The sequence below is a fragment of the Nocardia sp. 852002-20019_SCH5090214 genome (assembly GCF_001665865.1).
Lineage (GTDB): Bacteria > Actinomycetota > Actinomycetes > Mycobacteriales > Mycobacteriaceae > Nocardia > Nocardia nova.
Genome location: NZ_LZMK01000303.1, coordinates 1 through 57,671 on the forward strand (window position 1 = coordinate 1; position 57,671 = coordinate 57,671).

Annotated in this window: 51 protein-coding genes and 4 pseudogenes (1 of these 55 running past the window's edge); 28 read left to right on the plus strand and 27 right to left on the minus strand. The window is 65.7% G+C overall.

Annotation, left to right across the window (positions count from 1 at the left end; translation table 11 throughout):
- Nucleotides 1–223: 223 nt before the first annotated feature.
- The 5 genes and pseudogenes from A5780_RS41260 to A5780_RS24030 all read left to right on the plus strand — a co-directional run.
- A pseudogene (locus tag A5780_RS41260) lies at nucleotides 224–350 on the plus strand (nucleotidyltransferase domain-containing protein); the annotation flags it as partial.
- A gap of 141 nt (nucleotides 351–491) precedes the next feature.
- Nucleotides 492–1,352 (plus strand): hypothetical protein, encoded by an 861-nt coding sequence (locus tag A5780_RS24010; RefSeq protein WP_156769629.1) that lies wholly within the window; start codon nucleotides 492–494, stop codon nucleotides 1,350–1,352.
- A 1,257-nt stretch (nucleotides 1,353–2,609) separates the two neighbouring features.
- Entirely contained in the window at nucleotides 2,610–4,013 is a 1,404-nt protein-coding gene (gene rmuC, locus A5780_RS24020) for a DNA recombination protein RmuC (protein ID WP_197521845.1), read from the plus strand.
- 66 nt (nucleotides 4,014–4,079) lie between these two features.
- On the plus strand, nucleotides 4,080–4,454 hold the full coding sequence (locus tag A5780_RS24025; protein WP_156769630.1) for a hypothetical protein: 375 nt from the start codon (nucleotides 4,080–4,082) through the stop codon (nucleotides 4,452–4,454).
- Nucleotides 4,455–4,906: 452 nt separating this feature from the next.
- Complete coding sequence (locus A5780_RS24030) at nucleotides 4,907–5,149, plus strand: hypothetical protein (protein ID WP_064909680.1); 243 nt, start codon at nucleotides 4,907–4,909, stop codon at nucleotides 5,147–5,149.
- Nucleotides 5,150–5,337: 188 nt separating this feature from the next.
- Here A5780_RS24030 and A5780_RS24035 read toward each other — a convergent pair whose 3' ends face one another.
- From A5780_RS24035 to A5780_RS24060, 6 genes are read right to left on the minus strand one after another with little or no spacing between them, the layout of a single operon-like run.
- Nucleotides 5,338–5,814 carry a GNAT family N-acetyltransferase gene (locus A5780_RS24035; RefSeq protein ID WP_064909681.1) on the minus strand — a complete coding sequence of 159 codons (477 nt, stop codon included), beginning with the start codon at nucleotides 5,812–5,814 and terminating at the stop codon, nucleotides 5,338–5,340.
- On the minus strand, nucleotides 5,811–6,362 hold the full coding sequence (locus tag A5780_RS24040; protein WP_197521846.1) for an ATP-binding protein: 552 nt from the start codon (nucleotides 6,360–6,362) through the stop codon (nucleotides 5,811–5,813). The genes A5780_RS24035 and A5780_RS24040 overlap by 4 nt, the downstream gene beginning before the upstream one ends.
- A complete protein-coding gene (locus A5780_RS24045; protein WP_062969183.1) occupies nucleotides 6,329–7,186 on the minus strand; it encodes a hypothetical protein in 858 nt (285 codons plus the stop codon). The genes A5780_RS24040 and A5780_RS24045 overlap by 34 nt, the downstream gene beginning before the upstream one ends.
- A complete protein-coding gene (locus A5780_RS24050; RefSeq protein WP_064909682.1) occupies nucleotides 7,183–8,364 on the minus strand; it encodes a hypothetical protein in 1,182 nt (393 codons plus the stop codon). The genes A5780_RS24045 and A5780_RS24050 overlap by 4 nt, the downstream gene beginning before the upstream one ends.
- Entirely contained in the window at nucleotides 8,361–9,065 is a 705-nt protein-coding gene (locus A5780_RS24055) for a hypothetical protein (RefSeq protein WP_062969179.1), read from the minus strand. The genes A5780_RS24050 and A5780_RS24055 overlap by 4 nt, the downstream gene beginning before the upstream one ends.
- A complete protein-coding gene (locus A5780_RS24060; protein WP_197521847.1) occupies nucleotides 9,062–10,225 on the minus strand; it encodes a glycosyltransferase family 4 protein in 1,164 nt (387 codons plus the stop codon). Before A5780_RS24060 ends, A5780_RS24055 begins: the two co-directional genes overlap by 4 nt.
- Nucleotides 10,226–10,377: 152 nt before the next feature.
- On the opposite strand from A5780_RS24060, the gene A5780_RS41265 reads away from it, so the two are divergent.
- From A5780_RS41265 to A5780_RS41270, 3 genes are all read left to right on the plus strand, one after another.
- Complete coding sequence (locus A5780_RS41265; protein ID WP_197521848.1) at nucleotides 10,378–10,881, plus strand: helix-turn-helix transcriptional regulator; 504 nt, start codon at nucleotides 10,378–10,380, stop codon at nucleotides 10,879–10,881.
- Nucleotides 10,882–11,339: 458 nt separating this feature from the next.
- A complete protein-coding gene (locus A5780_RS24070; protein WP_062969221.1) occupies nucleotides 11,340–11,909 on the plus strand; it encodes a peptide deformylase in 570 nt (189 codons plus the stop codon).
- Between the two features lie 141 nt (nucleotides 11,910–12,050).
- On the plus strand, nucleotides 12,051–12,644 hold the full coding sequence (locus tag A5780_RS41270) for a hypothetical protein (protein WP_197521849.1): 594 nt from the start codon (nucleotides 12,051–12,053) through the stop codon (nucleotides 12,642–12,644).
- Nucleotides 12,645–12,846: 202 nt separating this feature from the next.
- Here the strand turns inward: A5780_RS41270 and A5780_RS24080 are convergent, their stop codons facing one another.
- Nucleotides 12,847–13,761: a hypothetical protein gene (locus A5780_RS24080; protein ID WP_064909683.1), complete on the minus strand. Its 915-nt coding sequence runs from the start codon at nucleotides 13,759–13,761 to the stop codon at nucleotides 12,847–12,849.
- Nucleotides 13,758–14,072, minus strand: coding sequence for a hypothetical protein (locus A5780_RS24085; protein WP_156769631.1), 315 nt, complete (start codon nucleotides 14,070–14,072; stop codon nucleotides 13,758–13,760). Before A5780_RS24085 ends, A5780_RS24080 begins: the two co-directional genes overlap by 4 nt.
- A gap of 450 nt (nucleotides 14,073–14,522) precedes the next feature.
- Between A5780_RS24085 and A5780_RS24090 the strand changes: the two genes are divergently transcribed.
- Complete coding sequence (locus A5780_RS24090) at nucleotides 14,523–14,942, plus strand: hypothetical protein (protein WP_064909685.1); 420 nt, start codon at nucleotides 14,523–14,525, stop codon at nucleotides 14,940–14,942.
- A gap of 93 nt (nucleotides 14,943–15,035) precedes the next feature.
- On the opposite strand, the gene A5780_RS24095 is transcribed toward A5780_RS24090, so the two are convergent.
- On the minus strand, nucleotides 15,036–15,884 hold the full coding sequence (locus A5780_RS24095) for a TIGR02391 family protein (RefSeq protein WP_064909686.1): 849 nt from the start codon (nucleotides 15,882–15,884) through the stop codon (nucleotides 15,036–15,038).
- Between the two features lie 1,118 nt (nucleotides 15,885–17,002).
- Between A5780_RS24095 and A5780_RS24100 the strand changes: the two genes are divergently transcribed.
- Complete coding sequence (locus A5780_RS24100; RefSeq protein WP_156769632.1) at nucleotides 17,003–20,626, plus strand: hypothetical protein; 3,624 nt, start codon at nucleotides 17,003–17,005, stop codon at nucleotides 20,624–20,626.
- A gap of 505 nt (nucleotides 20,627–21,131) precedes the next feature.
- Nucleotides 21,132–22,679, plus strand: a complete 1,548-nt coding sequence (locus tag A5780_RS24105; RefSeq protein WP_156769633.1) for a hypothetical protein — start codon at nucleotides 21,132–21,134, stop codon at nucleotides 22,677–22,679.
- A 427-nt stretch (nucleotides 22,680–23,106) separates the two neighbouring features.
- Here A5780_RS24105 and A5780_RS24110 read toward each other — a convergent pair whose 3' ends face one another.
- The 4 genes from A5780_RS24110 to A5780_RS24125 form a co-directional block, all read right to left on the minus strand.
- Complete coding sequence (locus tag A5780_RS24110; RefSeq protein WP_062965752.1) at nucleotides 23,107–23,889, minus strand: aminoglycoside phosphotransferase family protein; 783 nt, start codon at nucleotides 23,887–23,889, stop codon at nucleotides 23,107–23,109.
- A gap of 481 nt (nucleotides 23,890–24,370) precedes the next feature.
- Nucleotides 24,371–25,456, minus strand: coding sequence for a serine protease (locus A5780_RS24115; RefSeq protein WP_062965753.1), 1,086 nt, complete (start codon nucleotides 25,454–25,456; stop codon nucleotides 24,371–24,373).
- A 688-nt stretch (nucleotides 25,457–26,144) separates the two neighbouring features.
- Nucleotides 26,145–27,080 carry a hypothetical protein gene (locus A5780_RS24120; protein WP_156769634.1) on the minus strand — a complete coding sequence of 312 codons (936 nt, stop codon included), beginning with the start codon at nucleotides 27,078–27,080 and terminating at the stop codon, nucleotides 26,145–26,147.
- 62 nt (nucleotides 27,081–27,142) lie between these two features.
- Nucleotides 27,143–28,387 carry a tyrosine-type recombinase/integrase gene (locus tag A5780_RS24125; RefSeq protein ID WP_156769635.1) on the minus strand — a complete coding sequence of 415 codons (1,245 nt, stop codon included), beginning with the start codon at nucleotides 28,385–28,387 and terminating at the stop codon, nucleotides 27,143–27,145.
- A 1,657-nt stretch (nucleotides 28,388–30,044) separates the two neighbouring features.
- On the opposite strand from A5780_RS24125, the gene A5780_RS40210 reads away from it, so the two are divergent.
- Together A5780_RS40210 and A5780_RS24130 are read left to right on the plus strand one after the other, a co-directional pair.
- The gene (locus tag A5780_RS40210; protein WP_156769636.1) at nucleotides 30,045–30,413 is read left to right on the plus strand and encodes an AbrB/MazE/SpoVT family DNA-binding domain-containing protein; all 369 of its coding nucleotides are present in this window, start codon (nucleotides 30,045–30,047) and stop codon (nucleotides 30,411–30,413) included.
- Nucleotides 30,407–31,423 (plus strand): site-specific integrase, encoded by a 1,017-nt coding sequence (locus A5780_RS24130; protein ID WP_062965756.1) that lies wholly within the window; start codon nucleotides 30,407–30,409, stop codon nucleotides 31,421–31,423. The genes A5780_RS40210 and A5780_RS24130 overlap by 7 nt, the downstream gene beginning before the upstream one ends.
- A gap of 212 nt (nucleotides 31,424–31,635) precedes the next feature.
- On the opposite strand, the gene A5780_RS24135 is transcribed toward A5780_RS24130, so the two are convergent.
- Entirely contained in the window at nucleotides 31,636–31,998 is a 363-nt protein-coding gene (locus tag A5780_RS24135; protein ID WP_062965757.1) for a metalloregulator ArsR/SmtB family transcription factor, read from the minus strand.
- Nucleotides 31,999–32,096: 98 nt separating this feature from the next.
- Here A5780_RS24135 and A5780_RS24140 point away from each other — a divergent pair, with 98 nt between their 5' ends.
- Complete coding sequence (locus A5780_RS24140) at nucleotides 32,097–34,079, plus strand: heavy metal translocating P-type ATPase (protein ID WP_062966019.1); 1,983 nt, start codon at nucleotides 32,097–32,099, stop codon at nucleotides 34,077–34,079.
- A gap of 120 nt (nucleotides 34,080–34,199) precedes the next feature.
- Here A5780_RS24140 and A5780_RS24145 read toward each other — a convergent pair whose 3' ends face one another.
- The 3 genes and pseudogenes from A5780_RS24145 to A5780_RS24155 all read right to left on the minus strand — a co-directional run bounded on the left by A5780_RS24145 (nucleotide 34,200) and on the right by A5780_RS24155 (nucleotide 37,595).
- Nucleotides 34,200–35,075 (minus strand): alkaline phosphatase family protein, encoded by an 876-nt coding sequence (locus tag A5780_RS24145; protein ID WP_197521850.1) that lies wholly within the window; start codon nucleotides 35,073–35,075, stop codon nucleotides 34,200–34,202.
- Nucleotides 35,076–35,567: 492 nt separating this feature from the next.
- Nucleotides 35,568–37,124, minus strand: a pseudogene (locus A5780_RS43210) (multicopper oxidase family protein).
- A gap of 60 nt (nucleotides 37,125–37,184) precedes the next feature.
- The gene (locus A5780_RS24155; RefSeq protein WP_156769638.1) at nucleotides 37,185–37,595 is read right to left on the minus strand and encodes a DUF6153 family protein; all 411 of its coding nucleotides are present in this window, start codon (nucleotides 37,593–37,595) and stop codon (nucleotides 37,185–37,187) included.
- A 321-nt stretch (nucleotides 37,596–37,916) separates the two neighbouring features.
- Here A5780_RS24155 and A5780_RS41275 point away from each other — a divergent pair, with 321 nt between their 5' ends.
- From A5780_RS41275 to A5780_RS24165, 3 genes are all read left to right on the plus strand, one after another.
- Nucleotides 37,917–38,069, plus strand: a complete 153-nt coding sequence (locus A5780_RS41275; protein ID WP_167355032.1) for a hypothetical protein — start codon at nucleotides 37,917–37,919, stop codon at nucleotides 38,067–38,069.
- A 294-nt stretch (nucleotides 38,070–38,363) separates the two neighbouring features.
- Nucleotides 38,364–38,633: an SHOCT domain-containing protein gene (locus A5780_RS24160; protein WP_062965759.1), complete on the plus strand. Its 270-nt coding sequence runs from the start codon at nucleotides 38,364–38,366 to the stop codon at nucleotides 38,631–38,633.
- A 146-nt stretch (nucleotides 38,634–38,779) separates the two neighbouring features.
- Nucleotides 38,780–41,176 carry a cation-translocating P-type ATPase gene (locus A5780_RS24165; RefSeq protein ID WP_062965760.1) on the plus strand — a complete coding sequence of 799 codons (2,397 nt, stop codon included), beginning with the start codon at nucleotides 38,780–38,782 and terminating at the stop codon, nucleotides 41,174–41,176.
- A 104-nt stretch (nucleotides 41,177–41,280) separates the two neighbouring features.
- Here the strand turns inward: A5780_RS24165 and A5780_RS24170 are convergent, their stop codons facing one another.
- Nucleotides 41,281–41,478, minus strand: a complete 198-nt coding sequence (locus A5780_RS24170) for a hypothetical protein (protein ID WP_156769639.1) — start codon at nucleotides 41,476–41,478, stop codon at nucleotides 41,281–41,283.
- 84 nt (nucleotides 41,479–41,562) lie between these two features.
- Between A5780_RS24170 and A5780_RS24175 the strand changes: the two genes are divergently transcribed.
- The 5 genes and pseudogenes from A5780_RS24175 to A5780_RS43215 all read left to right on the plus strand — a co-directional run.
- Entirely contained in the window at nucleotides 41,563–41,898 is a 336-nt protein-coding gene (locus A5780_RS24175) for a transposase (protein ID WP_082976693.1), read from the plus strand.
- A gap of 14 nt (nucleotides 41,899–41,912) precedes the next feature.
- Nucleotides 41,913–42,593 carry an IS3 family transposase gene (locus tag A5780_RS24180; RefSeq protein WP_082976687.1) on the plus strand — a complete coding sequence of 227 codons (681 nt, stop codon included), beginning with the start codon at nucleotides 41,913–41,915 and terminating at the stop codon, nucleotides 42,591–42,593.
- Between the two features lie 91 nt (nucleotides 42,594–42,684).
- The gene (locus tag A5780_RS24185; RefSeq protein ID WP_062965763.1) at nucleotides 42,685–43,776 is read left to right on the plus strand and encodes a tyrosine-type recombinase/integrase; all 1,092 of its coding nucleotides are present in this window, start codon (nucleotides 42,685–42,687) and stop codon (nucleotides 43,774–43,776) included.
- Nucleotides 43,742–45,667, plus strand: coding sequence for a tyrosine-type recombinase/integrase (locus A5780_RS24190; RefSeq protein WP_062965764.1), 1,926 nt, complete (start codon nucleotides 43,742–43,744; stop codon nucleotides 45,665–45,667). Before A5780_RS24185 ends, A5780_RS24190 begins: the two co-directional genes overlap by 35 nt.
- A gap of 62 nt (nucleotides 45,668–45,729) precedes the next feature.
- Nucleotides 45,730–45,927, plus strand: a pseudogene (locus A5780_RS43215) (IS3 family transposase); the annotation flags it as partial.
- A gap of 130 nt (nucleotides 45,928–46,057) precedes the next feature.
- Here A5780_RS43215 and A5780_RS24195 read toward each other — a convergent pair.
- The gene (locus tag A5780_RS24195; RefSeq protein WP_064909689.1) at nucleotides 46,058–46,516 is read right to left on the minus strand and encodes a class I SAM-dependent methyltransferase; all 459 of its coding nucleotides are present in this window, start codon (nucleotides 46,514–46,516) and stop codon (nucleotides 46,058–46,060) included.
- Between the two features lie 28 nt (nucleotides 46,517–46,544).
- Between A5780_RS24195 and A5780_RS24200 the strand changes: the two genes are divergently transcribed.
- From A5780_RS24200 to A5780_RS24215, 4 genes and pseudogenes are all read left to right on the plus strand, one after another.
- Nucleotides 46,545–46,973, plus strand: a complete 429-nt coding sequence (locus tag A5780_RS24200; protein WP_062965766.1) for a MerR family transcriptional regulator — start codon at nucleotides 46,545–46,547, stop codon at nucleotides 46,971–46,973.
- A gap of 317 nt (nucleotides 46,974–47,290) precedes the next feature.
- Nucleotides 47,291–48,212 (plus strand): annotated as a pseudogene (locus A5780_RS43220) (ATP-binding cassette domain-containing protein).
- Nucleotides 48,202–49,518, plus strand: a complete 1,317-nt coding sequence (locus A5780_RS24210) for a hypothetical protein (protein WP_156769641.1) — start codon at nucleotides 48,202–48,204, stop codon at nucleotides 49,516–49,518. The pseudogene A5780_RS43220 and the gene A5780_RS24210 overlap by 11 nt, the downstream one beginning before the upstream one ends.
- Nucleotides 49,515–49,862 (plus strand): hypothetical protein, encoded by a 348-nt coding sequence (locus A5780_RS24215; protein WP_062965768.1) that lies wholly within the window; start codon nucleotides 49,515–49,517, stop codon nucleotides 49,860–49,862. Before A5780_RS24210 ends, A5780_RS24215 begins: the two co-directional genes overlap by 4 nt.
- A gap of 85 nt (nucleotides 49,863–49,947) precedes the next feature.
- Here the strand turns inward: A5780_RS24215 and A5780_RS24220 are convergent, their stop codons facing one another.
- From A5780_RS24220 to A5780_RS24240, 6 genes are all read right to left on the minus strand, one after another.
- Nucleotides 49,948–50,523 (minus strand): hypothetical protein, encoded by a 576-nt coding sequence (locus tag A5780_RS24220; protein WP_062965769.1) that lies wholly within the window; start codon nucleotides 50,521–50,523, stop codon nucleotides 49,948–49,950.
- A gap of 7 nt (nucleotides 50,524–50,530) precedes the next feature.
- Nucleotides 50,531–51,445, minus strand: a complete 915-nt coding sequence (gene htpX, locus A5780_RS24225; protein ID WP_062965770.1) for a zinc metalloprotease HtpX — start codon at nucleotides 51,443–51,445, stop codon at nucleotides 50,531–50,533.
- Nucleotides 51,446–51,450: 5 nt separating this feature from the next.
- The gene (locus A5780_RS24230; protein WP_062965771.1) at nucleotides 51,451–51,729 is read right to left on the minus strand and encodes a hypothetical protein; all 279 of its coding nucleotides are present in this window, start codon (nucleotides 51,727–51,729) and stop codon (nucleotides 51,451–51,453) included.
- The gene (locus tag A5780_RS24235) at nucleotides 51,726–52,448 is read right to left on the minus strand and encodes a PspA/IM30 family protein (RefSeq protein ID WP_062965772.1); all 723 of its coding nucleotides are present in this window, start codon (nucleotides 52,446–52,448) and stop codon (nucleotides 51,726–51,728) included. Before A5780_RS24235 ends, A5780_RS24230 begins: the two co-directional genes overlap by 4 nt.
- Before the next feature lie 665 nt (nucleotides 52,449–53,113).
- On the minus strand, nucleotides 53,114–53,464 hold the full coding sequence (locus A5780_RS40220; RefSeq protein ID WP_156769642.1) for a hypothetical protein: 351 nt from the start codon (nucleotides 53,462–53,464) through the stop codon (nucleotides 53,114–53,116).
- A gap of 12 nt (nucleotides 53,465–53,476) precedes the next feature.
- Nucleotides 53,477–54,046, minus strand: a complete 570-nt coding sequence (locus A5780_RS24240) for a TetR/AcrR family transcriptional regulator (RefSeq protein ID WP_062965774.1) — start codon at nucleotides 54,044–54,046, stop codon at nucleotides 53,477–53,479.
- A gap of 114 nt (nucleotides 54,047–54,160) precedes the next feature.
- Here A5780_RS24240 and A5780_RS24245 point away from each other — a divergent pair, with 114 nt between their 5' ends.
- Nucleotides 54,161–54,763, plus strand: a complete 603-nt coding sequence (locus A5780_RS24245) for a class I SAM-dependent methyltransferase (protein WP_062965775.1) — start codon at nucleotides 54,161–54,163, stop codon at nucleotides 54,761–54,763.
- A 6-nt stretch (nucleotides 54,764–54,769) separates the two neighbouring features.
- A complete protein-coding gene (locus A5780_RS24250; RefSeq protein ID WP_082976689.1) occupies nucleotides 54,770–55,138 on the plus strand; it encodes a DUF2218 domain-containing protein in 369 nt (122 codons plus the stop codon).
- A gap of 263 nt (nucleotides 55,139–55,401) precedes the next feature.
- Here the strand turns inward: A5780_RS24250 and A5780_RS24260 are convergent, their stop codons facing one another.
- Both A5780_RS24260 and A5780_RS24265 read right to left on the minus strand, forming a co-directional pair.
- Nucleotides 55,402–56,022: a class I SAM-dependent methyltransferase gene (locus A5780_RS24260; protein ID WP_062965778.1), complete on the minus strand. Its 621-nt coding sequence runs from the start codon at nucleotides 56,020–56,022 to the stop codon at nucleotides 55,402–55,404.
- 422 nt (nucleotides 56,023–56,444) lie between these two features.
- Nucleotides 56,445–57,671: the 3' portion of a cation-translocating P-type ATPase gene (locus A5780_RS24265; protein ID WP_062965779.1), read on the minus strand. It continues 1,029 nt past the right edge of the window; 1,227 of the gene's 2,256 nt are visible here — the last part of the coding sequence; its start codon lies off the right edge, out of view; the stop codon is at nucleotides 56,445–56,447.

Genomic DNA, 57,671 nt, shown 5'->3' on the forward strand with positions numbered 1-57,671 from the left:
CCGGTGGGTGGGGTTTTCGACCAGATCTGAACGAGTTCGCCGGAGGCGTGGTCGAAGTCGGTGCGGACCACCGCGGCATGCCCGGCAGGGGCGACATAGCCGATCCGGTCACCGGCGGCCAGGCCGGCGCGCGACTTCAACCGGATCCGGGTGCGCGGCACAACGGGCATCGGTTGAGCTTGTCATTCACGCCTCGCCAAGGCTTGGGTGGGATAGCCGCGAGGCACGCCACGGCCGGTTCCACTGTGCCCCTGATGTTCCACCTGACTGGAATCCCCAGCTATCTCCTGGTCGCAGAACTGGCCCACAACCACGTCCTACACGGCCAACTCCCACATCCGCACTACCCGCAGGAGGTTCACGCTGACCTGCTGAGGATGCCCCCGTTGTCGTAGGCCATAGCTGCCGTTGGAGGTCGCGGGTCGTGGTCGTCGACGCCGGCAATGCCATTCGATATCGCGTTGCGCCAAGGGCGAGCGTGGGAGAACGATGTGGCCATGGATGTGGGTTGGTGCCGCCACTGCGGTGATGAGACGGAGATGAGCCGCGAGCATATTCCCCCCGAAGCGACCGGCAACGACTCCGCGGTCACGCTGTATCAGCAGTTCGGGAATGAGGTCAAAGTGTTCCGCGAGTTCACGAATGGCCACGCGCTCGAAACCTTGTGCGTGGACTGCAATGGGGGCGCGAGCGAGCGCGGTCTCCCGCAGGCGTACACCGCGTGGCATCAGGACGTCCTCGGCCACGTACACCGGTGCGGTGCAGCCTACCGACAAGTCACCGGTGGCGATCCGAATGATTTGTGGAGCCTGACCCGCCCCGATGGCGCCGCGTTCACGCTTCCGTTAGAACACGGCCGTGGTGTCGATCGCGAGTCGCTGAACAACCTGCATCCGGGACGAATCGCCCGCCAAATCCTCGGCGGCATCCTTGCCGTGCAAGATACCCGCCGCCTGCTCGCTGACCATCCGCAACTGCAAGCCGCCTACTTCAACGACGAACCTACCTCCATCGCGCCGTTCACCCTGCACGTCGCCCTCGCCAATGTCGGCACGGCCTACATGGATACCAGCGCCTCGACAATCACGATCGACCTGGTCACCGGCGCCTCGACCGCCGACGAGTGCTGGATCCTGGCGCTCTCACCGTTCCTGATGATTCTGGTCAACGGTGACGAGTCGCCGGTCACCGCGACTCGCATCGATCACTGGTTCCAGCGATCCACCAAGGCGACCTTCGGCCGACGCCAGGACCGGACCGTGAACTATCCCATCGCCCGCCGCGACGAACTGCTCGTGAACACCCTTTACGACGGCCTGGACCGTCTGCCGCCGAACCCACCGGACCAGTAGGCACGAAACTCCCAGTGCTGCGATCTGAAACCGGCCACCCGTCGTCGGCTCCGTCACGGTCGGCAGCCGCCTGCGCCACCCGCGAATCCATCTGTCGCCGTGATTGTTTCATTCAGACGGACCTTGTGTCTCGCAATCCACTCAACGACGGATGCCGCAGTCTGCCCGCGTGAGTCCAATGTATCGACATGGGTACTTCTTTCTTTGTCGGTACCCGGCGCCTTGTGCGAGACTGCTGGCACGCGCGCGGTCTCCGAGGATCGGGCCGCCGGATGGGGGTCTTATGAACGAGCGGCTGGATCAGTACTTCGCCCAGTTCGAATACAACTGGTGCAGGAACTGTGGAGAGAAGCGCGAAGCTCTCGAGCTCGTCCCGTTCAGGTGCCCAGTCTGCAACGAGGTGCTCGTTGAGGAACCACTTCCGCCCGGCATGTGATAAGCAGCATCTGATCCTCTGATCCTGTCGGTGCCCGGCGCGATGGCTGGTAGGTCGAGTTTCTGGTGAGCTTGTATTCCTCGACCTCGACCGCCAGCGAGGTGACGCCGGGCGGCATCCGCCAGGCCTACCATCACCAGGAGGTTCCTCGAATCGAATGCAAGTTCGATCAAAACGTGCTGGGGTTCAACAAGATCGGCCGCATGTGTCGGTGCCGCCGACTACGTCGTGGACTCCCGACCCGGATACCGCGGTGCAGCCATCGATGCCGACCGGAATGCGGTACTCCTATGAGGATCACTACAACGCCTGGCGGCCCAGCTACACCTCGACCGGCTACCGGCCGCCGGCGGGCCCGCGCCCGCCGGGACAACATCCGCCGTTTCCCCGCGGGCTGCTCGATCCCTATGCTACGTCGGTGACCGAGGTGCCCGCCCCGTCTGCGGTTGGTCCAGCGCAGGCGGAGGTTCCGTCGATGACCCCCGGAACCGCTCGGCCGTGTTACCCGCTGCAACCGGACTGCTGAAGCCGGCGAAACCGCTACCAACGTTGCCGGGCAACGACTTTCGTGACACGATGCTGACATCATTCGCTGGGATGATCCTATGTCTTAGTCCCCCAAGCCATTTCCGCGCCAGCCAGCGACAATGCGGCCGGAATCGGTGAGGTGCGGTCTCGGCTGGCGAAACATGTCGGTGGGGTGTGGCATGCTCTGCGCCGATCGACACCTCCGAGTTCTGGTCGATCGTCTGCGTCACCTTAACCGGCTCTGTTTTGGTAGGGCCGGTGCCCGAAATCATTTCAGTCATGGAGGGTTTGGCGTGATCAGTTCGATTGCTTTCACTATCGTCGTTGTCATCGTCGCTGTGCTGGCAGCGGGTGCCGGGTACATGGTCTCGCGTGGCGGCCCCGACGGCGCCGAGGAACGTGCCCGCCACGAACATCAGCAGGCTGAACGGGCGCGTAGCGAACGCGACACCGCGGTGGCGCAGGTCCAGGCGTTGCAGCAGCAGCTACAGGAAGCCGCTACCGTGCGGGGTGGCCTGCAAGCTCAGCTGGATGGGGAGCGGCAAAAGTACGCCGATCAGCTTGACCTACTGCGCGGCGCTCAGGAGGAGATGCAGGACACCGTCCGGCAGATGGCCGGGGAGGTGTTGGCACAGTCCGGTTCTCAGCTGATTCAGCGGTTCACCGAGATGACCGATCATCGTGCGAAGGCTACGGCCGGGGAGATGGATCAGCGCAAGAGCGCGATCGAAGCCATGGTCACTCCGCTGCGTCAGGAGCTGGACAAGCTCTATACCAAGGTGCAGACATTCCACGAAAGCGGTATCGGCGCGTTTTCGGCGGTCGCCGAGCAGGTGAAGATGGCCAATAACACCAGCGAACGGCTCCGAAAGGAGACCGAGCAACTGGTCACCGCGCTGCGCAAGCCGGGAGTTCGCGGGCAGTGGGGCGAGCTTCAACTGCGCACTCTCGTGGAGGCGGCCGGCATGGTCGAGCACGTCGACTTCGAGCAGCAAGTGCATGTCGTCACCGACGGCGACAGCAAGAATGTGCGGCCGGACATGGTGATCAACCTCGGGGGCGGCAAGACCATCGTGGTCGATGCGAAAGCACCGTTCGGGGCATTCCTGGACGCGCAGGATGCCGACGATGAGGCTGCCCGCCAGGAGCGTGTCGCCGCGCATGCGCGCAACGTCCGCAGGCACGTCGAACAGCTTGCGGGCAAACAGTATTGGGCACAGTTCGCGCGCACGCCGGAATTCGTGGTGATGTTCCTGCCCGCCGATGCCTTCCTGCACGCGGCTCTGGACCATGACCCCGGGCTGTGGGATCACGCGATCCGCAGCAAGATCATCATCGCTACCCCGACGAATCTGCTGATGTCACTGCGCACGGTCGCCTACATGTGGCAGAGGCATACACAGTCGGTAAACGCCGAGGAGATAGCGAAACTCGGACGTGAGCTGTATGGGCGAATCGCCACGATGGCCGATCACCTCAATGCTATGGGCGCCAGCCTGGGAAAAGCGGTCGACAACTTCAACAAAACTGTCGGCTCCTTCGAGGGCCGCGTAATTCCCGGCGCCCGGAAGATCGCCGAACTGCGTGGGGACGACCCGGCTTTGAAGGACCTGGCACCTGTCGAACGCAGTGTGCGAGCGCTGACGTTCCCGAGCACCGCCGGCCCCGCCCCCGACGGTGACACCGGCGTGGCATGATCTCACCACCGTCGGCGCGGACAATCCAGTCGGACCGGTGCCGTGGGCGGGCTATCGTTGTCGGGCATGGCAACCGCAACGATTTCGATGGATGATGCGCTGTTGGCGCGGATTCAGGATGCAGGCGGGGAGAATCTGTCGGAGTGGATCGCCGCGGCCTGCCGATCCAAGCTGCTGACCGACGCCGCCCGCGCGGCCCGTGAATGGGAGCGAACCCACCCGGACGAAGCCGCCGCCGCCCGCACACAGGACGCGGTGCGCGTGCTCGAAAGCGAGGCAGAACGCGAAATCGTCGAACATGCCGAGCAGGCGGCCCACACTCGACGTGGGGTGGGCACAGAACCGGGCATCGTCGACTATCTGGCCGCCTACGGCCACGTCCGGGCACTGCTTGAGCAGGCCGAGCAGCGATTGCGCGAACAGCTCAGCGGTGGGCGCTGACCGAGTCACGCTACGCGGTGCCGACACCCGAGCAGGTCGACGCCCTGATGAACAACCCGGATCTGCTCTGGGAAGACGTGCCCGCGCCGAGGCTCCGCCGGTGATGAGCGAGGCCAACGCGACCGAGTCGCTGCGCCAGGCGGGCAAACAGAACGACCGCTTCGTGTCGGCGCCGTATGCCACCGTCATCTGATGCAGGACCGGATGCCCGAGCTACGCATCGAGGATGGCCGTGTGATCACCGCGCCGGGAGTGGCGCTGATGTGGCTGCCTGTCGACGGTGAGGTTGTCGCGAAGATTCCTCCACGCAAAGGGAATCGGCGGTGGCTGCACAAGTCGGTGCGTATCCGCTCCCCAGACCTGGACGGCGACCGGCGGTACCTGCGCCGCAGCTGCCTGACCCGGCTGGTCATCGCAGCCGTCGAACGCTACGGCCCGTGGTCCCTCGGGACATGGCGAAGCTGTCGCGCTGCACCCGGTCCTGTCTGGACGCGACAGGGATGGACTGCGGTTGCGCGTGCGTGGGACTGTTCTGCGCCCGCTGCGGGGAGACGACCGCTTTCCCCGCCGGTGTCGCGACCCCCGACGGCCTGGGCGAGGTCCGCACCTGCGAGAACGACTGCGGTCAGCAGATCACCACACCTCTACTGGTGTGGACCGACGACAAAAACGCCGAGGTCACCTTCGAAAGCTGACTACGGAGAAAGGAATTCGGTATGTGGCGCCGGGACTGTACAGGCCCGGCCCCACGCCGCAGGTTGCCCTGGCGCGGCCATCGGCTCGGTCGTCCCTGGTAGCTGGGCTCTGTCGATGGCTGATGGTTCGATACCTGCCGAGGCCGCGGTCGAGGACGGCCCTGGTGTGTGGTTCCGGGGCCGTCCGTTCAGCTCAGCAGCTTCTCGTAGACCGCGCGGGTCTTGCCGGGCCCCTTGAAGTCGGTGATCACCGATACCTCGCCAATCGTGTGGTCACCGGCGACATTGGTGAACCCCAACATGGTCCACGCAGTGTGAGCTGCGTGGTTGTCGGGTTCGGAGGTCAGATACAACCGTCGACAGCCCCGGCCGATGCCGTGGTCGGCAACCGTGGCGATCAACGCACGGGTGATGCCGCGGCGCCGGTAGTCGGGGTGGGTGATGACGTCCTGGAGGTAGATGTCGGCGGGGTCGTCCTGGCTGCGGAACGCGATCACCGCGCCGGCGATCGCGCCGTCGACGACCGCGAGCGGGCAGGTGGTGGAGAACAGGGTGGCATACAGCCAGTAGTCGGAGCTGGTGCGCGGTGTGATGTAGGGGGCGCCGGTGCCCATCAGGTCGATGACCTCCCCGATGCGGGGCACCGACAGCGGCTCGATCCTCATTCCAGGATCGCGGTGGGGTCGCCACCGGTGTAGATGACGGCGTGCTCGTCCGGCTCGGGTGGGTCGAATCGGGCGAAGAAGTCGTCGAGTGCTTCCGGAGTGACTTCCAGGGCGTTGGCGTCCTCGCGCTTGTTGCGCTCGTCGAGGCGGCGCAGCAACTCGTCCTTGTCCACGGGCAGGTACACCAAAAGAGTTTTGGCGCCGAGGGATTCGGCGAACTCGCGCCAGGCGTCGCGGTCTGGGCGCAGCCACAACCCGTGATCGAGCACTACATCGTGACCCGCGGCGATCTCGGCGGCGAGCTGGTTGCGGATGTCGTCGACGACGGGGCGTTCTTTCTCGAAGTAGGTGTCATGGGGGTAGTCGACACCGTAGCGGCCGTGCCGGCGGAAGACTTCCTCGTCGACCGAGAGCCGGGTGAAGTCCTCGTCCGCGAGGGCCTTGGCGAGCACCGTCTTGCCGGAGCCGGTGATGCCGCACAACAAAATGACCCGTGACCGGTGCATTCGGATGATCACTCCTTGCTCGTCGGTGTCGGTGGCCGCCATTCGACCAGGATGTTACGGGCCTGCACCACCCAATTTTCAGACAGCTGGGCCAGGGTGGCAGGCCGGTAAGCCGGGCGCGGGTCGGTGGGGTCGAGGCGGCCGTGGTGGCGGCCGACGTGATCGATCAGCCGGGCGGCTTCCGACCGCACTGCGGGGGTGTGTTCGATCCATTCGCCGCTGCCGAAGCGGGTCACCCGCTGGCGCAGATCGGCAAGCACACCGCGCCTCCATTTGAAGTGGTGCACGCACACCAGCCGATCCGGATCCGGCCGATATCCGGGGGCACGGTGATTGCCCGAGGCCACCACGACATCGGAGCGCACCGCCACGATCTTGCGGGGATCACCACCGAGCAGCCGGTGGGTCAGGTGCCCGCCGAGCGGAAACACCTGATCCGGGTCGATGCCGACAGTGATCGGCGGAAGTGCGCCATCGCAGGTGATGCGGTCGAACAGCAGACCGCCGACCACCGGGCGCCCGCCGGTGTCGGCGGCGGCGATCGCATCATCGACGCCGCCGGGGAATTGGTGAAACTCGTCGGCGTCGGCGAGCAGATGCCAGCCGGGCCCGGCCAGAGTGCGCAGCCGTTCACGCAACTCGGTGTTGGTGTGCTCGTGCCACGGACCCGTGCTGGTCAGGGCCGGTCCGATGCCGAGATCGGCGGCGGTGCCCAGCAACGTGTCCCGATGGCGCGGGTGGACCTGTTCGGGGAAGTGGAATGCGATCAGGAACCGCTCGACGCCGATCCCTCGATAGTGGCTGGTCCAGGCGGTGAGCAGGCCAGGTTCGACGGGCCCGATCACCGCGATCACCGGCGGCGTCACCGCCCGTCCTCCGACAGCCGGCGATAGGTGTCGATAAGGAAGGCCGCCTGTTCGCTCGGGGTGGCCATGCCCAGGGACTTGCCCGCCGAGGCCGGTGGGCGCGGCATCCGCTCGTCGCTGAGGCCATCCAGCGCCATGGCCAGGCTGACCGGGGATCCGGCGGGCAACACCCGCACCCACCGGTGGCCGATTAGCTGATGGGTCAGGTCCGGGTCGTGGCCGGAGACGATCAGCGGCACGCCGAGGCGGGCCGCGCCGAGGACCAGCCCGGATTCCTTGCCGACGCCGCGATGGCGGATCACCAGGCTGGCGTCGGCCGCGGCGTACACCAGCCGCAGGATCTGTTCGGGGACCGGGCCGGGCTCCACACACAACCGGACCCGGGGCAGGCCCCGCCACCGGTCGAGGATCTGCTGGTCGATCGGGTGCCCGGTGACCAGCAGATGCAGCGGCTTACGGATGCGGGCCAGCGCCGCGTCCAAGGTGGCGATGTCCTTGTGCGACCACCAGCCGCCGACCAGGCACACCACCGTCGCATCCGCCGGAATCCCGAAAACATCTCGGGCGCCGTCGATCTCCGCGTCGGTCAACCGCTGCCCGTCGTCGACGGCATAGGTCCGCACCGCGGTCGCCAGCATCGGGAACCGGGTGCGCAGCTGCCGCGCTACGGCCTCGGTGGGACACACGAGCCCAACCGCGCCCGCGCGGCGGCGAAATAACTTGCCGAGCAACCGTAACGGCAGGTCTTCGGTGGTGGTGACCTCGTGTACGAACCGCAGATGCGCCACACCGCCCAACGCTGCGGCAAGAAGGTGCAGGCCCTCGCTGGCGGTCAGGATCACCACCGCACACCCGGATCCGCCCTCGTGGCGGGCGGTGCGTAGGCAGGCGCCCTCGACCAGGCAACGCCGGAGCAGTTCGATCTGGTGCGGGAGGCGGCGCAGCCGATCCGGCCACCATCGCGGGCCCAGCACCGCGCCGCTGCCGATGGCCAGCACCCGCGCCACGGCCGCACTACCGTCCAGCAGCTGCGCAGCCGGGCCGCACCGCCGCGCCGGGGTCACGATGAGGCTGTCCGGGCCTGCGGCGGCCAGCGCGTACAGAGTGTGCTGGTAGTGGCCGCCGACCCGATCCGCGTAGGGTTCGATCAGCACCAATCGTGTTGCGGGGCCGCTCATCCGGCAATCACCCGCTCACCGTAGGAGCTGGTGAACCGGTGGTGCAGCCACACCGGATCGTTGAGGTGGGTGAACCGGTCCGGGTCACGGCCGGCGTCGTGCGCGAACGCGATACCGTCGCGGGCGCCGAGTGCGGCGTAGGAGGCGAACTCGCCGGTGCGGGCCGACCGCCAGGCGGCGATCTTCTGCCGCGCGGACACGTCGTCCATGCCGTATTCGCTGCCGCGGGCGAGCATCGCGCACTCGCGGAACCCGGCACGCCAGGCGTGATACGGGCTCTGATTGAACCGGGTCATCCCCGCGGTTGCTTCGACAAATTCGACGCGGCCGGGCAGGGCGGCCAGGACATCGACCGCGTCTCCGAGCTGCCGCAACGCCTCGGCGCGGATCAGCTTCAGCCCGCCGTAGCCGTAGGACAAGCCGTTGAGCGGATTGCGGGCCCGCCAGACCCGCATCGACACGCCCTCGGCGAGGGGTTCGACTGCGGCAGAGCCGAATTCGTGGTCGATGGCGAAGTCGCCATCTGCGAGGAAGAACTGAGCGGTGTCGGTGAGTTCGGCGGTGAGCCGGTAGGCGCGGCGCATCGGCCGCACCCCGTGCAGGCGTTTCACTGTGCCGCCAAACACCCGCGCCAGCCGGGAGTGCAGCACGTCGGCGAGCGGTTCGTCATAGGACAGCTGAATCACGTCGAAGCCGGTCATCGCGAGATCGCCTCCCAATACGCGGCGGCGACGACGGCCGGGGTCAGGCAGGTGGTGGCGGCGTGGGCGCGTTTGGCGTGCAGCCGGTAGAACTCCTCGTCACCGGCCAGCCGGCGCGCGATGTCGATCGCCGCGTCGAGGCTGTCGAACAGCAGTTCCTCGTCGATGTGCTCGGCGAACCAGCCCATCCGGGGCGCGATCACCGGCAGCCCCATCGCCTGGCAGTCGATCACGCTCATCGACCACGGACAGCCCGCCCGCAACGGCGCGATCCCAAAATGCGCGCCCGCCAACAGATTCCGATACCGGGCACGGTCACCGTCGTCGGACACGACGTGCACGCCGGGCAGGGCGGCGAGCTGGGCGCGGTGGAATTCCGGGCTCGAGTCCAGGGCGACCCGGGCCGCACTGCGGTCACCGAACAGGTCGGTCACCCGAAGCCGCACGCTGGTCTCCGCGGTGAGGCGGGAGGCCAGCTCGGCGAATCGTGCGGTGCCGTAGTGCCGGTACAGTCGATGGTTGTAGACCCCGACAAGCGATGCGCCCCAGCCGTTTTCAGCCTCGGCAGGGTCGCGGACGAGGCGTTCGTCCCGGGGCGGTGGCACCACGGCGAGCCGCCCGCCCAGGTCGAGGCCGTGGCGTTCGGCGACCGCGAGGGTCCATGCCGAGGCGGCGGCCGAGTGCACCAGCACCCGGTCACACGCGGCCAGTCCGGCGCAGAACGCCAGCAGCACTGCCGGGCCGAGCCCGGCATCGTCCAGCGATGGATCCAGGTGCGTCGCACCGAGGTCGGTCACCGAGAACGGCAGATAGTGGCAGTAGCCGGCCACCAGCGCGGTGCGGCCGGTCTCGAGCAGGGCCGCGCGCACCGCGGGCGCTTGCTCGATCTGGTTGACCACCACCACATCCGGGCGAGCGCCGCCCACGATCGCCGCCAGCTGCTCGGCATCGGCGCCGAACCGGGCCCGGTACTTCGTGCCCGGCAGCGCGGTGCGCTCGAACCACACACGCTCATCGGAGACCCGTGCCGGGGCGGCGAAGGTGATATCCGCGCCGAGATCAGCCAACGCGGGCAACAGCAGTTCGGCGACGGTGAAGCCCGAATCGGCGCTCAGCCGGTCGGGGTTGGAGATATTGAGCAGATACAGCAACCGCATCATGTCCTCCACCAGGTGCGAAAGGCCGCAGCGGCGGGATCGCTGCCGCCGGGCCGGGGAACCCAGGAAAACGCTGGTGGTACACGTGAGGGAATGGTGAACTGAACTCATTCACGATTCACTCAACTCACGCACGCGCGGGGGGACGAAAAATCTTGAAAACACCGCAGCTCAAGGCCGCCCAGCAGGCGGCCGAGGCGTTCGCCGCCGAAGTCGCCTACTGGCGCGAGAACGCCGGCCTGGGCAAGAAAGCGCTGGCGGTGAAGATGGGGTTCGACCCGTCCTACGTCAGCCACATCGAGGCCGGACGGCACAAACCAACCGAGGACTTCGCCCGCAAGGCCGACGCCGCCCTCAACTCCGGAGACGCGATCTGGCGGCGCTGGCGCGACTTCGAGGCCGCCCGCGCCCACGGCGCCGGCGAGCACGCCGCGCCGCTGTCGCCGCGGCTGGATCCGGCATTGGCCGCCGCAGCGCTGGTGTGCGAGCACGACGCCGCCCCCTGGACTACGACGGAGCCATGTACCGGCTGGGAATGCGGCGGCTGCTGCGCAACACCGGCACCGAACCGGTCACCCGCTACCTCATCCGCATCGCGGTCGACCGCTACCCCGGCGAGCCCGACCAATCCCGCGCCCACTACCGGCAACACCCCCTGACCTGGGATGAACTCGCACTCACGGCCACCTGCCGCGGCGAGCCGATGCGATGGGAGATCAAACACGACCTCGATGCATTCAAGGAAGCGTGGCTGCTGTTCGAAAACACCGGCGGCCGCTTCCCGCTGTATCCGGGCGAGAGTGTCTGGATCGAGTACGAGTACAGCATCGGCGAGGACAAATGGGGCCGCTGGTTCCAGCGCGCCGTCCGGCTACCCACCGCCCGCCTGGAGGTGCAGATGACATTCCCCGCCAGCCTGGACCCAGTGGTGTGGGGCATTGAAACCTCCCCGACCGCTGATGCCCGCCCAATCGCGACCCCACCGGCACGCACCAACAACAATGAGGCAGCGGTGTTCACCTGGAACACGACCAGCCCGCCACTGCACACCCGCTACCGCATGGAATGGCGGTTCCGTTCACACCCGGAAAACCACTGAGCAGAAGGGAATTCGACCGTGATCGAGACCAACCCATCCCAGACCATGACCGAACTGGGCATCGTGCAAGCCGACGCCGATATCCTCGCCCGGCCCGCCCGCGCATTCACGCTGCCCGACGAAGCCGGCACCGCGGGTGGTGTCGTCGACGACCTGTTCGCCGCCATGGACCGCGTCGCCCGCGTGCACCCCTTCGCCAAGGGCATGGGCATCGCCGCCCCACAGATCGGCATCGACCGTTGCGCGGCCGTGGTCCGGCCCGCCGAGCCCACCGACACAGCGATCGTGCTGCTCAATCCCCGTGTCATCGACCAGTCCGACGACACCGACGAGCAGTACGAGGGTTGCCTGAGTTTCTTCGACGTGCGCGGGCTGGTGCCCCGGCCGCTGCACATCACCGTCGAAACCACCACGCTGGCCGGCGCACTCGTCACCACCGCCTACCACCACGGCCTCGCACGGCTACTGCTCCACGAGATCGACCATCTCGAAGGCCGGCTGTACACCGCGCGCATGCGCCACGGGATCAAGCCGATACCCGTCGAGGAATACCGGCTCAGCGGACAGAACTGGACCTACGAGCAGTGACACATTCCGAGGGCGAACATCGCAAATCCAGGCTCTAGTCTCTAGAATTTGAAGTCTAGAGTCTTGTGTAAATTGTTGCGTTGCTTGCCTTTTCGTCTAGAAAAGCTCCCGCCCGCGCTACGGGAATGTCAGACTGCGCCGATGTCAGGATTCACACGCGATACCTACCACTACGGCGACAAGCTGGTGTACGAGGCGCTGCACTCGAAATGGGACCGCTACCACGGCACCCACTGCCGGTGCGGCCGGGACTGGATCACCGCGCACGCCGAGCCCGCCGGATTCACCATCGTGCGCTCCGGCAGCGGGTTCACCGCCCTGACCGGACCCGGCCTGACCGAAGGCGTGGACGAGAGTGCCCTCACCGCGAACGCGCTATGGGAGGCCGTCACCAGCAAGCCCGGTACCCAGGACTGGCACGAGCAGGTCCGCGCCGTCGACCGCAGCCCCGAAACCCAGGCTGCACAGAAGGCCGCCAGTGACGCCTACTACGCCAAGCTGCGGGAACGCTCCGCCGCGGCCAAAATCGAACCCGCGACCGCCAAGCAGATCAAATACCTCGAGGCACTGGCCGCCAAGACCGACCCCGAGCGCTTCGACACCGAATTCGCCAAGGCCGTCAAGGGAACCGACATCAACCCGCGCGGCGAAGCCGAAACCACCGGCCGCGCCGTGCGGCGGCTGACCCGCGCCTCGGCCCGCAAACTCATCACCGCACTCGCCGGCCGCGCCTGAACAACAGCAACTCGTGACGAATCGGCACCACCGCGATACTCACGTAGCGTCTACGGCGCCGAGGGTTGATACCCCGACGGCACGGACAGTCTCCCGGCCGCCGAGGCACCTTGGCGCGTAAACGGTGGCCTGCTCACCACGCGGACGCCAACGACAGTTCGTTTGCGGATCCGACTGCAGGCACCCATATTCCTGTAGCCGATCAGCGGGGCAGCCTGACATCGATCGGGTCCCGGTCTACGCGCAAACCGACCCAGTGGGTGTAGGTGGGAGCAAAATCCGGGAGGTAAAGGTCGTGGTAGTGCACCGTGGCCACCAGTCTGGGCTCGACCCAGTGCGCCGGCACGTCGGCCCACTGCGGCGGCTCGGCGAAGGAGCTGGCTTCTTGGGCGATTTCGTCCAGTTGTGCCTGCAGTTCTCGCCGCTGCGAGGGCGAGAACCCGGTGCTGACGGTCCCGGTGTGGACCAGCTCATCGGAAGCGTCGTAGGCGCCGAGGATCAGCGCGCCGAACAGCCGGTCCCGCGGTCGGCTAAGCGATGGGATCCACCCTCCGACAACAGCGTCCGTGGTTTGTCGTGTCCGTCGTCCTGCCTGGCGGCAGCGGTCACTGCAGAATTTTCGCGGTCGGCCACCAGACAGCTCCAGGCGGCAACGGCATACCGGGCACAGCCCCCAGGCCCAGTGGTCCTGCCGTTGCCGGAGAATATTCCACTGCTGATGCCACCCGCACCACTCGAGGGTTTGATCCATGCGCGGGCCGCGGGCCCGGATGCAGACGTTGCCAACGACTGGCGTGGCTACCTTCTCGACACTCCAGGACTGAGTCAGCAGGTCGGCGATCCACCGATTCTCTGGCTCCGCCAGGGCCGCCAGCGATTGATGGAACAGCGCGTTGACCTCCTCGCGGCCGAGGCTTCGCGGGACCGGAAGGTTCGGCAGATCCTCGATAGCGATCTCGAAGATCGTTCGGCCTTCGTAGACGAGCCGCATGATGTCGGCGTCGCATCCGGGCACCGTGGCAAGCAGAGTCGAAATGATCGAATGGCGGATCGCCTCGGAACTTTCCCGGTCGAATTGCTCCGGGGTGGGGTCACGATGGCTGCGGCGCCGTGTCACTGGGTCTCCTCCGCCGAATCACCCTCGGTCGGTCCGGCATCGGCCGGCGAGCCAAGGCTATCGGCGGGCGGTCCGTCGGGCAGCGTAGATCTGTCGTGACTGCCGCCGGGAAGTGCTTCCCTGTCACTGCCGTGATCGTCGGCACTGCGGCGGCGGTGGATACCGAAGGCAGCGGCAAACGACGCGAAGATCTCGGGGATGTCCTCCCGATCGGCGCGCATCAGCGCGATCAGCGTGACTACACCGACCATGGCCGTGAAGACCACCATCGGCCAAATCCCCTGAGCAAGAAGAGTTCTGATGACTTCCACGCGGGCTCCTTCGGGCACAAAAAAAGCCCCCAGCTGGCGCTGAGGGCTTCGGATCGATGCGGGTGACGGATACAAAAAACCCCGACCACTTCGGTGTCGGGGTGAGGACACAAATGTCCCCTCGTTTCCGAGGGTAGCAGTTGAATCTGCTGGCGCGCAACGCAATAGGGGTTTGCGCTGCTCATGGCAGGTTTCTGCGGGCTTTCAGCGCCGTCCGTCCCGAAAAGCACCAGTCTTGTTTCGAGGCTCCAAGGCGGCGTAAATGCCCTGGTGGGAACTCGGCCACTCGGGCGGAACTTCTCGCGCTTACGTGACAACTGCGCGCGTTACACACGAAAGTAGGAGTTTCAGGGCCCGCGCGTACGGCCGTAGATGTCTGACCCACGGTGGCCCCTGTGTCGTCGTCCGGATGTGCGGCGGCGACGAATCTGATGTGTGCATGCCCGTGACGTGCGTATCGGGCAGACCTACGTGGTGCTGGTACCTCACCGATTACCGGCCGCCCGCTACCCCGACCGTGAGCGGCCCGGGTTGTCGATGTGGGTGGCCAGGCTGCTGGCCGGCGCCCGGTTCCGGCTCACCGTCACCAGCATCGACTGCGACGCCGATCCGGCCACGGTCGAGGGGCTGCGACTGATCGAACGCGCCCACGCCGACATCGAACTCACCAACAGCCAGGCCGCCGCCCTCGGCCTGGCGACCGGGCAGGGCTACCGCGTCACCGGAATGCTGGTCGACCACACCGGTCGCCCGGCTCACATCCCCTCGCTGGAAACCCTCCGGGTCCCGGTGCGGTGGCTGTACCCGCCCGAGGATCCGCGGCTGCAACGCGCCACCCACCGCGACGCCGACCGGTGGCCCTACATCTAGATCGACAACCGGAACGCTGGGTTAACGCATTCCACCGATCGAATTCAGAGGCAGGTTCGAGGTTCTGCAGTGCCATCGCTGCCGCAGGCGCCCTCACGCCTGATCAGTTTCGAGCTGCGGCGCTTCGACCCGCTCGCAGGTGTCGACCCATCCGGCGAGCAGGCTGAGGGTGCCGAGCCGTTCGAGCGCGTCTTGCTCAGACATCTTCTCCGTCGAATGGGCTGCGCCGTTTCGGATCGTCATCTGGACACCAGGTGCGAACAACCTGAGTCCGTCATTCATCGACTTCACGTCGCGGTCCTCGGGTTGGCCAGGCCAACGGAGGCGGATTTCTCCCGGCTTAGCGGCGGAGTTGGAGAACGCATGTTGCCACACCGACGTTTCTGCGATGTCTCGCCGTTTGACGAGGGTCTTTACCTTGTCGACCAAGGCTTCCGCCGCCGCGGCCACAGCCTCGCGATAGTGACCGTCATCCCACAGAGGTCTAGCTGCACCCCAGACGGTGGGGTGCATCTCGGCGGGACCGGCCGGTCGCGGCTGCTCGATCTTGGCCGCCTCGATCATCTCATCGAGTGAGCCGATGATCTGCCCGCAAGCGATCAGCACGTTCTCCGGTTCCAACACAGGTTTGGGGTGGGTGACCGAAGACCACGCAGCGATAGGGTCAATGAGGCGACTCTGGCCCTCAATGCTGTACCTGACCTCGGTAAGCAGCGCGGCCCGCCGAGCACGGCCCGCAGCCTCGGCGACCTGCTCCGCGATCTCGGTTACCTGCTCGGGAGTGACGCCTTCACGCCGCGTGACAGCCGGAATTATCCCTCGACCGAATCCGGCTTCGGTCGTTGGAACGTGCAGCGCGAGGAACTCTCGGAACTTGCTCCGAAACTCGCGCACCGCATCCTGCGTGGTGCGTAGGTAATCGGGATCTTGTGAGGCGTCCATAGTGCCTTCGATCCTGCCTCTTTCGTTGTATGAAGCCTATGACTTCCAGGCGACTTCGCCGTCCGTCGTCACGTAGGAAGTACCTACAGCGATCGGGCTGTAAGAACAAATCCGCCCCAAATTCGGTGGTCAGGCAAGCACCGAACAGGTCACTGATCACCGCTGGCGGTGGCTCTTCGGCGGTTCGATCATCGCGGTGTTGCGGGCCGCGCGGGTGCGAAGGCCGTGCCGTGCTGACGCACCATATGGTTCGGGGGCCTGAGGCTGCGGGGCTGACTGGGCGGCTGGCCCGGAAATAGGTAGCGCGCGCCCCTGCGGGCTGGCTGGGTCCGCAACGATCGCGCTGGTTGCTGGATGAGTGCCTCGATCAGGACGCCCCGCTTCGGGGGCAGGCTTCTCAACGGTCAGGTAGACATTGGTGTCGTCGCGCCCGAAGCCCACGGTGCGGGCAGTCCAGCTTTGGTTCGCGGGCGAACCGCCACTCCCTCTTGTAGGCTTCACAAACCGGGACCTGTTCCGGCACAACATCTTCGACCTCAATTGCATCGATCGGTGACACACCGGGAAGTGGTGCGATGACCAGAGAAACACCGGTGGATCGAGCTCGTCTGCCCGAGCCGCAGGAACGGCTCAGGACATCGTTCAGGTCGGCGATCAAGGATTTGAGGTCGGCCAACCGCCACCATGATTTCGAGCGCTTGTGTGTCGCGCACGCTCGACAACGCTTCGATCCCAGCCTCAGCGAATCGGTTGGGCCGGTCAGTGCGGGCGGAGACCGCGGCCGCGACGGTTTCAGCCGCTGGACCGCTCTCGATGAGGACGCGGCCTCGTTCGCGGCCACGTTCCAGCCACCCGGCACGACCACGACAGTCGTGGCTTGCACCACCACGCTGCCCGACCGGCTGCCGGACAAACTGAAATCCGATGTGACACAGATTCTTTCCGACAGCCTACCGTGTGGCCGGATTTTGTATTACACCGTCGAGTCCCTATCGGAGACGCAGTGGAGCCGTGCCAGTGACCGTGTCGACGTCGCTGGCGTCGACATCTACTATCGACGACCGGAGTTGTTCGCTGCAGCGGCCCGCCGAACACCGGATTCGATCTCCACACGTGCTGTGGAATTGGTGATCATCGACGGTTCGATGCTCGCCGATGACCTCAGCCGCCCGGAATTCGCGGCGCTGGCGATCGACGTTCTGCGCCTGCCACCGGCATTGCTGCCCATGCAGCACACCCTGACCGACATCCACGCCGTCGTCCGTGCCCGCGCGCTCTCGGCGATGGGCAGGCTCGACGACGAACAGAGCGCGGTGCGGTTTCACTCCGCGCTGGAAACCGAGCTGGCCGAACTCACCTGTCCCGACGCAACGAACACGCAGATCCAGGAGCTGCGGACCCTGCTCGCCGATGTCGAAGAGGGATGGCGCTACCCCTTCATCATCGACGTCACCGGGGACAACTCCGCACAGCGGCGCTCCGATGCCGCGATCCGCACCCTGTGGGACAACGCGATCCACCGCCTCGACACCTGTGAGGCCGTGTGCGGAACACAGCGCCCTACCCGCGCGGTGCCGCTGGCCCGCGAGATCGGATGGGCCGGTGAACTGTTGGGTGCGATCGACGAGTTGTCCACCGGGTGTGACGAGGTCGGCAGAGCTCTCGACGAGTCCGCGCAGTCAGCGGTCGGAGTGCCTCGCCGCCGCCGCATCTTCGATGTTCGACGGCGGTTGGACAGCGTGCAGGGCGCGATCGCGTCTCTGCGGCGGCGGTTGCGCGCCGAGGCGTGCGGCGTCGTGCTCATCGAGGGCGGGTGGGGAACCGGCAAGACTTACCATGCGGCGCAATTCGCACTCGACCGCATCGAGCAGGGCGCGCCCACCGTCTTCGTCAACGGCGCCATGTGGCGAGGCTCGACTCGCTCGTGGCTGACCGAGCTCGCCCGCTCGGTCGACACCGGAATCAGCGGCCGCGAATTCCTGGACGGGCTACGTCTGCACGCCGAAGCCAGCGGCCATCGAGCCGTGATCATCGTCGATGCCGTCAACGAAGCCGCCCCCGCGCACTGGCCTGGCCAGCTCGCGGAACTGGCGGCGCGAGTCGCGCCCTGCCCGGAAATCACCCTCATCGCGACACGACGCAATGACGAGGGCACCCCGACATCGCGACCCAACGCCCGGCAATCGCCGTGGGCGATCTACCCCCACCGCGGTGTCGACCCCGCACAGGCATGGCAGATCCTGCGGCGCTCCTTCGACTTGCCCCCGGTCGCCGCACCATGGACGATTCCCGACTACCGGCGTCCGCTCGTCTTGCGGATGTTCGCCCGCGTCCACAGCGGCAGCAGCGCCGACGCCGTGGCTCCGATGGCTCTCGGGGACCTATTTGCCAGCTGGATCGCCTTGCTGTCGCATGACTTTGCCGCTCAACACCCCTCGCATTCGCCGGGGATGTATGACCGCGGGGAACTACAGGTAGTTCTTCGTCACCTCGACAGCCGTCCCGGCCAGGCAGTCACTCGTGAGCAGATCCGCCGCAACGCCGACGGGTTGTCCAGCGCCGAGGTCGACCGCGCCGTCGATTTCCTGTGCTACGAGGGCGTGCTCGTCGACACCGAAGGCCGCCTCGAATACGGGCTGCAACGAATCGCCGAATTCCGGCACGCTCAAGCGTTACTCGATGCCCGGCTCCGGCGTGCTCCCTCCGCGCCGAGGCGGCGTGCCCGCAGAAAATGGACGGACCCGGATCCGATCACGCTGGCGATGGCCGAACTGTCACCGGCACATTCCGGTCACGAAGTTCTGCGTGGCCCTGCCTGGGCGTGGCGGGCGGGTATGCCCGAAGCGTTCATCCTGTCGCTGCAAGGACGCTCGATCAGCACCGTCTCGCCCACAACCGTAACGCTCGCGCGCAAGATGCTGGCCGTGCCAGCCCGAAGACTGGCGATCTGGATGTTCGCCATCCACAACTCGGTGACCGCCGGCCATCCACTCGGTGCCCGGTTCATCGATGAGGAACTGACACGCACGCCACCAACTCAACGCGCACAGCAATGGATCGAGGTACTCCACGCGATCGCCACCTTCGACGCGGAAGAAGAGGAAGACAGCGACCTCGCGGCAATCCTTGTGTGGATCAACCGCCGCGCCGACACCAACACGCTGGACCCGATTCACGCCGGCGAACTCGCCCGCATGCTCATGTGGTGGCTGGCGCTGCCACCCGGGGAAACCGCCGCCTCGGCCACACGCACCCTGGCCGCCGTGCTCGCCGCACAACCCCATCTCGCCGCTAGCCTGCTTGTTCACGCCCGCGCTTGCGGCGACGTCGACATCTACGCCGGGGTGTGGAACGCGGTGTACGGCGCGATCACCCGCGCCACAGCCACATCCGCCGCCGAAACCCTCGCCCTGGCAGCCCACGATCAGTTCCGCACCCGCCACGCGACGGCGGGAAGCCTGACGATGCATCTGCGACTGCACGTCGCGCTCTACCGCGCCCTCCACGCCGCCGGCCAGGTCCTCGACACGAAAGTATGCCCACCCACGCTGCATGAGCTGACATGCGCATACGCGAGCGTCTCCCGCGTTCGCTGGAGCCATCGCCGTGTGGGCGCCCACAGCGATCACATCGCGGTCGGGCCGTTGCGTGAGCTGCATGAACGATTCGCCGACGACAGCACAACCGGTTTCGACGAACAGGTCGGCCGAGCTGCGCAGCTCCTCGCCGAAGTCGCTGCACAGCACGCGATCCCCTACCGTGACCGCCTGCGGTTACGGCATCAATCGGTGAGCGTGCGGAAAAAGCTCAACGACCAGGCCATACAGATGTGGCTGGCCGAACTCTCGGCACGACACCGCTACCACGACCAGCTGCACCGCATCAACGGTCGCTGGGAGCCGCCACCGGCGGGCAGCGGGCGTTGGCTGGGTCCTGACGACGGCTACGACGAGTTGCCCGACCCCACCATCGATCTGGAAGTGCCGCTGTATGCCGCCGGGTCGATCGACCGCCGCGACGCCGGCAAACTCCCCATTCCCGCCGCGGTGTACGACCCGACCGGCTGCCACGACACCATCGACGGCGCCGACTTTTCTTTTATCGAGCCCGACGGCAGCCGATGGTGGGTTCTGGCAGGTGAATTCGTCATCGAGAACCGCGCATGCAGTCCACCGGTCAACCTGGGGCAGCTAATCAACTCAGCACCCGATACCCCCACCGCCAGCCAAGTTCGGCCCGCACTCACACGGACACGAAACACTACTCAGGTACGACTGCGTTCCTGGCTTGTCCACTCCGCAACGGGGAAGTCGAGCTCACTGCCGCTTCCGGCTAGCGCAGGGGACTTCGCCGCCGCCGAATGGGATACCCTCGCCCAGGCCATGACATGTCCACCTCCGACCGGTGCGGACGCGCGGGTGATCGCCTCGACCTGCTACTACTTCAACCCAGGACCGCAGCCGGATCGGTTCATGCTGATCGTGCCGACCGCGCAGTTCCGCGCTCTGCTCGATCTCACGTGGACCGGCAGACAGGTCACCTGCACCGACCCTCACGGCGACGTTCTTCAACAGCAGAGCATTGCCGACACCTACATGCTGCCGTTCGTGGCGATCAGCGACGGCCTCCGCACCCGAATCTCCCAGCAGGGCTACCGGATCGCGTGGGAGACCACACCGTTCCACGAACGCAACGGCTTCGACGAAACCAGCACGCACCGCTACTGGCTCGATCACTCCTGACCAACAACCAGCCACCATCCCAACCAGCTATCCCATCCACTGCGCAGCCAGCACAGTCCCGCCACGTCGTTCGTAAACCGCAGATTTCCGGGACGAACCGGCACGCCGCCGGCGAGCCGGTCGAATGCCCGTTGCAGGGCAACGCAACCCGCTGGCCCGCAAGGTCCATCCGCGCCACGACCAGCGACTACTCCCAGCGTTGGAACCAGAACCGTGGTGCTCCCCTGAAGTAGTGGACATCCGAGATAGCGGGACGGTCGGTCCCTGGACAGGATGTTCACCATGCCTCGTCCGCGTCGATCGTATTCACCCGAGTACCGGGTGGAAGCGGCATGTCAAGTTATCGATTCCGGCCGGTAGGTGCATGAGATCGCCCGCGAGCTGGATGTGCACGGGAACCTGCTGCATAACTAGCTTCTATGGTGCCGCCGGCCTCGGCCTGGAGCGTGGCGGTCTCGGTGACCGCGTCGCCGGGTTGTCAGTACAGCCGCATAGACTGCTCGAGGTGCAACAATCCAAGCGCTCGGCACTTCTTGAACTCCCAAACCAGTTGCACGGGGGCGACCTGGCCGGTCTGCTCGCCAGCCTCGGTCTCGCCGCCACCCGCGTCAGCGGCAACACCTGGAGCATCCACGCTGACACCCCCGGCGGGCGCCATCACGACCTGCTCACCGCCCGGACGGTGGCCGGTCCCCCACGCCGCGAACCGCAGTTCGACATCCTTCCAAATGTTGTCGACGAGTTGCCCGCACACCAATTGACCCCCGAAGCTTTGACAACCTTAGAGAAGATTCGTGCCAACGCGGCGTCGGACGATGACCTGAAGACCCAGTTGTTGTACTCCCAGATCGAATTGACGCAAGCCAGTCGTCAGCGTTGCGGCCAGTTCACCGAACAACACTTCGGGCTCCTGGGGAGATACACGCTCAACGACACGGATGAGCTTTTGCTGCCGAACCGCAGCGCACACGTCGTCACCATCACTCAGACGCTGTTGCGACGAGTGAAGCTGCCGTCAATCGCTCTCAGGATGGCCCAGGACCCGACTGTGATCAATGAGCTGCGGGATGGGTCAGCGCAGGTGCCAAGCAGCGGTCTTTTGTTCGGATCCGCTGCACAGCAGGCAAACTCGCTGGTCTTGTCCGGATCATTCTTGGACCCGCTCATGGGGTGCTTGCTGCCGTACGTGTGGGGATACGCCTGCCCACGACCGATGTCAACAGTCCTCTTCGGGTTCGGTCGCGCCTTGCCTGCAGCGAACGGCCTTGAGGCGAGAGAGATGCTGGAGCTGCTGCAGCGCAGCGGGCGAAACTCCGCCGTCTCGCTTCCGACGTTCACGAGAACTGCAGCTGGGGAAGCCATCGACTGGTGGGTCATGCGACTCAACCAATTGTTCCGATACCTGACCGATCCAGCCACCTACATCGACTCTCAAGATCGTTACGTTCCACACGAGCAACTGCACTGGATGCTGACCCTCAGCCAGGTTCTGCAACTGACAGCGTCGCTGCAGACCACCATTCGCGACACGACCGCCCAGAGAGTCATCGCATTCACCCTGCTCGGATCCTTCGCTGACCGCCTCCTTGGCGAAAAAGTGGAACTCAAGACCCTGTTTTCCGCGAAATACGCTCAGGAACAATTCAATTTCGTCAAGTCCTGTATGAACAACCATGCCGCCGAGATCCTGCTTCCCGCAGCACAACGGGCACTCGACGCGCTCCAGCAGCTACAAAAGGGCTTCTTCATCTCCGAGCAGCGCGGAATCAAAGCTGTTCGCATCCACATGCCGAACGGCGCGGTCAAGGAATTCAACCGTGAAGATGCCGCCGCGCGGTTGATGGTCATCCACCGCAACGCTACACACGGGTACGGTCGTGGAGCCAAGCCAAAGAGCGTGACGAGCGCCGAAGTCGGCGAACGCCTCCTTGCCCAGCACGACGGACGAATCCCCGATGACCTCGCATTGTTGCCCTATCTCTACCTGCTCGCAGCCTTCTGTCGTCCAGATGACATCCGAGACCGGATCATCGAACAGATAGCGGTGATGTGAATGCTCGTCACGACTACTTCATCCGGCGGAAATAGATAGAACCCGAAGCAGGCGGAATCAAGCCGAAGTCACAAGGCTCGAAATACCCAGGCGTGCAATGAAAATGCTCCTCACCGGAGCGCGGCCTCGGCGCCACACCGAGCTGATCCTGCCCCGCGGCGCCGGCGGATCACTCCCGCGAGGAGCGACAGGTGAACGCGTCAGCGCGGCGAGCTTGAGGAGGTTCTGGTGTCAAATGCCTGTGTCGCTGAGTGTTCCATCGAGTCGTCGAACGGGGCGCCGGAGACGTCTGTTAGCCAAATTTGGGTTGAGGTTGCCTTTACGCGCGCCACCCGTCTCGAACGGAGTCACGAACGCTCCTGCGCGCGTGGACTTTTCGATACTCGTTACCTTCATTGCACGGTCCCCGTGACAGCGAATGGCCGGGTCAGCTGTACTGACTCCAGGATGATGTCGTGTCGCCGGTGAGGATCGCGTGGAGACGCTGGCGTAGCCGTGTTGCGTTGGCTGGCGAGTCACCGGCCCTGCGGAGTGGGCCGGTGATTTGCACGAGGTCTCTCATCCGGCGCAGGGTCTCGTAGCCGGTGGCGAATTCGGAAAGGTCGTAGCCGTAGGTGGTGATGAACTCCGTTACCCAGTGCTGGTCACGTCCGTAACGGATCGCGGCGTGCCAGGTCGGTATGAGGTCGACCTCGAATGGGCCGATGCTCACCCAGTCCCAGTCGCCGAGAATGGCGCGCGGTCGTGCGGAGTCGTCGTTCGTTCTGTCCCACAGTAGGTTTCCTGCCCAGGCGTCACCGTGGATGAGTCCGTGGCCCAGTGGCCAGCTGGTATCGGCGAGTTCGCCGGCCACGGTCTCGATCATGTTCAGCAGAGTCGCGCGTTCGAGGTCGGTGATGTGTCCGGTGTCGGTGCGGGGATCGTGCAGAGCGGTGCGCAGGGATTGCAGAGGAACCCAGTTCGGGAGGTCGATTTGTGCGGGGGGCGGGGTCGAATGCAGCTCCCGCAGTAGTGATCCGAGGTCGCGTGAGGTCGGAGGCAAAGCGTCCGATTGTGGGTAGTAGCGCCAGAAGCTGACGTCGTGCCCGTGCACGGCGAGCGGACGCGCGCCTGCGAGTGGGACGGTGGCTCCGAAGCCGCGTGCGGCCAGCCATGCGGTCAGCGATGTGACGGATCGGACTCTGGGCAGGTCGGCTGCCGCTGTGGACACGCGTGCGACGGCTTGATGGTGAGGTAGGACGAACGGCGTTGCTCGAGTGGTGAATGAGGTGGGCCGCCTCGTCGCTGAAGCCGACTTCGTGACAGGCGGCGCGCAGGATGGTGCGTAGGCTGGTCGTGGTGTTGATCATGTCACCCGGCACCATAGTCCGCGCGTCGGTTCGGGTGGGCCGTGATTTTCGACTGTGATGGTTTGCTGGTCGAGACCAGAGTCACGGGTTCGGAGGCGGAACAAAGTTGTTCGCCGCGCCTGGTTTCGGAATCGGCGCCGGACAGACGGCCCTGCGGATCGGGCGCTGTCGACGCCGCCGCTAACGCTTGGGCTACTGCGGTAGCGGCGTCTCTTTGCCGGGGGACTTGACGAAGATGCTTTCGACGTCGATTCCCTCGAACTACCGGACGGAGTTCTGATCGAACAGTAGCCGACGCACCGCCCAGCCCTCGTCCACCCGGAATTTCCACTAGGTGTGTGTTTATGCCCAGGATTCGACTTTGGCCAGGTTGGGAAATCCGAGATCCGTCAGCGCGCGGACGACCTCGCTAGTGGGGAGCCCACGGTAGAACGGGGCGGACACGGGCGCTCCATTATTGGTCTGAACCTCAGAGGAGTCTTCGACCACAAGCCCGATCACCCGGCCATCGCCAGCGACGATGGGACCACCACTGTTGCCGGGACGGGCGATCGCGGAGTACAGAAAAACGGGTTCGCGGCTCGGCATCGATGGAGTCGATGGGTTCACCACTTCGCCGCGCTGAACGGTGATGGCCATTTCCGCGGTCATCGGCACCCGCGGAAAGCCGAATACGAACGTCTCGTCAGCCCAGTTCGGATCGCGAAACACCATTCCTGCGAGGGGCTGGAGGCCATCAGCGTCGTCTGCCAACTCCAGTTCGATCACTGCAACGTCGAGTTGGGCGTGGGCGCGGACGCGACACGAGCGGTACCCCGCTGGGGTCGGCACCTGCTGAACTACTTGCATCCCATACCTCACGCCTTCCGCAACATGTCGGTTGGTCAGAATGTGCGCGCGATCCACGATGAGGCCAGTTCCCCATCGCTCGTCTGTCTCGGCGGCGGCGTCAGCTTCGGTCGCATAGCCCGTGATCTGGACGGTCGCAGAGCAATAGAACGGGATGATCAGTTCGGCACCGAGAGCTTCGGCCAGCCAAAGCTTTCCACCGTCTTGCCGCTGCAACACCGGTCCACCGTTTGCAAGATAGGTCTGGCCGCCAACAGCCTTCTGGTAGTCGAATCCTTGCGCGAGCAGCAGACCCGCGTGCTCCAATGCACCGAGTACGCGCACCACATCTGCCAGATTGCCTGTCGTGTTGCCGACTTTCCCGAGAAAAGTCATGAAATGGGCGACCGTCCATGGGTGGATCACCCCTTTCTCGTAAGGCGCGCCCGCAAGCTCTGCCCATTGCTGGTTGCGCGCAAGCCCGAAAAATCGATGAGCCAACTCCGCGATCTGGATACGCCACGCGATGGTCACCGGCGCGTACCTTTCCTTGCGAGGTTCAGGTATGCCATCACGCGACTCGGTCGCCGTAGTCGTCATGCTCCGACGGTATCCCTGTCCGTTGGCATCGACCCAACCGCGGCGGCATGGCCGCCCCAGGGCCGATCCCCCAACAGGGAATTCTCCGCGACCGACCGACCACGCCTGAAGCGAACGCCGGTCGGTAACAACCAACTACAGGTGCGCACTAGTCACCGCGTCGGTGTTGGCGGAGATTCGATAGAAGCCCTAGGACGGAGATCAGAACTGTGACGGCCTCCGACCAGCCCGTGAGGAGCCCGGTGGCGGTTGCGAGACTGACTGCCAGGGAGAGGGCCAGTAGCGGGTGAATCTCGGGCGGTCTCGGTTCTGGTGGTTCCAGTCGGGGATGGTCGGAGGTGGGAGTTAGGCTCATGCTCGCCTAGCCCTTTCGTGTCGCAGAGTGGATGGGCGTTGAGTGGCCCCGCCTGTTGCCTCAGGCGGGGCCCACCGTTTTCCGGCCTGCCGATGGTTCTGGGCGGGTCCGGTACGCCGCACTCTATGCGAGACCCCCGACGTGTCGCTTCTGCGCATTCGAGCCGTGGTCCCCGTCGCTCTGACGGGGAAAGCACTGTTCAGCAGGATAATTCGCGCGTTAGCACATACCACCGACACCTCGCCGCCCTGTGCATGAACCGGGCTGCTGGGGATAACTCCCGCGAAGGTGGATGCGACTGCGCACAGGTTGTGCACAACCGCCGTCTGCCGTTTACTCTGCTGGACTTCCGTCGGCTGCGGTGAACGCGGGCCACTGGTGCGCATGAATGATCGAGTCGAGCTGGCGGCGTTGTTCGCGTGCGGCGCGGTCGGCCATGGCGTGGGCGGCGGCGATGGCCCTCGAGTGCTCGCGCTCGCGCGCCTCGTTCTGCTGGCGGTGTGTGTCGGCCTGCTCGGCGAGCTGCCGTCGCAACGCCGCGTTCTCCTCGGCGGCGGCCTGGGCCTGTCCGCGGATGACATCTGCCTCGGCTTCGGCGCGCGCTTGCGCGGTGCGCGCGGCGTCGTACTCATGGCGCATCCTCGTCAGCGTTTGCTCGGCCTCGGTGTAGACACTGTCGCGATCCTTCTCCGCCGCAGCGATTCTCGCCTCGGCGACGGTGCGGGCTTCTTCGGCCTCGCGGCGTGCCTGGGCGGCTTCCACTGCCGCATCGTCGGCTGCTTGCAACGCCAGCGTTTCCAGTTCGGCGGCTCGGTCACGCTGCGCCGTCATCGCCGCCAGTGCACGCTCGGCGGCCGATTGCGCTTGCTCGGCGGCGGCGATCTTGACCGCGGCCTCACGGCGGATGTCGGCGATTTCGCGATCGATCGCCTCGGCACCGGTGATGGTGGCCAGCGTGTCGGCGCTGTCGCTGACGATCGCGGACAATTCGTCACGCAGACGTGCGGCCTCGGCCAGCAGACCCGCGACCGTCACCGCACCATCGGTGACCGGCCGCAGACTCGGGGTGGCTGGTTCGCGGGTCTGCTGCTGGGCGTGTTTTCGTTTGGCGCGCAACGCGGTCTGTGCGTTGTGGCTCGGGTCGGCGCAGTAGGCGAAGGGGCGCCCCGGCCGCCGGGTCGTCGTTTCAGGCTCGGCTGTGCAGCCGGGATAGCCGCACTGTGCCGAAACCGTGCGCTTGCGGGAGTGGAGGTCAATGGGTTTTGTCATTGAATTCCATTTCGTTTCATTACATTTCGTAGCCGTCGCAGTATGAAAATGAATCGGGGCGGTCAGGCGACGGGGCGCAGGCCGCCGTTGCGTACGCGGGGCAGATGCAGGCGGATGACGTCGGCGGCGGATTCGCTGGCGCGGCGGTCGATGTGGCCGTAGCGTTTGTCGGTGGTGTTGACCGACTCGTGTCCGGCGTCGCGGGAGACCACGAACAGCGGCACGCCGTCTTGCAGCTTCCAGGAGATGCCGGTGTGGCGCAGTGTGTAGGGGGTCAGGCGCTTACCCAGCAGGCTGGTGACCGCGTCGTCGAACCGCTCAAGCAGGTCTTCCGGGTCGGCGCCCTTCCATCCGGTGGCGGGGTTGAACGGCCGGAAGTTCAGCTCGTCGAGTGCTTGCAGCCGCCTCAGGGCCGGCAGCCACGCCTTCTTGTAGAAGTAGGTGACACTGATGGGGTTTCCGGTGGCGGTGTGGAACAGCAGCTCGTCGCGCGGGCGGTTCAGGTCGAGCCGGTCGAGGGTTTCCAGGGGCACGTTGACGGTTCGGATTCCCCGGCTGGACTTGGGTTTGCCGAGTTTCAGCGCGCCGCCGGCCCATTTCCACGCCTTGGTGATGCGCACCGCACCAGTGCGGGGGTTGATGTCGCCGACGCGCAGAGCGGTGACCTCGCTGGGTCGGGCCATCGACATCAGGCCGAACTCCGCGTGCGCGCGCCAGCGCGGCGGCATCAGCTGTTCGAACAGCTCCCATTCCGCGTCGTCGAAGTAGTCGGGTTCGGGGGCGTCGTTGCGGGGCAGTCGGGTGTCGGCGCACGGGTTGTAGGCGATCAGCGGGGTCGGGCGCACCGCGGCGGCGGCGCTCATCGCCGCCGAGAGAAACCCGTGCTTGTTGGCGATGGTCTTGGGCTTGTTGCCGATCTCCTCTTCCAGGTGCACCACCCAGGACTTGTCGGTCTCGGCCGTGATCGCGCCGAGAGGCAGATAACCCATGAAATCGGCGATGTCGCGGTCGATGTAGCGGTGGTAGCGCTTGCGGGTCTCGGGCTCGATCCCGGTCAGCGTGTCGGCGTAGCGGCGCAGCCACTCGGTGAGAGTCAGGTCTTCGACATCGGTCCCGCGCTGGACGTCGAGGATCTTCAGCGCTTCCTCGGCGCCGACACGTTCGAGCAGCGCGGCCCAGCGCGTCGCCTCGGCGGGGTCGTCGAATGTCTCCGAACTCTGGCGCCTGCGGCCATCGATGTAGATGTTGAACGGCACTTGCCACGCGACGGTCCCGTCCGCACGAGGACGGGGTCGGGGGGTCGGCATTGTCACCTCCGGTCGGTTCCAGGCGACATCTCGTGAGATGTCCTGTTACCGACCGCTGGTAACCGGCTGCTGACGCCAGATACTGACGCCGTGCACGCTCAGGATACGTTTCCGCGCCCTGAGCGGCCAGTCTGTGTGGTGGAGCCTAGGGGAATCGAACCCCTAACCCCTCAAGACGAAACCCGCTGGTCAGCGGCGGTCGCTAGTGGTCGGATCCTACAAAAGGTCACATCTCGCAGCGATTCGCCGCATTTCGCGTGCGCTCAGGGCCTGACGGCGTCAGCACCTGTTGGCCTCGTCGGCTGGTTGAGGCAGCCGATCGTTCACCCGCCTCGCGCCCGAGTGCAATCTCACGTGCGAATAGAATTCGATTGAAGCACGTTCAGTCCCCACTCGAATTACAAGCGCCGACTCCAATCATGAAAAGCCCATGGATCCAGCGGCAGAAATTTCGATCCAGGCGATACGATGAATCCTTGCAGATACACCCCGGACGCAGGAAAAACAATAGGCTCCGCCTGATATTCAACCTAACCGCCATTAGCGGATCCAGAGGAAGCGCGAGGTGAATTTAACGCAAAATCCGCGGTTTCAGACTTGCGTTGCGATTTGACTCTTCCGACGCTTTGTTCAGCCGGTAGAGCGCCGACGACTGCGACGATTGTGGTATCGGCGACTCCTCGGTGACAACCCGGAAGGATCCGGCGGGGGCACTATGACGGGCATCGCCGTTATCGCCAACGCCTCCCGGATGTCGTCCTCGGTCAGGCGCCACTGGCGCCCAATCTTGTGGCCCGGCAGCTTCCGTGCCCGCAATTGGCGCAAGTACCATTCTGTGGACTGGCCCAATCGTTCAGCACCGACCGAAACAGGCACCGTCGTCAGGGGTGGAACTTCTTGCTGGATACCACTGCGAAACTCGTCACCTGGCGAAAGCCGTTCATCTACCAAGGTTCAATTGCCCTTTCCGATGTAGCCGCATGCTTCATGCGCAGTCCCGGTCGATGACAACGGGCTGAGCGAGCACAGGCAACATACTCTGCCGCTGACGAGGATCCGGCAGACTCGCCGAACGACGCTCGCCCCAAGCCCAGGATGGCACGTCTCGCTATATTTCCTTTTCGCGCCACGGCGCCTCGGTGGGCCGCGTCAACGGAGCCGGTCACCGCGCCACGAGCATAGAAAGCGAAGAATGCTATGAATCAGCACGCTTCGATATCATTCGCTTAATCGAACTGACATGCCTTCTCCGAAAACTGCAGGTCGACACCTACAGCCCTTGAGCCGAAGTCCAGCACACGCTGGCTCGAATGACACAATTCGGCATACATGTTGCCAACTCACCAGTCGCTTCGCTCTCATACAAGAAAGCCGAAAAGAGAATCGAGGCAGCATGTCGCACATGCCCGGGCCGTCCCCCGCCGCCCCGCCAAACAAACCGATGGGTCCGGCATCCGGACGAACACCCACGCGTGCCGGCGCCCAACGTCCCGGTCTATCAGCGCCACAGATACAATCGAACACGTCCGCCGAGTCCCCGCGAACAAGAGTTTCTGCAACGACTCCACATCCCGAGCAGACCGCAGCCGAAAACTTGCTCAATATGAGGCAGCCGCGGACTACGCATGGAGAAAACATCAGGGTTCCGCTGCCACAAGTGGAGATCCACGTCAGACCGTCATCGACATTGCCACTGATATCGATTTCAGTAATTAGCGATCGTGGCAGGGTTGCGGCGGCAAACACACTCGCACCGCTGAAGTGGCTGGCCCACCAGCCGATCAGCTTCACCGTTGACGGTCAACTACTCGTCGTGACTGTCTCTGACACTGCTTCCAAGCTCCGCATCGATTCTCATCACCACCTCTACATTCCGTCGGAATTGCGCAGCCGTCTACACATTAAAAGCGGCGATCGAATCCTGCTCGTCGCGTCCGAAGAGCATCGCAAACTGGTTGTCTACCCGCCCCATGCGCTCGTCACAGCACTATTTTCACAAGACCCGTCAGTTTGGCTCAGATGGTGAGCACCAACGATATCCAAGCCGCTCAACTCCTTCTCGCGCGACTCGGCCTACGTCCCGAAGATCTTCTCTCACAATCGCCCGTCACGAACGTCCCCACTTTCGGTGAATATATCCCACGCGTCGAATCGATTTTGTCAGCTGGAACCGTGCGCACCTACCGCCCGTATTTGAACCGGATCCGAGAGCAATGGCGCGACCGTCCACTGGATGAGCCGACCGCGCTGGAGCTGAAGGAGATGGTCGAGCAGGCCAGACACGCAGCCGCGGCCCGGAAGAACTCGCGCGGTGGACGCTCGGCTGCCGAGCACATGGTCGGCGCCATCCGTTGTCTCTACCGCCACGCTCGCGACGACGGATACGTCCCCGCGGCAGGCAATGCCGCTGCCCACATCGACAAGCCCCGGCGACGACCCAGTTCCCGCACAGCCTTGTCCGATGGCCAACTCACCCAGATCAATCGCGTCGTCGCGACAACCGGCAATGATCCGGACCTGGACTCACTGATCGTGCGGCTGCACATCGAGACAGCGTGCCGGCGCGGCGGAGCTCTGGCGTTGCGGCCTCGAGATCTCGACGAAACGAACTGCCTGATCTGGCTACGCGAAAAAGACCAATCAGACCGGTGGCAGCCAGTATCGCCCACCCTGATGAAAGCACTGGTCAGCCACGGGAATCGAAGCGCGGATCCAGCTGGGCAACTCCTGTGCTACCGAAACGGCCGGCCGGTCACCGGACGCCGCTACGACTATCTGTGGGACCGCGTCGGCAGAGAAATACCCTGGGTAAAAATCCAGCAGGTCACGGCACATTGGCTGCGCCACACCACACTCACATGGGTCGAACGCAACTTCGGCTACGCCACCGCCCGAGCATTCGCAGGTCACGCGGAGCCATCCGGGGCGGACGGGCCAACGCTCACCTACGTCCGAGCGTCTTTGCCCGAAGTCGCTGCAGCTTTGGCCGCCCTCGTCGGCGAGCCACATCCACTCGCCCCAGGCGAAAATCACTGAAGTAGAACAACTCTGAGAGTCGGCGACGAGCGACTCCGGCACGGTCTCTCGACACCGCTGCCCCGCCGCATGCGTCCAAACGAATACATGACAACGGTCCCGTGCGCGAGCATCCACTCGAATACATTTGCCAAAGCGCAAGCCAGCACCTGTGACGGTTCCGTCCACGCCGGTACCCGTGACCGATTTCTTTCAACCATCCCGGCGGCGGATCAGCCGGCGGCCTCGGGCCGGTCGGCGAGGCCGAGCCGCAGGTGTTCGCTGTGATAGACGGCCTCGTCGAGAAGTTGAGCCACGTGGTGGTCGTAGAGGCTGTAGACGATGCTGCGCCCGGTTCGTGTCCCGGTGACCAAGCCGAGGTTGCGCAACAGTCGCAGTTGATGCGAGACCGCCGACTGTTCCATATCGACCGCTTCGGCGAGCGCGGACACCGGACGCGGCCCCTGGCGTAGCTCGGTCAGTATCAACAGTCTGCTCGGGGTTGCCAGGGCCTGCAGGGTCGTGGCGACCTGCGCGGCTGCAGCGGCATCCAATCGCGCGGCCGGCCGATCACGACCGTCGACCCCATGTCCCATAACTCCGCATCGTATACCAGCACACCAATGAAGATCTCTTCATATGTACTGTTATGGTGGTGAACGCACATTCGCCCGAACCACTCTTGGAGGTGTCCGTGGCTTCGCCCACTGCCGCGCCCGCCCGACCGGCCGCTGCGCCGGCCGCCGCGCCCGCGCGCCGCACACGATTGTTTGCGCTGCCCGAGATGCGTTGGGCTGCTGCGGCTTTGGTGGTGTTCGTGCTGGGTTTGATCGCGCAGTGGCTGGGTGCGCCGACGTGGTTGTGGTGGGCGCTGTATTTGAGTTGTTACGTCACCGGCGGCTGGGAGCCGGGGCTTGCCGGACTGCAGGCGCTGCGTGAGAGGACCCTCGACGTCGACCTGTTGATGGTGGTCGCCGCGATCGGCGCGGCGGCCATCGGGCAGGTCCTCGACGGCGCGCTGCTGATCGTCATCTTTGCCACCTCCGGGGCGCTGGAAGCGCTGGCGACCGCGCGGACCGAGGATTCGGTGCGCGGGCTACTCGATCTGGCGCCCGAGACCGCGACCCGACTCGACGCTGACGGGGCGGAACGCACCGTCGCTGTCACCGAACTGGCGGTCGGTGACACGATCCTGGTCCGTCCCGGTGACAGAGTCGCCGCCGACGGCTCGGTGCTCAGCGGCGCCAGTGAGGTCGATCAGGCCACGATCACCGGCGAATCCATGCCGGTGGACAAAGCCACCGGCGACGAGGTATTCGCGGGCACGCTCAACGGCACCGGCGCGCTGCGGGTGCGGGTCGATCGCCGCGCCGAGGACTCGGTCGTGGCCCGGATCGCCGGGCTGGTCGAGGAGGCCAGCAGGACCAAGGCGAAGACACAGCTGTTCATCGAGAAGGTCGAGCAGCGCTACTCGGTGGGAATGGTCGCGATCACGCTCGCCGTGTTCATCGTGCCGTTACTGTTCGGTGCGGCGGTCCAGCCGTCGCTGCTGCGGGCGATGACGTTCATGATCGTCGCCTCGCCGTGCGCGGTGGTACTGGCCACGATGCCGCCGCTGCTGGCCGCGATCGCCAATGCCGGCCGCCACGGCGTCCTGGTCAAATCGGCGGTGGTGATGGAACAACTCGGCACCACCACCCGCGTGGCGTTCGACAAGACCGGAACCCTGACCCGCGGAACACCGGAACTGTCGGAGATCCGCCCGCTCCCCGGCAGTCCCTTCACCGAGGCCGAGATTTTGCGGCTGTCGGCCGCGGCCGAACATCCCAGCGAACACCCGTTGGCCGCCGCGATCGTGCGCGCAGCTCGCTCCGCCGATATGCACCTGCCGGTCGCCGACGATTTCTCAGCGCAACCCGGGCGCGGCGTCCGCGCGGCGATCGAGGGCCACGTCATCCAGGTCGGATCCCCGCACGCGCTCCTGGCCCCGACCAGCACTACCGCACCTGCCGCCGCCGCGTCGGCCGCGGTGGCCGCCCTCCAGCGTGACGGGCGCACCGCAGTGGTCGTGCTGTGCGCAGATCGTCCGGTGGCCGTACTGGGCATCATCGACCAGCAGCGACCCGAAGCCGCCGACGCTGTCGCGGCGATCACCGAATTGTCCAGTGCGGCCCCGGTATTGCTGACCGGCGACAATCGCGACGTAGCCGTGCAGCTGGCCCGCCGGCTGGGCATCACCGACGTTCGTGCCGGCCTGCTGCCCGATGAGAAAGTCACCGCGGTCCGCGAACTGGAAGGCCAGGGCGAGCGGGTCACCGTCGTCGGCGACGGGATCAACGACGCGCCTGCACTCGCCGCCGCCCACACCGGAATCGCCATGGGCGGAGCAGGATCCGACCTCACCCTGCAAACCGCCGACGCCGTCGTGGTCCGCGACGACCTCACCACGATCCCGGCCGTGATCGCCCTCTCGCGACGCGCTCGCCGGGTCGTGATCGCCAACCTCGCCATCGCCGCGACATTCATCGCGGTGCTCGTCGCCTGGGACTTGATCGGCCACCTCCCACTCCCCGTCGGTGTCGCCGGCCACGAAGGATCGACCGTCATCGTCGGCCTCAACGGGCTGCGCCTGCTCTCGCGCCGAGCATGGTCCCCGGCGGCCACGACATCGCGCTGAGCGGCGGCACGAACGCGATCACGCGACGCGGACCGAGCGTGTCCGGGGCTATGAGTCGATCGCCCGGGCCGCTAATGGGGTAGCAGGCGTAGTGCGTTGAGATGTGCCCGGCATCGGTGATCAATGGGAGCCGGTCGACGGCAGGGGCACCCCGCCAGGCGCGGGGAGCCAGACGTCGGTGATCGGCGCCGCGTGGGCCGATTCGGCCACCGGCGCCAAGCCGTAGGCGTCCTCAAGGGTCCGCAGAACCGAGTAGTGATCGATACGCTCACCGTATTTGCCGGGGGCGACGCCGGCGCCGAAGAAGATGGTCGGGATGTGGTTGGCGGCGGTGCCTTCGTCCTCGTCGAAGGTCACCACCAGCAAACTGCGATTGGCCTTGGCCCAGTCGGCGTAGCGGCCGAGGTTGTCGCGCAGCCACGCGTCGCCGGCCGACACCGGGCAGTCGTGCATGTCGTTGCACATATTGGGGTTGACGAACGAGATCGTGGGCAGCCGCGAGTAATCCGCGGGGAAGGCAGCGAGGGGCTGGTTCGCGCTCGCCGCGACGTTGTCGAAGTTCACCCAGCCGTTGTGCTTGCGGGCGTACAGGCCGTTACTGCCGGTGCAGGCGGTATAGCCCGGGGTCGGCATCGACTCGGCGTATCCGGCGAACGAGTGCCCGGCCGCGGCGAGCCGAGTGCCCAGATTGTCCACCCCGGTGACATCGTACGGGCAGCTGTCATCAACCACGCCCTGCGTGGCACCGGAGAACAACGCGATGTAGTTCGGCTGACTGGGGTGGGTCAGCGCATGCGAGTCGGTGAACAACGCGCCGGTGTCGGCGAGTTGGTTGAAGTAGGGCGCGCTCGCGGTGCCGATGATTGTGTCGTATCCGATGTTCTCGAACATCACCACGACGATGTGATCGAACCCCGGAACAGCCACCGCGGACGCCGGGCCCGGCACCACGACCGCGGCGATGGTCAGCGCTGCCGCGCCGACGAGGACGGACATCCCTCGGGCGACTCCGCGGATCCCAAGCATCGGCACTCCTGACGACCTGGCGGACGATAGATATTCGACTACTGCAGTATTCCATCACAGCATCGTCGTGGCCGGAGGCGCCGACCAGCGCGAAAGAGGGCGCGTTAGAGTCGATCGCGAAGCGCTGAACGCGCCGCAGCCCATGTAGCCGCCCCACCTCGCGACCTGTGGAGCCAGCGGGCCGGGCATGCTTTGCCGGAGCGAGACCCCTGTGAGGAAGAAGTCTTGCCGCTGCGTTCAGCGGCGTTGTTCGACCAGGTCGCGCTGCGTGGTAGCCGACTGCCGCGATAGGTCGCAGAACCCGACAGGTCCCGTTCAGGGAATACAGCAGGATCCGGCCGAATCCCGTGGTGTCGGCGGACTCGTCCGCCGCCGGACGGTCGTGCTGAGTCCGGGGTTGCTGCGACTCACTCCTCCGCGAAATGTGAGTGCCCGCGTGCGATAGCTTCGGCCGCCGCGCGGTCAGCGTAGGTAGGACAGGACGGTCATCATTCCGGCCTCCTGGTGATAGGCGTTGTGACAGTGCAGCATCCACTGGCCGGGGTTGCTGGTGTCGAGGTCGGCTTCGACCGTTTGCATCGAGCCGACGATGACGGTGTCCTTGCGGGGCCCGTTTCCAGCGGGCGTACGGAGCTGGAATGTGTGGCCGTGCAGATGCATCGGGTGAAACATCCCGGTCTGGTGAATCGCAGCCGGATCCGTTGACCGGCGGTCACGTCCAGAGGCGTGCGGTGGTCGTAGGTGCGGCCGTTGAGGGTCCAGATATGTCGGCTGTTGTCGGCGCCGAGCGCGATATCGAGGGTGTGGTCAGGGCTCTTCTGCGGTAGCCGGGCGCTGTCGGTGGCGATGAGCTTGTCCGCGGTCAGCGGGGCGGCGGTGAGCTCGGCCGGGCGCACATCGGATGCGGGTGCGGCGCCGCCACCGGTGCGGATGAGCGCGAACCCCTGCCCCGCTTTGCCTTCGGCTGCGGCGATGAGAGGAAAGACGCCGTCGCCGAGATCGATGACGGCGTCGTAGCGCTCGCCCATGCCGATGAGCAGACTGTCGGTGCTGGTCGCCACGACGGGGTAGCCGTCGGTGTGGGTGACCCGTAACCGGTGGCCTCTGACAGCGACGCGGAAGGCGGTATCGGCGCCGGCATTGATGATTCGCAACCGCATCCGCTGACCGGGCTTGCCGGGAAGGGTGACCGGGTCGGTGCCGGTGCGGCCGTTGATGAGGAAGTACGGGTAGTCCTTGACGTCGCCGGCGTCGCTGCCGAGCGGGATGCTCGGGTCGGTGGGCATCGACATGCCGCCCATGTTCATGCCACCCATGCCGCTCATACCGTTGGCCTGCAACTGCCGCAGCTGTTTGTCGGGGGTGCGGCCACCGATGCCGTCGAGCCAATCGTCCAGGACGATGACGGCCTCGGTGTCGTAGTCGCGGCCGTCGGCGGGGTCTTCGACGATCAGCGGCGCGTACAGCCCGCGGTCGAATTGCAATCCGACGTGCGGATGGAACCAGTACGTGCCGGGATCGGGGGTGGTGAACTCGTAGCGAAAACCGCTGTGGGGGGCGATCGCGGGCTGAGTGATGTCGGGACTGCCGTCCATAGTTGCACAGCGCGATACCGTGCCAATGGATCGTGGTCGGCGCGGGGAGCATGTTGGTGACCTCGGCGCGCAGGACCTCGCCGCGGGCCAAGCGGATCTCCTGGCCGGGCAGCCGCCCGCCGTATGTCCAGGTTTCGACCTCAAACTCCGCCGAGATCGACGGTGGTGGGCCGGGCTTGCAGACTCACCTGCCGCGCCGGGGCGTCAGGGCGCGGCGCGCAGCTTCGGCGGCCTTCACCTCGGACGAATCGGGCAAGACGAGGTCACGGCGGCGTTCGGGAGTGTTCGAGCAGGCTGCCAGCGCGGCCGCCGCCGCGGTGCCTGCGGTGAGGGTGAGAAAGCGGCGCCTGTTCAGCGGTGCCGGAGACGAAGAGTGGGTGGGCGGCAGGAGCGCTCCTGAAGGGGTGGGAACTGTCGATGACATGGGTCGATCCAGCCGGAAGGCCCGTCCGGGTTGCCGGGTTGCGGATACGGCTGTGACCTGTCAAATCCGCAGGATCGACAGTTCCGCCAAGCTCGGTGACAGCCACGGCGGCGGATGACGCCGGCGTAGCCGCCGCCAACCTGCCAGCGTCGCCGTCATCGACCAGCCGGTCACTGCCAGCCAGAAGAACAGCACCAGCGCGGCGACACCCACAGCGTCGGTCAGCACGAACACACACAGGTGAGTGGCCGAATGCTGATGAGGCGCACCACCTTCATGTGCGTGGTGCTGCTCGGCATGTTCTCCGAGCATGACAGACACCATCGACATGGAATGGTCGACACGATCGGGGCCGCCGACTTCGGCAGCGGTTACTCCGGCGTGCATCGCCGCGAGACCGCACAGCAGCACGAACAGGCTCAGCACCTGGGCAAGCCGGGCGGCTCGGCGCCTGTCGTGCACTGTAGTCACCGGGTCATCATATGTCCGCCCTCACCGGTACCCGAACCTACACCCGGGGGGGTATGCAGACATGGAGGGGCACACACCCCTCACCAGCGTGATAGACGCTGACCGCACGGGTCTTTCGGCCCCGCGATCAACGTCGGAGGGCTCTGGTCCACCGATCAGTCGCTGGGCATGGTGAGGAATGAGTTCGAGCGATCCGGCTCGAGCGGCAGGTGGAGGGAGGCTCATGATGAGCACACGAACAATGCGAGTTGCGCGGTGAGCGGCCCACAGCCGTCGACCGGGCCGGGTCCCGGAGGGATCCGCGGGTCGGGGCATCGCTGGATGATGATCGCCTGCTGCGTGCCGATCCTGGCGATCGCAGTGATCCTGGTCGTCACCGGAGTGATCCCGGCGGGATTTGTCGTCGTCGCACTCGCGTGCCTCTTGATGATGGCGATGATGATGGGCGGCATGGGCCGTCCCGACCGCGACTGACCCACCCCACGTGTTGCCCTGCCACGCACTGGGTAAGGCGCGAGTAGTGCCGTCCGGCACGGCCAGGTTGAGCAAGGAGATGAACCGTGGACATGCAATCGCCGATGATTCAGGTCATGCACTCGAGCATGATGTGGCTGCACCAGCAAGGCATCTGCCCGATGCACATGTAAGGCTTCCCCCGCAGCCGGGCGGGACTGCGGTCCACCGCTCGAGGGCCGTTCGGCCGTATTCGAACGCGACGCGGCCCGGCACGATGAACAGCAACCAGCGAATGACGCGAAGGAGACGGCGATGATGATGTGGTACGGCAACGGCATGAGCGGCTGGGGCTACAGCCTGATGATCATCGGCATGGTGATCTTCTGGGCGCTCATTGTGGCCGGCATCGTGGCCCTGGTCCGCTACAGCGGCAGCAGCAGCTCAGCCATCTCGAACCCTCCGCTGCAACCACATGGGCCCACCCCCCAGCAGATCCTCGCCGAACGCTACGCACGGGGCGAGATCGACGAAGAGGAATACATCCGGCGCACGAAGACGCTCGGGACCGGCACAGCTGCATAACCGCAGCCACGCACCCAAGAGATGGACAACCCGCCCCGGCGCTACCGAGGCGCCGACGCGGTCGAGCCGGAGCGACGAAGCTACCCGCCATATACCCCCATAGGGTATAGTGCGATTCGTCGGTGAGACTGAGCGAGGAGAACGTGATGGTCGGCGAATCCGGGCGTAGCACCGCGGTATTGGATGTCAGTGGCGTCGAGTGGGCGAGCCAGCAGAATGTGGTGACCGCCGCGCTCGGGCGCCGCCCGGGTGTCGTGTCGGTGGAGCCGAATCCGGTGGCGCAGACCGCGACCGTGACGTTCGACCCGCACCGCACCTCACTGGCCGAGCTACGTAACTGGGTGCGAGACTGCGGATTTCACTGCGCCGGCCAATCCGTGCCCGCCCACGTCTGCGACCCGATGCTCGAGCCGAGCACACAACCACCCACACCGGATCACGCGGCGGACAGAACCACAGCGACCGGCCACGCCGAAATGGATCATGCTGGGCGCGCGGGAATGGAGCATGCCGGTCACGCCGAGATGGAGCATGGCGGTCACGCCGGTCACGCGGGGATGTCGATGGCGGCGATGGCTGCCGACATGCGTAACCGGTTCATTGTGTCGGCGGTGTTCTCGCTGGCGGTGATGGCGTGGTCGCCGATGGCCACCGACATGTTCGGGCTCCATCTGCCGACGCCTTTCGGTGTGCGCCAAGACATTTGGGCGCTGCTGCTGAGCCTGCCGGTGATTTTCTATTCCTCGACGATCTTCTTCACCGGCGCGGTGCAGGCATTGCGAGCCCGCACCCTGGACATGATGGTGCTGGTCGCGGTCGGCATCGGCGCGGGCTGGCTGTATTCGCTGGCGATCACCCTCACCGGTGGCGGCGAGGTGTTCTACGAGGCCTCCACGATGCTGGCCACATTCGTGCTGCTGGGACATTGGTTCGAGATGCGCGCCCGCGGCGGCGCCAACGACGCGATCCGCACCCTGCTCGACCTGGCGCCACCGAAAGCACTGGTGATCCGCGACGGCGCCGAGGTCGAGATCCCCACGTCCGAGGTCGTCGTCGGTGACATGCTGCTGGTGCGGCCGGGCACAAAGATCGCCGTCGACGGAGTAGTCACCGACGGTGACAGCGAGGTCGACGAATCGATGGTCACCGGTGAAAGCCTGCCGGTACACAAACAACCCGGCTCCCCCGTGATCGGCGCGACCATCAACGCCAACGGCACGCTGCGCGTGCGCGCCACCAAAATCGGCGCCGACACCGCGCTCGCACAGATCGTCAACCTCGTCCAACAGGCCCAGAACTCCAAAGCCCCCGGACAGAAGCTGGCCGACCGCGCCGCGTTCTGGCTGGTCCTGGTCGCCCTGCTCGGCGGTGGCCTCACCCTGGGGGTGTGGCTGCTGGCCGGGGCCGGCTTCGCGAAAGCGATGCTGTTCGCGATCACCGTCGTCGTGATCACCTGCCCCGATGCTCTCGGCCTGGCCACCCCGACCGCGATCATGGTCGGCACCGGGCTCGGCGCCAAACGCGGCGTGCTGTTCAAGAACGCGATGGCCCTTGAATCCTCGGCTCACGTGCAGATAGTGGTGATGGACAAAACCGGCACCCTCACCAAGGGCGAACCCGAGGTCACCGAGATCGTCACCGACGGCTACGCCGGCGACGACACCGAACTTCTGGGCCTGCTCGCGGCCGTCGAACGAGAATCCGAACACCCCCTCGCCCAAGCCGTCGTCGGCTACGCCGACGCCCACGGTGCCACCACCGCGACAGCAGAGCGGTTCGAAAATGTGCCCGGCCACGGCGCCATCGCCACGGTCGACGGGCGCCGCGTCGTCATCGGCAACCGGCGCCTGTTCGAACGCGAGGGAATCGAGCTGGGCGAGTTGGCCACAGCCCGGGACCGTCTGGCCGCAACCGGTCACACCGCCGTGCTGGCAGCCGTCGACGACAAGGCCGCCGCAGTGATCGCCATCGCCGACGCAGCCCGCGACACCTCCGCGGCCGCGGTACGCGAACTACACGATCTCGGCATCGAAGTCGTCATGCTCACCGGCGACAACCAAGCCACCGCCGACCGTATCGCCGCCGGCCTCGGCATCGACACCGTGATCGCCGAAGTCCTGCCCGGCGACAAAGCCGCCCGCATCGCCGAACTACAAACCGGCGGCCGCAAAGTCGCCATGGTCGGCGACGGCGTCAACGACGCCCCCGCCCTCGCACAAGCCGACCTCGGCATCGCCATCGGCGCCGGCACCGACGTCGCCATCGAAACCGCCGACCTGGTACTGATGCGATCCGATCCCCTCGACGTACCTACCGCGTTGCGCATCGGCCGCGGCACCCTCCGCAAAATGCACCAAAACCTCGGCTGGGCCGTCGGTTACAACACCCTCGCCCTCCCCATCGCCGCCGGAGTATTCGAACCACTCATAGGACTCACCCTGCGCCCCGAAATCGCCGCCATGTCCATGTCCGGATCCAGCATCATCGTCGCCGTCAACGCACTGGCCCTCAAACGACTCCGACTCCCCGACCACACCGGATAACGCCGAGCGCATCGACGCGATCACCCCCGCCGACGGTGACGAGGTGTGCTTGCGCTACCGCACTGGTCGCCGGGCCCCGCCGCCGGTCTGGCATGGGGCGATGGTCACCGCGACCGGACAGAAGGTTTGGTAGCGGCGGCGAAAAACAGTGGCATGGCCAGCATCAACCGGTCACTGCGGCCGCGATGGGTTTGCTCGGCGATCCAGCTGTCCGCCTGCTCACGGGTGACGGCCCCGGCAGCGCAAGCATTCTCAGCCAGACCTGAAAGCATCGGCACCATCAGCTCATCGACGAACACCACCGCGTGAACCTCCACCGTGGGGCTCCCCTGAAGTAGTGGACATCCGAGATAGCGGGACCGTGGGTCCCTGGAAGGATGTTCACCATGCCTCGTCCGCGTCGATCGTATTCACCCGAGTACCGGGTGGAAGCGGCGCACCGGGTGATCGATTCCGGCCGGTCGGTGCGTGAGATCGCCCGTGAACTGGACGTGCACGAGAACCTGCTGCACAAGTGGGTGCGTGAGGAGCGGCGCCGCATGGCTGCGGCCGGGCAGGCCGGCTCTGGTGGTCGGCGACCCGATGATGTTGGAGGTCAACCGCTTTCAGCCGATGAGCGTGCGGAGTTGATCAGGTTGCGCGCGAAGGTGGCAGAGCAGGCGAAAGATATCGCTTTCCTGGAAAAAGCCTCGGCGTACTTTGCGGCACGGCATCCAAAGTGAGCAGGTTCGAGCTCATGGCGGCAGAGTGCGCCGACCATGATGTGACCCGGATGGCCGAACTACTCGCCGTCTCGACCTCCGGCTACTACCGATTCCTGCAGGTGCGCGCCGATCCGCAGCTGTCACCGCGACTGCAACGGCGCCGCGATCTGGAGGTGAAAATCCTTGCTCACCACAGAGCTTCACGCGGCACTTACGGGTCTCCACGCATCACTGCGGACCTGCGGGCCGAGGGCGAGCGGATGTCGAAGAACACCGTCGCGGCGATCATGGCCGATCTTGGGATCGAGGGCATCAGCCCGCGCTCGTTCAAGACCACCACCGTGGTCGATCCGGTCGCGGAATTCCCGCCCGACCTGGTCGGGCGCCGCTTCGACCGTGGACGTCCCGACATGGTCTGGTCGTCGGACATCACCTACTTGACCTGCGGCGAGGGCGACATGTTCCTGTGCGTGATCCGGGACGAACACTCCCGGCGGGCACTGGGCTGGGCCCTGGCCGATCACATGCGGGCCGAGTTGGTCATCACCGCGGTCGATCGGGCGGTGTTCGTCCGTGGTGGCCGCTGCCGGTCGACAATTCTGCACAGTGACCGCGGCACCCAATACACCGCCACGGCGACCGCCAGCGCGTGCGCGCGGCACGGTTTGCTGCGTTCGGCCGGCGCGACCGGCATATGCCCCTTATCCGGCTAATGTCCATCGATTCCCTGGTCAAGGGGGCTACGGGTGTGTCCGGCGATTCGTGTGACTGCGTGTCGGCTGAGCCGGAGTAGACCTGTCGGGCATGAGCACGGACAACCGTGATCGACTGCGCCTGGAACACGAGGACGGGCGATGGTTTCTGGCCGGACCGGGTGCCGATGGTCTGGGCCTGGTCGACGAGTATCTGGGTTATCTGGCTGATCGCAACTATTCACCGAAGACGTTGCGGGCCTATGGGTTCGATCTGGTGATGTTCGGACGGTGGCTACTCGGCGAAGGACTGTCGATCGAGGATGTGACCACGGCGGTGCTGCTGCGGTTTCTGGCTGCGTGCCGGGCCGCGAGGTTGCCGGGTCGGCCGGGTCCGAACGTGGTGGATCTGGCGGGCCGACGGCTGGACGGGTATGCCGCGGCGACGGTGAACCGGCGGCTGGTGGCGGTGTCGGGGTTGTTCGCCTTCCGCGCGATGCGCGACCCGACGTTGCGGAGTCCGGTGCCGAAAGGTCTTGACGCGCAACGATTCGTCCCGGGCGAGAAGACCGGATTGCTGGCGCATCTGGTGCGTAAACCGCGCCCACGATCGGCACTGCGGTTGCGGGAACCACGCCGGCTGCCCAGGCCGTTGGCGGTGTCGGAGGCGGCTCGGCTGCTGGGGAGTCTGCGGACTTGGCGTGACCGCGCGATCGCCGGGCTCATGCTCTACTGCGGGTTGCGGTCGTGTGAGGTGCTGGCCTTGGAGATCGCCGATGTCGATATCGGCCGCGGCTGGATCCGGGTCTGGGGCAAGGGCGCCAAAGAACGCGCCGTCCCGCTCGACGCGGATCTGGCGCGCGTGATCCAGGACTATCTGCTCACCGAACGTCCCGAATCACGCTCTGCACGTTTGTTTCTGGTCGCGAAGGGCCCGAACCGGGGACAACCACTCACCGCGGCCGGGTTGCGGACGATATTTCGTTACCACCGGCAGCTTTCGGGTGTCACGGCCGGGCATCCGCACGCGTTGCGGCATTCGTTCGGCACCGCCCTGGCCGAAGCCGGGGTCGATCTGTCGGTGATGCAGGCACTGCTCGGGCACACCCACGTCGACACCACCACCCGCTACATCTACTTGGCGCCCAAGAGGGTGAAGGAGGAATTCGATGCCGCTCGCGCACGTATTCGCCGCCAGGAGTGACGCCGACGACATCTACCACCTCTATCTGGCCGAACTGGCCCGCAGCGGCCGCGGCAGCGCCCCCTACTACAGTTCGGCCCGCACATTCATGCAGCAATGGCCGCACCCGCAGGACTGGGCCCATGAGCCGCTCGAGGTCCGACTGTCGGCGAACTCGTCGACACGGCCGTTCATCACCTTCCTGATGCTGCACAACCTGCTGCGTCCCGGCTACGACTATCTGCTCGAACGCAAGATCTCCAGCCTCTGGCGCGAGATAGACGCCTCCCCGATCGGCGGCGATCTCGCCGAATTCCTCACCACCGCACACAGACTCGGATTCACCCAAAGAGTCCGCACCGCGACCGGGTCCCAGGCGCCGGCGCGGCTGCTGATCCAGACCGGCCGCCGCTTGCACCAGCTCACCGTCGCCGATCTCGACGAGTTCGCCGACGCCTGCCGGATGCGCCAGGCCCGCACCGGCAAGGGCTGGCACCACTACAAAGCCGCCCTCGCCAACACGCACCTGGTGTTGTTCCACCTCGGGGTCCTGCCCGAACCACCACGCCCCGGCGGGCCCTGGGACTTCGCGGTCCGCCTCGACGGCATCACCCCGGCCATCGCCGCAGCGATGATCGACTACCTGAACGCGAAACGCGGCACCTGCACCCGCCACACCGTCTCCAGCATGGCCACCCGGCTCACCGGGTTCGGCCGGTTCCTCACCGACCTCGACCCCACCCTGACCCGGCTGGCGCAGCTGGACCGCCGCCGCCACATCGAGCCTTGGCTGGCCAGCCTGCCCGACGCGGTGAACAGCAAGACCGGTGCACCGATCGGCGTCGCCGACCATGCCCGCCGCGTCGTCGCGGTCAACACCTTCCTCACCGAGATCACCGAATGGGGATGGAACGACGCACCGAGCCGGAAACTGTTGTTCCGCAACGACGTTCCCCGCCTCCCCAAACCGCTGCCACGCTACATCCCGGTCGACGCCGACCGGCGGCTCACCGACGCTCTGCGTTGCAGCGAACACGAACTCGCCGCCTCAGCGTTGCTGCTGGCACCGGCTTGCGGACTCCGGATCGGGGAACTACTCGACCTCGAAATCGACTGCGTCCACGAGATTCCCGGCGAGGGAGCCTGGCTGAAAGTCCCGCTCGGCAAACTCGACACCGAACGGATGGTCCCCCTCGACGAGGAAGCCGTCGAACTCGTCGACCGGATCATCGAAATCCGCAGCCCCGGACAGCCATTGACCCATCCCCGCACCGGGAAACCGGCCCAGTTCCTGTTCACCCACCACGGCAGCCGGCTCGCACAGCAAGGCGTCCGCCTCGAACTCGACCGCGCCGCGGCCGCCGCCAGGATCGGGCACGTCACCCCGCACCAACTGCGCCACACCTACGCCACCGCCCTGGTCAACGCCGGCGTCTCACTGCAATCGCTGATGGCGTTACTCGGGCACGTCTCCGCGCAAATGAGCCTGCGTTACGGGAAACTGTTCGACACCACCGTCCGCACCGAATACGAACGCGCCCTCACCCTCGCCAAAGACCACCTCGCCGCGCTGCCGACCACCCCCGCCGGCACCAAAGCGCTACCGCTGACTGACATCACCGGCAGCAAAGACTGGACCGACACACCAACTCTGAAATCCCGTCTCGCTGGCGGTTTCTGCCTACGCGCACCCGCCCAAGGCGCCTGCCCCTACGCCAACATCTGCGAACACTGCCCGAACTTCCGCACCGACGCCACCTACCTGCCCATCCTCGCCGCCCAACGCACCGACGCCCGAAAACTCGCCGAAGACGCCCAACGCCGCGGCTGGATCACCGAAGCCGACCGCCACCACAAACTCATCGCCCGACTCGACGCCACCATCACCGACATCCAGAAATCAGCCGGATAACCCGGAAACCCCCTCCGACGAAGCAAGATCAGCTCAGATTAGCCGGATAATGCTGGGACAACGCCGGTGCCGAGAGCCTGTGGTCGAGTTTCAAGCACGAGTGCTACTACAGACACACCTTCGCTACAAAGAGCGAACTCATTGCCGCAGTTGACAACTGGATGCATTTCTACAACCATCAGCGGCGACACTCGGCCATCGGGATGCTCTCACCCATCGACTACGAGAGATCCCTCAACGCTGCCCCTGAAGCAAGCTAACTGCGTCCACTTTTTCAGGGCAACCCCACCGCGACATCGACGAAACCGTTGTCCAGCAACACATTCCGGTAACCGCGGGCGATGCGGGGATTGACGATGGCGCTTGCCCTGGCCGTCACAATCGTACGAGTCACCCCCGGGTCGTCGGAGTCGATGATGAACGATTCCCAGTCCTGCCCGACCAACACGACACGTCCCCAGGAGCCAGCACTCGCCGGGCTTCGGTGAGCGCGGCGGCAGGCTCGGCGAGCTCGTGAAACACCTTGTCTGCGCGGTAACCGTCCATCGAGAAATCCTGCAGCGGCAACGCGGTAGCGTCGGCGCACCGAAAGTCGTTACCGGGCCAGCGATCCCGCGCCGCTGCGAGCATCTGTTCACTGAGGTCGACCCCGACCACACGCATCCCGCGCTGCGACAGTTCCGCCGCGGCCCGGCCGGTGCCGCACCCCACGTCGACCACGGCCGCACCCGCCGACAAGCGCTGCAGATCATAGGAGGTAGCACGCAGTGCGCTGGCGCTGGGCAAGGTTTCGGAGGCATCCAGCAATCGGATCAGGGAAGGCTCGCTGGTGTTGTGTGGTGTGGACATACCAGCGATGCTGCGACTTAATGTCGACATGAAGTCAAGTAGCCGCAACCTCGGCATCGGAGACGCCGCAGCCGTTTTCGGGCTCGCCACACACGTGTTGCGGCACTGGGAGTCGCTGGGGCTGGTGACACCTGCCCGCGACAGCGCGGGACGTCGCCGGTACCACGACGACGACATCTTCCGCATCGCGGTCATCCTGTGCGCGAAGGAAGCCGGGCTGGGCCTCGACGCCATCGCAGAGATGATCACCGCCACGGCGCTCAATACTCGACGCGAAATCCTGCACCGCCACCGTGACCAACTCGCCGCCACAATCACCGCCGCCCAGACCGCACTGGCGATCGTCGACGGCGCGCTGCGCTGCGAACACGACGACTTCACCACCTGTCCACACTTCCGCGCCACCGTGGCCGACCGCATCAGCATCACCCCTGTCCGCCATATCCCGGCACGGTGAAAAACAGCGGGATCGATCCGCTCCGAGGGCGTGGATGAGGGGCCGAACTGATCCTGGATCCGGCGCCGGGGGCGATGCAGATGGCGGGATGGAACGGACTCGGAAGCCGATGCCTTCCCCAAAGGCGCTCGAACCGAACGTGACGAACAGCACGGCGCTCAAACCGGCCGACAAGGCCATTACATGGACGCCGGACGCCACCACGATTAGCGACTCAAGTCCCTGCCATCGCACTGCCGATCCGGACGACGATCAGTAGAAGCGGAAGATCCGACCTGGTGTTTCGGGTAGCCCACTGCTGAAAGGAAGGCCGGACGATGGAGATCGCGATTCAGGCCGAGGGGCTGTCCAAACGGTTCGGGAATCTCATCGCGCTGGCGGCGTTGAACTTGGAAGTCCGCCGCGGCGAAGTGCTGGGCTATCTGGGGCCGAACGGGGCGGGCAAGACAGTGACGATCCGGCTGCTTTTGGGCATGCTCCATCCGAGTGCCGGCCAAGCGCAGATTTTTGGTTGTGACGTGCGCCGCTGCGCTCCCCAAGTCCACCGCCGCCTCGCGTACGTGGGAGGAGAAACCAATCTGTGGCCCGGGTTGACCGGAGAAGAAACGCTGCACCTGCTCGGCCGCGTGCAGTCCCGCGTCGATGCCGATTACCGCGACGAGCTGATCGAACGGTTCGCCCTCGATCCATCGAAGCGGGTGCGGCAGCTACTCCAAGGGCAATCGGCAGAAGGTCGCGTTGATCGCGGCCTTGATGAGCCGAGCGGATCTGCTGGTACTCGACGAGCCGTCGACCGGACTGGACCCGCTGATGGAGCGCGAGTTCCGCGCCTGCGTGGCCGAAGCGAAAACGAACGAGCAGACGGTGTTTCTTTCCTCGCACATTCTCAGTGAGGTCGAATCGCTGGCCGATCGGGTAGCGATCCTGCGCAGCGGGCGTCTGGTGGAAATCGGAACGCTGGCCGACATGCGGCATCTGGCGGCGCTGTCGATCGAGGCCACCTTCACCGGGACGCCGCCGAATCTTCCCAGGTTCCCGGTGTCAGCGGCATCGAGGTCGACGGTAACCGCGTGCGGCTACATGCCCGTGGCCCGGTCGAACCGCTGCTGGAACGGCTCACCGCCGCTCGGGTGACACAGCTGCTCAGTCGTGAGCCCCTCCCTCGAGGAGCTGTTCCTCGAACGCTACGGCACCGAATCGACCGCCACGACCGAGGAGGCAGTCTCCCATGGCCGTTGAATCCCTGGTATCTGGGCAACGGAATACCTGCCAAATTCCCTTGGCCCCCGAACGAGTCTCGGCCCGGGTGCCGATGTGGCTGGCCGCCCGCAGCACAATCGGGGGAGCGGTGATCTGGGAGGCGGTGTTCGGTGTGGTCACCTGGTTGGAGGTGATCCAATTCGCCAAGGAGTACCCGACGGCCGCGGACCGGGCGCGCCTGGTCGCGATGATGGGCACCAACATCGGCATCACAGCACTGTTCGGACCCTCACCCGACATCGATACTCCGGCCGGATATGCCGCCACGCACGCGGTCGGCGTGCTGGGAATCATCGGCGCGGCGTGGGGGCTGCTGGCCGCCACCCGCGCGCTACGCGGTGAAGAGGACTCCGGCCGCTGGGAGGTGCTGCTCGCCGGTGCGACCACACCCCGTCGTGCGGCGGCAGCCGCACTGGCCGGCCTCGGCATCGCGTGGCTGACGCTCTGGGCGGTCACAGCGGCGATCTACGCTGCGACCGGGCGTTACCATGATGCTCGATTCTCGGTTGCCACAGCGCTTTTCGCGGCTGCGGCTACAGCTGCCGCGGCGGCGGTATTCCTCGCAGTCGGGGCGCTGTGCAGCCAGCTGGCGAGCACTCGCAGGCAGGCGGCCGCGCTGGCGGGAGCAGTGTTCGGCATGGCCTACCTGGTCCGAGTCATTGCCTACAGCTCGACCTCACTGCGCTGGCTGCGCTGGGCCACCCCCTTGGGCTGGGTCGATGAGACTCATCCATTCATTCGCAGCCACTGGCCACCGCTGCTGGCCATCGCCGCCACCGTCACCGTGTTGGTGGTGGCGACGATCGCGGTCGCCGGCGCCCGCGACCTCAACACCGGAATCCTGCCCGGCCGCGACACCGCCCCGGCCCATACCCGACTGCTTACCGGCACAACGGGACTGGCGTATCGGCTTGAGCGAGGCACCGTGCTCGGGTGGGGCGTGGGGCTCGCGGTCGGCGGCTTCGTCGTCGGACTCATCGCCAAGGGCTCCGCCGACATCTGGGCCAACCAGACCGGCGGCCTGTTCGTCGCCATCGCGCACGCTCGAGGAGGTGCGGTGTATCTCGGTGTCTCCTTCACGATCATCGCCTTCCTGATCGCAATGACCGCCGCGGACAGGTCAACGCAACCCGCGAAGAGGAAGCGACCGGCCGCATCGATCACCTCCTCGCCCGACCGGTTGCCCGGACGCCGTGGCTGGCACAACGATTCGTCGTATCCGTCACAGTCCTGGCCGGACTCGGAACAACCGCCGGCGTCTTCGTCTGGGCCGGGACCGCCGTGACCAACGCCGGATTGAGCTTCGGTACCTTGCTGGCCGCCGGTATCAACGTCATCCCTGTCGGCATCCTCGTCCTGGGCATCGGAACCCTCGCACACGGACTGCTGCCACGATTCGCAGGCTTCGTCACCTACACAGTTGTCGCCTGGTCGTTCCTGCTCGAAATCATCGGCGCCAGCCTCGGCCTGAACCACTGGCTGCTGGAACTGTCGGTACTCCACCATGTATCCCGTGCGCCGGCCGAAGCGGTGACCTGGAACACCGGTGCCGTGCTCACAGCCGTCGGTATCGCGGCAGCGGCCGCCGGAGCCTACGCATTCTCCCGCCGGGATCTGCAAGATTCCTGACCGCGGAACCTGCGGCCGTCGTCCGCCCCTTCCCGGAACGGCGTCTGGGCCACATCGATGACCGGAATCACTCACGCAGGCGACCTCAGGGCACGGGCGCATCCCACAGTGGAAACCAGTGCTCGAGTTCGGCTTCGATGGGGAGTTCGCCGGAAAGCGCCGCGCGGACCTGCAATTCAAAGGTGTTGTCGCGGCGTTGCTCCCCGGAGGGCGCGAACGGGTAGATGGTGCCCCGTTTGAACAGGTAAACCAGCCCGAGCCGGTGTGGCGGAGCGTCAGCGGTGGCGAAGCCGATGACGGTACACAGCAAGTTCGGGCCGAAACCGTTGTCGGACAGAGTGGAATTGACAGCGTGCAGCGCGGTCACCAACGCGGACAGGTCGGCAATGTCCTGTCGGCAGGTGATCCAGGTGTAGCCGAATCCGTCGGTCGTCACCGCCACCGCGGTGGTCGGCTCGAGGTGCAGCAGAGCGAGGATCTCCGCCTCGGACTGTCGTGCGCCGGCGCCCTCGGCCTGCTTGAAGCACACAGCCCCGGCCCCGGTTGGATGGACATCGAGTGCGGCTTGCAGGGTGTAGGCAGCGGGTGGAATGGCGAACAATACATCGAGATTCGGCTGCACCGGTTTGCTGCGGCCCAGCAGCGCGTCGAGGAACCCCATCCCGGTCTCAGCTTTCCTGCCCGAGTTCGGTAGCCAGCGTACCGAGCTGGTCCAGTCGCTGCTGAAGGCTCGGATGGGTGGACAACAGCGTCGACCAGGTGGCCCCGGCACCCAGCGCGGGGGCGAAGAAGAACGCATTGAACGGCTGTTCGGTGCGCAGGTCGCGACTGGGAATGCGGCCGATGTCCCCGCTGATCTTGGTCAGCGCCGAAGCCAGCTCGGACGGGCGCCCGGTGAGGATCGCGCCGGCTCGGTCGGCGGCCAGCTCGCGATACCGGGACAGCGCTCGGATCAGCAGGAAACTGATCGCGTAGACGGCCGCGGACACCGCCATCACGGCCAGGACGACGAGAAACAAGTTGTCGCCATCACGGCGATCACGACCGCCGCCACCGAACATCGCGGAGTACAGCGTGAACCGTGCGATGAGGCCCGCGAGCACGCCCATGAACGACGCTGTGGTCATCACCACCACATCCCGGTGGGCGATGTGCGAAAGCTCGTGCGACAGAACACCATCGAGCTCATCGGCGTCGAGCCGCTGCAGCAGGCCGGTGGTGACCGCGACGACCGCGCGGCGCGGACGGCGACCGGTGGCGAACGCGTTGGGCATATCGAGATCCGCGATGGCGACCTGCGGTTTGGGCATATTCGCGGTCGCGCAGAGCCGATCGATGATGCCGTGCAACTGCGGTGCCTCCTCAGCCGTGACTACACGCGCCCGCATCGCATACAGAGCGATCCGATCGGAGAACCAGAACTGCGCGAACAGCAGCCCACCTACGATCACCACGACCACCACGACCGACTTGATCAACACCACCAGCGCCGCGATGAACACGACATAGAGCAAGCCGAGCAAGAACATGGTCAACCCCATTCGGGCCGTGAGCCGATGATCCGGCCGGAAACGAGTACGCATACCGATTATCCCGGAATCAGTCCGTCGTCGCGCAGCATCGCGCGCACCTCGGACAACGGCATATCCGCACTGGGAAGAACCAGCTCCGAGGCGACCAGCGCGTCGTCGGCTACCGGGGTGGCAAGATCGCGGACAGCGGCCAGCATCCGACCCAGGACCAGCGAAAACCCGGAGTCGTCTCCCGCGTCGGCTGCCTGCAACAGCTCGTCGTCCAGTTCGTTGAGGTCGGGAAGGCGGGCGTCATCGAGACTGTACTGACCTTCACCGAGAATACGAACAATCATGATTGCGGCCTCTCCTGCGGATTCGCCTCGATCGCCGGCGTGAGTGTGCTCTTCAGTTGAGCCAGCTCGGCATCGACATCGCTACCACGGCTCGCATCGAGCGCGGCCTGGATATCGTCACGCTGCCCGACCGGAGCAGTGGCATCCTCCAACGCGCCGGAGGCGATCAACTCGTCCAGCGCTTGCGAGCGCGAACTCATCTGCGCGGTCTTGTCCTCGGCGCGCTGGATCGCCAGCCCGACATCACCCATCTCCTCCGAGATGCCGGTAACAGCCTCGCTGATCTTGGTCTGCGCCTCAGCGGCCGTGTATGTGGCCTTGATCGTCTCCTTGCGGGTCCGGAACGCCTCCACCTTCGCCTGCAACCGTTGCGAGGCGGTGGTGAGCTTGGCCTCCTGGGCCGCCAAGTCCTCGTATTGCGGCCACAGCTGCTCGATCTGGGCAAGGGTCGCCGCACGCCGTGTCAGCGCCTCTCGGGCCAGGTCGTCGCGTCCCTGGGTGACGGCCTGCTGGGCCTGGCTCTGCAGACGGCCGGCGGACTGATGGAGTTGGCTTTCCTGCAATTCGATGCGTTTGCGGCTGGTCGCGACATCAGCCAGCCCACGCCGCACCTGCGCGAGCATCTCCAACTGACGCTGATACGAGTAGTCGAGCACCTCACGGGGGTCCTCGGTGCGATCGAGCAGCTTGTTGGTCTTGACCCGGAACAACAAGGCCATACGTCGAGCGATACTCACTTCTCGTCACTTCCTCACATGTAGGAGCCGCTGCCTTCACTGTCGTCGCCCACCGGGCTCGCTGCCAGGGACCTACGGCCCAATTTCGCCGGTCCATCAGTCGAGCTAGCTGGGACCGTAGGTGCGGACTTTCTCGAGGCTTTCCGCGAATTGCGAGGCAATAGCCTCCACACGATCGCCCTACTGACGTGCGTGGTCGAAGCCGAGCTATCAGGCAAGGGAACAAGGACCGCGGAAACGCCCTTAAGACACGGGTGACAGGCATCGACCTGCTGCGAGGGCGTCCTCACCCTAGCCACGCTGTATGGGGAGGAGACAGCCCGAGAGACTGGGCGGGGGCTGCTGCACGATCGGGTGACAGTTTGACCTCTCCGTGCAGCAGCCCCGCGGTCTTCTTTCGACGCGCGCCTTGCTCGCGGTGCGCTCCGTCGGGACATTGTTCCCGGAGGGTGCCTATCGGCCCTGACGGCCGGCGCTCGCTCTACTCGGGCAGCCTGCAGCAAGGTAGTAGGCCCACCCTCACTGGGCAATCTGCGCCCATCGCGCGGCCGTACCCGGGTGGATTCCAAGGAGGTCACTAACCACCGCCGGCGGCAGCTCGGCGATGATGGTCATCATCGCGGTGTTGCGTGCACAAGGCTGGGCAGTCAGTTGTCGGTGAGCGACTGGCGCAGAGAACGGGTGTGGCGGGGTCGGGTCGGCGGTTTACCCGGAAAGAGGTAGGGGATCAGTGCACCGGCGACCCGGCTGTCGAGCGGCAGACTTTCCTCGGTGAGGCAGCGCCGCAGCTGGTTCTGGTAATCCTCGAATTCCTGGAACTCCTTGGCCGGCCCGATAGCTGGCTGACGTGCCCGGGAGGCGAGGGAACTGGATGGGCCTCGATCACGGCTCCACCGTAAGAATGCGCTCAGCGGTTCCAGGCGGCAATCGCCGGCCTCCGCTGATAGCGAGGAAGCATCCACGCGCTCGTAACGCGCACCAGCGATCGACTCTCGCACAGGAAACTACTGTCATGCGGGGCGTAGCCCGGCGATGGTGATCGCGACCAGATCCGGCACCACGCCACCGCTCAATTCAGCGGCCGCCGCCAGGGCGTTCAAACAATAGGCAGCCAGCACATCGGGGTCGACATCATCGCGAAGTTCGCCTGTTTCCACGCCTTCAACGATCAGGTGCCGAACCAGATTCTGTAACTGCTTGTGCGCGTTCGCGATTCGATCGTCGGGGTGTAGAAATGTCACCACTTCCCGGTCGTGACTGCGGGTTTGGTGGGCGATATCGGCGTACGCGGTCAGCACGGCCTGCAGCCGTGCGCTCGGGCTGCCGGCGCCGTCACGTACGCGAACGAGCTCCGCGATGTGGGTATCGATGCGCTGGGCGTGCCAGGTGCGCAGGATCGTCTCCACATCGGGGAAATACTTGTACAGCGTCGCCCGGCCGATCCCGGCCCGTTCGGCGATCTGCGCCATGGTCACCGACCGAAGCCCCTGCGCGAACACCAGTTCCGCGGCAGCATCGAGCACCGCATTGCGCACCTGCGCGCGATGCGCATCGATCGTGTCGTCCCACAACTTCGGCACCGTTGAACCATACACTGCAACCCGAATAGATACACTGCCTCTTGACTATAGACGTGATGTCTCGATAAATTGGCGTGTGGCTCACCCCGCACGACCTCGAACGCCAGGAGTCTCATGTCGAACCCGAATCACGCCTCGCCCGCATCCCCCCGCGATCTCTACGACTCCAAACCTCCATGGGACATCGACCGCCCACAACCGGCCTTCGCGCGACTGGCATCCGCCGGTACATTCAGCGGACGTGTGCTCGATATCGGTTGCGGCACAGGCGAGCACGCTCTTCTCGCCGCCGGTCTGGGTCTGGAAGCAACCGGAGTCGACCAATCCGTTCGCGCCTTGGGACATGCCGAGCGCAAGGCCCGCGAACGCGGAATCGAGGCCCGCTTCCTGCACCATGACGCCCTCGCGCTGGCCGAGCTCGGCGAAACCTTCGACACCGTCCTCGATTGCGGGCTGTTCCACATATTCCCGCCCGAAACCCGCTCGGCTTACGCCCAGAGTCTCGCCGCGGTGCTGTCGCCCGGCGGGCAATACTTCATGCTCGGATTCAGCGATAAGCAGCCGGGCGACTGGGGCCCGCACCGACTCACTCGCACCGACATCGAGACCGCGTTCGCCGACGGCTGGCGAATCGACTCCCTCGCCCCGGCCGTCATCGACATCCGCACCGACCCGGCCGGTGTTGCAGCGTGGCTGGCCGCGATCACTAGGAAGTGATACAGCATGCCAACCATCCGAGCCTGCATTCCCACCGACCGGGGACCCCGGTACTTGCAGCAATTCTGCACCCACGCCTACGCGATGGCATCACCGCGAGCCCACCGAATGCGTTTGCACCGCAACGATATCGCCGACGTCCGTCTGAGCGTCGAGACCGCAGACAACGACGCCATGGTCCAATTCGCCCCGTGGGGGACCTGCACTCTGCATGCCGACGCGGGCACACTCACCGTTCGCATCAATGCCGCCGATCCGCCAGCGCTGCAACGAATCCGGGACATCGTCGCCCGAGACCTCGAGCGTTTCGGACGTGGGAGCATCCGAATCGTATGGACCGAAATCGCCGATACGGAAGGCTCGCCGCCATCATGAAATTCGCCCACACCACTGACTTCGGCCGGCGGTCCCCGGGTCGCGGATGGGTTCTCATTGCCATCGCGGTCGCGGTCGCGGTCGCGCTGGTCGTGCACGTCGGCGCGGCCGGCTATGCGGTAACCCACTGGCGGTGGACGCTATCTCTTTCTCTGATTCTAGTGGTCGCTGGAAAAGCCTTGCTGTTCTTACTGTTTCGCGCCCGCCGCAAACGGCTTCGATAGGCCGACAAATCGAGCAGGCAGGGGTCCGGCGCCTACCTGTCACCGCTTCCGGGCGACAACCCGTTCTACGAGTCCCAGACGGAAGCGTTCTGCGTGTTCGACCTCGAAGCCGGTCGCGCGGACGGTGTCGATGGGGCGGCGCAGAAAGTGCTCGCCCGCCAGCGGCACGGTGACTGTTTCGAGGACGCGCTGCACCCACCGTGCCGGGCGAGAACTGCTGGCAACATGGTCCACCAGGATGAGCTGTCCACCCGGCCGCAGGACTCGCCGCATCTCGGCGATCGCCTTGGCGCTGTCGGGGATCGCGCACAAGCCGAAGGTGCACACGACGGTGTCGAACGTGCTGTCCGGAAATGACAAAGCGTGCGCGTCGCCTTCCTGGAGCGTGGTGTCAGGCCGGACCTCCTCGGCGCGTTTTCGAGCAATGGCGAGCATCTGCGCGCTGAGGTCGACACCGGTGAGCCGCACCGTGTCCGGATAGAAGGGCAGGTTCAGACCGGTGCCGACCGCAACTTCGAGCACATCGCCTCGGGCCCGGCCGCAGGCCCAGGCCCGGGAGTCACCGAAGACGTGCCGGTCCCAGAAGCCCATCTCCCGGTCGTAGGAGCGGGACTTCTTGTCCCAGTATCGGTGCCATCGGTCGGTACGTCTGGATTCCATCGCTGCTCCTTACCTACCCTTCGCGACTCGAAGTAGGCGTCTCGCACAGAGGGGCGCAGCCCGTCGGCTTTGGTACCGGCTCGCTCTGCGCGTCGTGGTACGCACTTACAGCTCACCAGGAAATTGGTCGATCCGAAATGGGGGATCTCCCTGATAGTCGGGCCCGCAGTCGAAGTATGCGGTCAGCCGTCATCCGTGCCCGGTCTCTGCCGCAGATCATTACCTTCCGGTTTTCGGAGTCGCCCGTTTCGATCGAAGCGCCTCCTGCACAGCGCCCAGGGCACAGCCCGCAAGGCATCGGACGACCGAGCGGCTTATCGGGTGCTGCGCCAGTCGCCGAGTGCCGGTGATGATCGACATGTGCTGTCCTCCAAACGATTCGGACGGGACAGCAGAATGCTGTCCCGCCCGGTTCCTACTGTTCAGTTGGCGGTGGAGCGGAAGTTGCGCAGCCGCAGGCTGTTGCTGACCACGAAGACCGACGAGAACGCCATCGCCGCGCCGGCGATCATCGGGTTCAGCAGCCCGGCGGCGGCCAGCGGAAGAGCCGCCACGTTGTAGGCGAAGGCCCAGAACAGGTTGCCCTTGATGGTGCCGAGCGTCCTGCGGGACAGGCGAATCGCGTCGGCCGCTGCCCGCAGGTCACCGCGGACCAGGGTGAGGTCGCTGGCCTCGATGGCCACGTCGGTGCCGGTACCCATGGCCAAGCCCAGATCCGCCTGAGCCAGCGCGGCCGCGTCGTTGACACCGTCGCCGACCATCGCGACCACCTTGCCCTCGGCTTGCAGCTTCTTCACCACATCGACCTTGTCCTGCGGCAGCACCTCGGCGATCACCTGGTCAATACCGACCTCGTCGGCGATCGCCCGAGCGGCGGCGTCGTTGTCACCGGTGAGCATGATCGGTGTCAACCCGAGTGCCTTCAGTTGTGAAATCGCCTCGGCCGAGGTCGGTTTCACCGCATCAGCCACCACCAGCACACCGCGCGCGGCACCGTCCCAGCCCACCGCGACCGCGGTCTTACCGTCGGCTTCGGCGGCACTCATCGCCGCCTCCAGGGCGGCATCCAGATGCTGTGACCAGTCGGCCAGCAGTTGCCGACGGCCGACGATAACCGCGTGGCCGTCGACCACACCCTGCACCCCGAGACCTTCGATGTTGGTGAATCCCTCCACCGCGGGCAGGTCGCCGACCTTCTCACGCGCACCCTTGGCGATCGCCTGCGCGATCGGGTGCTCCGACGAATCCTCCAGTGCGCCCGCCAGTTCCAGCAGCCGACCGGTGTCCTCGCCGTCCGCGGTGACGACATCGAGCAGAGTCAACTTCCCGGTGGTCACCGTGCCGGTCTTGTCCAGCACGACCGTGTCGACGCGACGGGTCGATTCCAGCACCTCGGGCCCCTTGATGAGGATGCCCAACTGGGCGCCGCGACCGGTACCGACCATCAACGCGGTCGGGGTCGCCAGACCCAGCGCGCACGGGCAGGCGATGATCAACACCGCCACCGCCGCGGTGAACGCCGCCGCCACCGAACCGCCGGTACCCAGCCAGAACCCGAGCGTGGCCACCGCCAGCGCGATCACGATCGGCACGAAAACACCCGAGATCTTGTCGGCCAGACGCTGCGCGGCTGCCTTACCGGTCTGTGC

Bases quoted from the DNA above. Each gene is read 5' to 3' on its own strand.
- A5780_RS24050 (WP_064909682.1), bottom strand. From the start codon at position 8,364: ATGAGCGGCCCCGCAACACGATTGGTGCTGATCGAACCCTACGCGGAT.
- A5780_RS24095 (WP_064909686.1), bottom strand. From the start codon at position 15,884: ATGGACGCCTCACAAGATCCCGATTACCTACGCACCACGCAGGATGCG.
- A5780_RS24145 (WP_197521850.1), bottom strand. From the start codon at position 35,075: ATGTCCGTCCTCGTCGGCGCGGCAGCGCTGACCATCGCCGCGGTCGTG.
- A5780_RS24060 (WP_197521847.1), bottom strand. From the start codon at position 10,225: ATGATGCGGTTGCTGTATCTGCTCAATATCTCCAACCCCGACCGGCTG.
- A5780_RS24245 (WP_062965775.1), top strand. From the start codon at position 54,161: ATGTCGAACCCGAATCACGCCTCGCCCGCATCCCCCCGCGATCTCTAC.
- htpX (WP_062965770.1), bottom strand. From the start codon at position 51,445: ATGCGTACTCGTTTCCGGCCGGATCATCGGCTCACGGCCCGAATGGGG.
- A5780_RS24130 (WP_062965756.1), top strand. From the start codon at position 30,407: ATGGTGAGCACCAACGATATCCAAGCCGCTCAACTCCTTCTCGCGCGA.
- A5780_RS24235 (WP_062965772.1), bottom strand. From the start codon at position 52,448: ATGGCCTTGTTGTTCCGGGTCAAGACCAACAAGCTGCTCGATCGCACC.
- A5780_RS24180 (WP_082976687.1), top strand. From the start codon at position 41,913: ATGGCGGCAGAGTGCGCCGACCATGATGTGACCCGGATGGCCGAACTA.
- A5780_RS24160 (WP_062965759.1), top strand. From the start codon at position 38,364: ATGATGATGTGGTACGGCAACGGCATGAGCGGCTGGGGCTACAGCCTG.
- A5780_RS24200 (WP_062965766.1), top strand. From the start codon at position 46,545: ATGAAGTCAAGTAGCCGCAACCTCGGCATCGGAGACGCCGCAGCCGTT.
- A5780_RS24195 (WP_064909689.1), bottom strand. From the start codon at position 46,516: ATGTCCACACCACACAACACCAGCGAGCCTTCCCTGATCCGATTGCTG.
- A5780_RS24135 (WP_062965757.1), bottom strand. From the start codon at position 31,998: ATGGGACATGGGGTCGACGGTCGTGATCGGCCGGCCGCGCGATTGGAT.
- A5780_RS24230 (WP_062965771.1), bottom strand. From the start codon at position 51,729: ATGATTGTTCGTATTCTCGGTGAAGGTCAGTACAGTCTCGATGACGCC.
- A5780_RS24025 (WP_156769630.1), top strand. From the start codon at position 4,080: ATGGCAACCGCAACGATTTCGATGGATGATGCGCTGTTGGCGCGGATT.
- A5780_RS24250 (WP_082976689.1), top strand. From the start codon at position 54,770: ATGCCAACCATCCGAGCCTGCATTCCCACCGACCGGGGACCCCGGTAC.
- A5780_RS24035 (WP_064909681.1), bottom strand. From the start codon at position 5,814: ATGAGGATCGAGCCGCTGTCGGTGCCCCGCATCGGGGAGGTCATCGAC.
- A5780_RS24055 (WP_062969179.1), bottom strand. From the start codon at position 9,065: ATGACCGGCTTCGACGTGATTCAGCTGTCCTATGACGAACCGCTCGCC.
- A5780_RS24185 (WP_062965763.1), top strand. From the start codon at position 42,685: ATGAGCACGGACAACCGTGATCGACTGCGCCTGGAACACGAGGACGGG.
- A5780_RS24125 (WP_156769635.1), bottom strand. From the start codon at position 28,387: ATGCCGACCCCCCGACCCCGTCCTCGTGCGGACGGGACCGTCGCGTGG.
- A5780_RS41270 (WP_197521849.1), top strand. From the start codon at position 12,051: ATGTCAGGATTCACACGCGATACCTACCACTACGGCGACAAGCTGGTG.
- A5780_RS24220 (WP_062965769.1), bottom strand. From the start codon at position 50,523: ATGGGGTTCCTCGACGCGCTGCTGGGCCGCAGCAAACCGGTGCAGCCG.
- A5780_RS24120 (WP_156769634.1), bottom strand. From the start codon at position 27,080: ATGACAAAACCCATTGACCTCCACTCCCGCAAGCGCACGGTTTCGGCA.
- A5780_RS24210 (WP_156769641.1), top strand. From the start codon at position 48,202: ATGGCCGTTGAATCCCTGGTATCTGGGCAACGGAATACCTGCCAAATT.
- A5780_RS24260 (WP_062965778.1), bottom strand. From the start codon at position 56,022: ATGGAATCCAGACGTACCGACCGATGGCACCGATACTGGGACAAGAAG.
- A5780_RS24030 (WP_064909680.1), top strand. From the start codon at position 4,907: ATGGCGAAGCTGTCGCGCTGCACCCGGTCCTGTCTGGACGCGACAGGG.
- A5780_RS24040 (WP_197521846.1), bottom strand. From the start codon at position 6,362: ATGGCGGCCACCGACACCGACGAGCAAGGAGTGATCATCCGAATGCAC.
- A5780_RS24175 (WP_082976693.1), top strand. From the start codon at position 41,563: ATGCCTCGTCCGCGTCGATCGTATTCACCCGAGTACCGGGTGGAAGCG.
- A5780_RS24115 (WP_062965753.1), bottom strand. From the start codon at position 25,456: ATGACGACTACGGCGACCGAGTCGCGTGATGGCATACCTGAACCTCGC.
- A5780_RS24165 (WP_062965760.1), top strand. From the start codon at position 38,780: ATGGTCGGCGAATCCGGGCGTAGCACCGCGGTATTGGATGTCAGTGGC.
- A5780_RS24190 (WP_062965764.1), top strand. From the start codon at position 43,742: ATGCCGCTCGCGCACGTATTCGCCGCCAGGAGTGACGCCGACGACATC.
- A5780_RS41275 (WP_167355032.1), top strand. From the start codon at position 37,917: ATGATGATCGCCTGCTGCGTGCCGATCCTGGCGATCGCAGTGATCCTG.